Below are 55,396 nucleotides of genomic sequence, written 5' to 3'. Positions count from 1 at the left end.
GCGTCTTCGTCGCCCTGCCGGTCAACACCGAGGAAACCAAGGGACCGGTCGGCCTGACGATGCGCACCGACGCGGCGCCTTCGCCGGCTTTCTCGATCCTGCTGAAGACCATCCGCGAAGCGGCTAGGCAAGGCAGCTGAGGCTTCGGAACGTTCGAGCCGGTGGCCTTCCTGGCCTGAAGTCATCGCGCCGCCGGCAGCCGGAGCATCTCAACATCGCAATTCCGTCGCCGCTCGAGGCGAACTCATCTGGTGCTGCCCGGCAGCGGAATTCTTTGCGATCGGCGCGCTCCCCTCCCTTGACTCCAATCACCGTGCCTATAAGACATATCATATGAATAGTATGAAGAATAAGAAATCATTCAGCGCTGCGCGCACTTCGCGTGTCGCGGTCGCGGTATTCAGCGGCTCGACGGCGCTGCACGCGACGGTCGTCGAGCAGATTGGATTGCGGATCGTGCAGGGCGATTTCCTGCCAGGCGAGGCGCTGCCCAATGCCGACGATTCCAGCGAGATGCTGGGGGTCAGCCGCACGGTGCTGCGCGAAGCGATCAAGGTGCTGGCCGGCAAGGGGCTGGTGGAGTCGCGGCCGAAGACCGGCACGCGGGTGCGTCCCCGCTCCGACTGGAATTTCCTCGACCCGGACGTCCTGTCATGGCGCTACGCCAGCGGCGTCAGCGCCGACGATGTCCGGGCGCTGTTCGAACTGCGCCGGGCCATTGAGCCGATGTCGGCGGCACTCGCCGCGCAGCGTACCACACCGGCGCAGGTTGCCGAGATCAACGCCGCTCTGGCCGAGATGGAAGCGGTTGTCGACGATGGCGACCGCTTCGCCAAGCCTGATCTGCTGTTCCACCAGACCATCCTGCGCATGACCGGCAACGAACTGATCGGCTCGCTGGCGGCGCTGGTCGAAACCGCCCTGGTAATGAGTTTTCGCCTCTCCAACGACAATCCGGAAGGGCAGCGTCACTCCTTGCCGCTGCACAGGGAAGTGGCCGAGAAGATCGCGGCTGGCGACGCATTGGGTGCGCAAAAGGCACTGCTGGTCCTCATCGACAATGCCGAGGAAGACGTGCGCCGCAGTGTCGAAAACCGCAACAAACGCCGCAACGATCGGGGTCAGGTATCGTGACCGACACCAAACGCAAGCTGCGGTCCGAGGCCTGGTTCGGTGGCGAAGGCAAGAACGCCTTCATGCACCGCAGCTGGATGAAGAACCAGGGCATTCCCGCCGACGCTTTCGACGGTCGCCCGGTCATCGGCATCTGCAACACCTGGTCGGAATTGACGCCTTGCAATGCGCATCTGCGGGCGCTGGCCGATCACGTCAAGCGCGGCGTCTATGAGGCCGGCGGGCTGCCGCTGGAGTTTCCGGTGATGTCGCTGGGCGAAAGCAACATGCGCCCGACAGCCATGCTGTTTCGCAATCTGGTCAGCATGGATGTCGAGGAATCCATCCGCGCCAATCCGATCGATGGCGTGATCCTGCTTGTCGGCTGCGACAAGACCACGCCGGCGCTGCTGATGGGGGCTGCGTCGTGCAACCTGCCGACCATCGCCGTTTCGGGCGGGCCGATGCTGAACGGCAAGTTCCGAGGCCAGGATATCGGCTCGGGCACCCATGTCTGGAAATTCGCCGAGGAGGTGAAGGCCGGTCGCATGCCGGTCGCCGACTTCCTCGCCGCCGAACAGGGCCAGAGCCGGTCGGCGGGCAGTTGCATGACCATGGGCACGGCCTCGACCATGGCCAGCATGGTGGAGGCGCTCGGCATCGGCATGCCGGATAATGCGGCGATCCCGGCCGTGGATTCGCGCCGTGGCGTGCTTGCCCAGATGGCCGGGCGCCAGATCGTCGAACTGGTCCGCAGGGACGTGACGATTTCGCAGATCCTCACCAGGCAGGCGTTCGAGAATGCCATCCGCGTCAATGGCGCGATCGGCGGCTCGACCAATGCTGTGCTGCATCTGATCGCCATAGCCAACCGGATCGGCGTCGATCTCGGCCTCGATGACTGGGACCGCCTTGGCCGCGATGTCCCGACCATTGTCGACCTGATGCCGTCGGGCCGGTTCCTGATGGAAGATTTCTACTATGCCGGGGGGCTGGCTGCGGTCATGGCGTCGCTTGATGAAGTGGGGCTTCTTCATCGCGACGCCATGACCGTCAGCGACAGGACGATCGGAGAGTTGATCGACGGCGCGGCCAACTATAACAGCGAGGTCATCCGGCCGCTGAGCGAGCCCTTGACCAAGCAAGGCGGCATCTCGATCCTGCGTGGCAATCTGGCGCCCAACGGCGCCGTCATCAAGCCGTCGGCGGCAACGCCGGAGCTTATGCAGCATCGCGGCAAGGCCGTCGTGTTCGAGAACATCGAGCATTATTACGCGCGCATCGACGATCCGGAGCTGGATATCGACTCTTCCTCGGTGATGGTGCTGAAGAACTGCGGGCCGCGCGGCTATCCCGGAATGGCCGAGGTTGGCAACATGCCGCTGCCCGCCAAGCTGCTCAAGCAGGGTGTCTCCGACATGGTGCGGATCTCCGACGCGCGCATGAGCGGCACCGCGTACGGCACGGTGGTGCTGCACGTGGCGCCTGAGGCCGCCGCGGGCGGCGCGCTGGCCCTGGTGCGCGACGGCGATTTCATCGAACTCGATGTTGCCGGCCGCCGGCTGGAACTCTTGGTTTCGGATGAGGAGCTGGCGATCCGCCGGCGTGACTGGAAGCCGCCGGCGCCGCCCGAGGGCGGCTACCAGAGCCTTTATGTCGAGCGCGTGCTGCAGGCCGACAAGGGCTGCGATTTCGACTTTCTGGTCGGCCGCCGCGATGCCGGCATTCCTCGGCATTCCCACTAGAGAGGCGCGCGATGACGGATGAAATCGGCTACGCGACCTACCCCAGCCTCACGGGGCGCAGCGTGTTCATAACCGGTGGCGGCAGCGGCATCGGCGAAAGCCTGGTGCGCCATTTCTGTGCCCAAGGCAGCCGCGTGGCGTTCGTCGATCTGGCCGAGGAGCCTTCGCGGCGCCTGGTCGATGCGATCGCGGCCGAGGGGCAGCCCGCGCCGCTGTTCATTTCCTGCGACCTGCGCAACGTGGAAGAGCTGCAGGCAGCCACCGCGCAAGCAATGCGGCACAACGGCCCGATCCAGGTGCTGTGCAACAATGCCGGCAACGACGACCGCCACCAGACCAAGGACGTGACGGTGGCCTATTGGGACGACCGCATGGCGGTCAATTTGCGCCATCAGTTCTTTGCAGCGCAAGCGGTGCGCCCGCAGATGAGCGCGCTGGGCGGCGGCTCGATCATCAATTTCGGCTCCATCACCTGGATGGTCGGCGATGCCGATTGCCCCGCCTATGTGACGGCCAAGGCGGCGGTCTACGGCATGACGCGGGCACTTGCCCGCGAACTCGGCCCCGAGCGCATCCGCGTCAACTGCATGGTGCCGGGCTGGGTGATGACCGAGCGCCAGATGCGCCTGTGGCTGAACCCGGCCGGCGAACGCCAGATCGAGGAGAGGCAGTGCCTTCCCGACCGGCTGCGGCCTTCCGACATCGCGCGCATGGCGCTGTTCCTCGCCGCCGACGACAGCCGCATGTGCACGAGCCAGCAGTTCATCGTCGATGCCGGCTGGGTGTGACCGGTTCAGTCTTGGAAGAAGGTGGTTTCATGCGTCTTGTTCAGTACAGAATGCCCGATGGCAGCAGAAGGGTCGGCCGTGTCTCCGACGACGGCGATCACCTGCACCCGCTCGAAAAGACCGGCAGCGTACTGGAACTGGCCGAAGCGGCAATTGCCGAGGGCGCATCAATCGCCGCGCTGGCCGGGAAGCGGGCGGGCACCGCTGCGATCGACTATGACGAGCTGTTGCGCGACGGCCGCGTGCTGGCGCCGGTCGACCATCCCGAGCCGGCGCGCTTCCTGGTCACCGGCACCGGCCTGACCCACACCGGAAGTGCCGCCGCGCGCGACAAGATGCATGTGCTGACCCATGGCGCGGATGCCGAGGAATCGGATTCGCTGAAGATCTTCCGCATGGGCCTGGAGGGCGGCAAGCCCGCTGCCGGGCAGATCGGGATCCAGCCCGAATGGTTCTTCAAGGGCGTCGGCACCTGCGTCGTGCCGCCCGGTGCGCCACTGCCGATGCCTGCCTTCGCGCGCGCCGGCGCCGAGGAGGCCGAGATCGTCGGCCTCTATCTCAATGGGCCAGACGGCCGCCCCTACCGCATCGGCTATGCGCTCGGCAATGAATATTCGGACCATGTGACGGAAGCCGAGAACTACCTCTATCTCGCGCACTCCAAGCTGCGCTCCTGTTCGATCGGGCCGGAACTGCTTGTCGGCGACCTGCCCGACGAAGTGCGCGGCCATTCCCGCATCCTGCGCGACGGCGCTGTGATCTGGGAGCAGGAGTTCCTGTCGGGCGAGGCGCATATGTCGCATTCGATCGCCAATCTCGAACACTTCCATTTCCGCTACCCGATGCACCGCAGGGCGGGCGACCTGCATGCCTATTTCTTCGGTGCGGCGGTGATGAGCTACGCCTCCGGCGTCAAGACGGCTGCCGGCGACGAGTATGAAATCCAGGCACAGACATTCGGCAAGCCACTGCGCAACCGGATGGTGTCGGTGCCGGACGAGGGACTGGTCGCCGTCACCCGGCTGTGACGGCGCATGTCCGGAAATAGCGGTCCAACAGAATGACAATGGGAGATTAAAAATGGGACTGAAGAAACTGTTTCTGAGAATGGCGACGATCGGGCTCGGCATCGGCCTGATGACATCGGCGGCGCTGGCCGCGAACCTGCGGGTGCTGGCCTGGGACGGCTATGCCGACCCGGACTGGGTCAAGGATTTCACGGCGGCGACCGGAATCGGCGTCGATGTCGTCTTCATCGGCAGCGATGACGAGATCTGGGCCAAGATCAAGGGCAGCGAAGGGCAGGACTTCGATGTCTTCGCCGTCAACACCGCCCAGCTGCAGCGTTACATCAAGGCCGATCTGGTATCGCCGATCGACGTGACGAAGCTCGCCAACCAGAAGGAAGTGCTGCCGCGCTTCCGCGACCTGACAAAGGTGAGCGGCGACACCAAGGACGGCAAGGTCTACGGCATTCCGTTCTGCTTCGATTCCATCGGTCTCATCTACGACACCGACAAGGTCAAGCCGGCGCCGACATCGATGTCGGTCCTGTGGGACCCGGCCTACAAGGGCAAGGTGCTGGCCTACGACAATGGCGAGCACAATTTCTCGTTCACGGCGCTGACGCTCGGCTACAAGGATCCGTTCAATCTCGACGAAGAGCAGATGGCGGCGGTCAAGGCCAAGCTGGTCGAACTCAAGCGCAACGTGCTGAGCTTCTACACCACCGCCGACGAGGCGCAGCAGATCTATCAGAACAACGATGTGGCATTGATCTGGGCCAATTACGGCCAGCAGCAGGTCAAGGCATTGCAGAAGATCGGCGCCCATGTCGCCTACGTCAACCCGAGCGAGGGCGCGCTGGCCTGGCTTGACAACTGGGTCATTTCCAAGGGCGTCCGCGACAATGCGGCGGCCGAGAAATGGATCGACTTCATGCTGACCAAGAAGGTCAGCGGCGAGCTTTCCGAACGCACCGGCTTCGGCAACACGGTGACGGAGACGAGCAGCGCCGGCGGCAACGACAAGCTTGTCTGGCTCGACAATGTCGAGGACCCGCTGAAGCGCTCGGACATGTGGAACGAAGTTAAGGCGACGCCCTGACCTTTCCGCACCCCGACTTCGAAGGACCCGGCGGTCCGGACGTTCCGGACCGCCGACGCGTATGCGAGAGTATCTTATGAACCAGAACGCCGACCTACTGACGCTGCGGTCCGTCTCGAAATCCTACGGCACGGTGCCCGTGCTGCACGACATCGACCTGTCGATCCGGGACGGCGAGTTTCTGACCGTGCTCGGGCCGTCCGGCTCCGGCAAGACCACGGTCCTGCGGCTGATCGGCGGGCTGGAGCCGCTGAGCTCGGGCGAGATCCGCCTGGACGGCCGGGACATCAGCCGCATGCCGATCAACCAGCGGCCTTTCAACACCGTGTTCCAGGACTATGCGCTGTTCCCGCACCTGACCGTTTCCGGCAATGTCGGCTATGGGCTTTCGGTGCGCCATATCCAGCGCAAGGAGATCGAGCGCCGTGTCGCGGAAGCGCTGGAACTGGTCCAGCTCGAACGTTTCACCGATCGGTTCCCAGCCCAGCTCTCGGGCGGCCAGCGGCAGCGCGTCGCACTGGCCCGGGCGCTGATTTGCCAGCCGCGCCTGATCCTGCTCGACGAGCCGCTTGCCGCGCTCGACCTCGAGCTGCGCCGACAGATGCAGGAATTCCTGAAATCCATACAGCGCGAAATCAAGACCACTTTCCTGTTCGTCACCCACGACCAGGAAGAGGCCATCTGCATGGCCGACCGGATCTGCGTCATGCAGGCCGGCCACATCCGCCAGCTCGGCACGCCGCACGAGCTTTACTACAAGCCGAACTGTGAGTTCGTGGCGCGTTTCTTCGGCGAGAACAATCTGGTGGCCGGAAAACTCGGGATGGTCCAGGGCGCCCTGCGATCGATCGAGACGGCACTCGGGCGGCTGGTCTGCTCGATCGACGGCCAGCCGCATCTGAAAGCCGCGGCGGATGGCGCCAGCGCCTTCGCTGCATTCCGTCCCGAGGCCTTGCACCTCGCTGGCGCGGACGACACCCAGAACCGATTTTCCGGCACGATCGCCGATCTGGCCTTTGCCGGCTCATCGACCGTCGCCACCATTACCGCCGGCGCCGACAACGCCGCGCAACGCCTGCGGCTGCGGGTCCCAAGCCGGATCGGCGGCAGTGCACTCACATCCGGCGGGGCGGTATCCCTCTCCTTTGCGCCGCATGAAGGCCACCTGGTGCTGGCATGAACGAAACCGGCTCGATACCGCCCGCGGAGAGGCGATGGTCTCTGCTGGTGACGGTGCTAGCCTTCGCCCTGCCGGTGGTCTTTGTCCTGGTACCGCTGGCGATCTTCCTCGGCTACAGTTTCTTCAGCGTCGACCAGGGCACGATCGTCTACGGGCTGTCGCTAGGAAACTATATCCGCTTCTTTACCGATCCGGTCTTTCTCCCGGTGTTCTGGAACACCATCATACTGTGCGTTTCGGTGGCGGTCCTCTGCATTCTGCTTGCCTATCCCGCCGCCTATTTCCTGACGACGTTGAGAGGACGCTGGCGCTACGCCTTGTTGATGCTGCTGCTGGTGCCGCTGCTGATGAGCTACGTCATCAAGATCTACGCGATCCGCAGCATTCTCGGCCTCAATGGCTTTCTCAACAAGGCGCTGGTGGCGCTCGGTATCCTGTGGGAACCGTCGACGCTTTTCGTGTTCAACATGAACGCCATACTGCTGACGCTGACCCTGCTGCTGATCCCGTTCGCCATCCTGCCGATCTTCCTGTCGCTGGAGCGGATCCCGCAGACCTTGCTGCGTGCTTCCGACGATCTTGGCGCCAGCGGCTGGCAGACGTTCCTGCGCATAACCTTGCCGCTCAGCCTGCCCGGCGTCGCCTCGGCGGCGAGCTTCGTCTTCGTGCTGGCAATCGGCGATTTCCTGACACCGCAAATGGTCGGCGGGATCAGCGGCTTTACCTTCGGCCGCATCCTCTACAGCCAGTTCGGCACGGCCTATAACTGGCCGTTCGGCGCGGCGCTGTCGGTGGCATTGGCGGTCGTGGTCATCGTCGCAATCCTTGTCGGCGAACGCTTCGGGCGCAGCCGGGGAACGCCGATATGACCGCCCTGCCCCGCCCCTCCACCATCTTCCTGGCCGCGATCACGACACTGGTTGCCGTGCTGCTCTACAGCCCGCTGTTCGTGCCGATCGTGTCGTCGTTCTTCGCGGTGTCGCATGGCAGTGTCGACTGGTCGTCACCGACCGTCTCGACCTATGTGGCGCTGGCCGAAAACCATGACATCCTGGCCGCCCTGCGCACCACGCTGATCGTCGGTCTCTGCACCGTGATCCTGTCCGTGGTCAGCGGAACGCTGCTGGCGCTCTACTATCACGGCCGCCGTTCCGGGCGTTCGGTGCTGCAGTTCATCATCTTCCTGCCGTTCCTGATGCCACCCATCATCAGCGGCCTGGCCCTGCTGATCTTCTTCCGCGAGATCGGCCTTGAACGTTCGTTGCTGACGGTCGTGATCGGACACACCGTCTTTGTGCTGGCGATCGTCTATCGCACCGTGCTGATGCGGCTGCAGTCGATGAGCCGCACGCTGGTCGAGGCATCCTCCGATCTCGGCGCCACGGGCTGGCAGACCTTCTGGCGCATCATCCTGCCCAATCTGTCGAGCGCCATGGTCGGCGGCGGCATCCTGGCCTTCGCGCTGTCGTTCGACGAAACGATGATCACCATCCTGGTCACCGGCACGCAGAGCACGCTGCCGGTCAGGCTCTGGGCAATGATGCGGCTCGGCTTCTCACCCGACATCAATGCGCTGGTGGCGCTGATCCTGATGTTCACGGTGCTGCTGTGCATACTTGCCGCCCGTTTTCTGATCCCCAGGCAAGTCGCGACGGAACGGACGTAAGAACGATGCGGGGCAATGCCGGCAGAACGATGCCCGGCATCGACCTTGCAGGGGCCGATGCCGGGCGGGACAAGTAAGATGCCTTACTGAAGCTTGGCTTGCAAAGCGTTGACGTCGTCGGTCGTCATTTCGCCGTCAGTCGTCACCTTGCCGTCGACGATCTTCCACAGCCGGAACGGGCCGGTGATGTCGCCATATTTGTCGAAGGCGACCGGACCGATGACGCCTTCGTAGCGGATCGGCTTGCTGTCCTTGATCAAGCCGAGCGCCTTGGCGAACTCGTCCTTGCCGGCGAAGATCGGCGTGCCGGCCGGGTCGACCGCCTTGTACATCGCGTCCTTGATCTTGGCCGGATCCTCGGAGCCGGCAATAGCGATGGCGAGGCCGACGATGGCGCCGGCATCGTAGGAGCGGTCGGCGGCCGGATTGGACGGCTCGATGCCGGAGAACTCCTTGTAGTTCTTCATGAAGTAGTCGGTCGATGCGGTTGGGCTGGTGCCCGATGACGTGCCATAGGCCTCCTTCAGGTAGTCGGCGCCGACGGATTCGATGAAGTCAGGGCTGTTCATGCCGTCATTGAGCAGGAATTTCTGCACGCCGCCTTGCGAAATCCAGGTGCGGGCGACCGTTGCACCGTCGACCGGCGTGCTGACGAGATAGAGCCCATCCGGTTCGCCACCCATAGCCGCGGTGACTTCGGAGGCATAGCTCGACTGCTTCTCGTTGTATGGCGTATCGGACACGATGGTGCCGCCGAGCGCTTTATAGGCGCGCGAGAATTCAGCCACCATGTTGACGCCGAAGTCGTTGTTGACATGGATGATCGACAGTTTCTTGAAGCCCTTGTCGATGGCGTATTTGGCGGCGGCGACGCCTTGCAAAGCATCCGAGGTGATGGTGCGGAAGAAGATGCCGTTGGTCTTGCCGTCGCGGCCGAGCGCCGTCAGCGTCGGCGAAGACGAGGCAGGCGAGACCTGGACGATCTTGGCGGGCGCCGTGACCGAGGTCAGGATCGGGATCGACACCGACGAGATGATGCCGCCGATGATGACCGGCACTTTCTTGACCTGGACCAACTGGGTGGCGGCGTCGACCGCGATGTTGCCCTGGCTCTGGCTGTCGCGCGTGTCCGCCGCCAGATCGCAGCCGCGCACGCCGCCGGCTGCGTTGATGTCACGGAAGGCCATCTCGACCGACTTGGCGCCAGCCTGGCCATATTCGCCGGCCGGGCCGGTCAGTTCCATGACCAGGCCGACGGTGATCTTGCAATCGGCGGCCTGTGCCGCACCGGCGATCGTCACGAGAGCGAGCGCGGTGGTGAGTTGGAGTATCGTTTTTGTCATTGTTGTTCCCCTTTCGTTGTTCTGATCTCTGGAGCCTGTTTCAGCCTTCCGGCATCTGCAGCCAGGTTTCATGCAGATGTCGCCATTCGACGCCGTTGGGCGCCGATGAACTGATGGTGAAGACGGCGCTCGACTGGCGGCGGCTGTGCCTGCCCGCGCGCAGCTGCGCCTCGACATAGAAGACGACGATGGTATCGGCACTCTGCCAGCCGGGCCGGATGTCCTCTATCGCGATGGCAAAGCCGTCGTCGCAAGTGGCGCGGCTCGAGCGGACATGATCGACGACCGCAGCGCGATCGAGAACCTGGCCGTCCGGCGCGACCATAGCGAAGCCTTCGCCCATGGCGCGTTCGAAGCGGCTGAAATCGACCTCGTCGGCGCGCGCGGCGACGAACCAGCCGACGAAGAAGCGATGCAGGTCGATCACCTCGGCGCTGGCCCTCGAAAACAGCGTGTCGTTGATGGCGATCATGTCCGGCCCGCGTTCAGATTGTAGTGCATGATCGATCCGTGACGGCCATGGCGGTCGCGCTCCAGCGTGTAGACGTCGCCCTCGGGGCCTTGGCTTTGCGCAATCACCGACGCGATTTTCGCGCGGTCCCGGGCATCAAGAGTAATGTCCATGATTTTCGCATTCGCCAGCGCATGCGCCTGGTTGCGGGCGCCGACGATGACGGCAGCCACTTGCGGCTGTGCGAGCACCCAGGCGCTCGCCACTGTCGCGATGTCGACGCCATGGCGATCGCCAACGGACTTCAACGCCTGAAGCAGCTGCTGGAACAGATCCCAGCCGCCAAAATCGTCTATGATCAGCTTGTATTTGACCAGCGACCGGTTCTCGAGCGGCGTGGCGGGCTCGGCCGCGCCCAGCCATCTGTCGCTGAGAAAACCGCCGGCCACGGAACCGTAGCAGAGGAAGCTGACACCGTTTTTCGCGGCGAGCGCGGCGAGGCTGTTGCCCGGCCGCTGGTCGAGCACCGAATATTGCAGTTGCTGGCTGACCAGCGGGATGCCGGCGGCGAGGATTTCGGCCAGCCGCGGCGTGTCGAAATTGGTGGTGCCGAGATTACGCACCTTGCCTTCCAACCGAAGCTCGTCGAGCCATCCCATCGTCTCGACATAGCCGGCTATCGCATAGTCCCACCAGTGGAACTGCACGAGATCGAGCCTTTCGGTCTTCAGCCGCCGCAACGACTGGTCGACGATGCCCCTGATATAGTCGCGGCTGATGTTGGCGAGCCGTTCGAGGTCGGGCACCAGCTTGGTATGCACCTTCATCCTGGCCGCGACGTCGAGGCCGCGCTCGCTCGCCAGCCGCAGGCGCGCGGCGCCGATCAGTTCCTCGACGCCGGTGTAGATGTCGGCGCAATCATAAGTCCAGATGCCGGCGTCGAAGGTGGCGATCAGGTCGGCGACCGCCTGCTGGCGGTCGATGGTGCCATGCCCGCCGGCCAGTTGCCAACCGCCGCGAATGACACGCGAGATGGTGTAGCCGGGGCTGAGTTCGAAGGTCCTGGCTGTCATCCGCGGTTACCCTCCTCCGGCAGCGGCACCGCCGTCGTCTCGGCATGGCTGAACCGCCTTTTACCTGTCCTGACGATCCGCAGCCGGCTGGCGCAATTGGGATCGGGACAAGCAACCTCGGCATCCGATGTCATCCAGTCGTTGGCGTGGGTCGGTCGCTGCTTTGCCGCCAGCAGCGGCAGCACGGCGGCAAGCGAATAGATCGAGAAGCCTTGCCCCGCCGGCATCGACAGCATCTCGCCCTTGAGCTCGAAATAGTCGCCTTGCTTGGCGCCGCAATAGATCGGCTTGCCCTGCGGGATGACGGCCTCGACGCGAAGGTCGAAGAGCTCGAAACTGTCGTCAGCCATTTGAGGCCTCCACCAGGCTGAAGGTCACGTCGCAGGCACCGTTGCGCCGGATCACCCCACATGCGGCGGCGAACTGTTCGCGCTCCTCAGGCGGCACCTGCGCCACCACGCTGCCGGCGAGCCAGCCGATCGGGAACAAGAGACGCGCGCCTTGCCCGTAGAACAGGCCGATATCGAAGATCGCACTGGGGTTGCCGCCCCACATGCGCGGCGGCACGTAGGACAGCACGATGTCTCCCGGCTGCGGCGTCAAAGTCGCGTTCTCCGCCGGCAGGACTTTTGCATAGGCCTGTCCCTTGAGATCGGCGGCGGGCACCGGGCAGGAGATTTCCGGCCCGGTCCACATCGCATGGATGCCGGGGACGACGCGCGGAGTGCCCAGATAAGCCCTGAGAAAGGCTGCATTCTCCGGCGCCTTGCCGGGCAGCAGCTGGGCCGTGACGGAGAGCTTCGAGCGCGGCTCGGTGATGCTGATGGCGGTCATGTCCGGTCTTTCGCGGCGGCGGATTGCAGCTTGCTGCGCAGGAAGGTGAAGGGCCGGCTGATGTCGGCGGCCAGCGACTCGCGCGCCGCCTGCGCGTCCTGAGTGGCCAGCGCGGTAACGATGCGGCGGTGATACTGGGCGGTGTCGACCTCGCCGGCTTCCGAGAAGGCGTAGATGGCGACGCGAATGCAGGGTCCGGATTGCAGCCATAGGCTCTCGATCATCGGGATCAGCACGGCCGAGCCGCAGGAGCGATAGATCTCGAAATGAAAGCTCTGGTTGAGCGTGACTTCGCGATCGACATCCTTCTTGTGTTTCAGCGCCCGCATCTCGTCCCATTCGCCCAGGATGGTCTCGATGGTGGCGATCTGGCGCGGGCCCATGCGCGCGGCGGCCAGCGCGATCGCCTCGCCCTCGATCAGGATGCGGGCACGCAGGAGATCATCCAACCGTTCCAGCGTGATCGGTGGCACCCGCACCGAGCGGTTGGGCAGAGCCTCCAGCGCCTTTTCCGTGATCAGCCGGCCGAGCGCCTCGCGCACCGGCATGGTCGAGGTGACCAGCGCATCGGCAAGGCCCCGGATGGTCAGCACCTGGCTTGGCTCGAACAGGCCGCCGATCAAGGCACGGCGCAACTCGGAGTAGACGCGATCCTGCACGGTCTCGCGGCCGACCGGCGCAAGCTGGGCAGCGATCGCTTCATTGTTCTTTTCGATGGCAGCCTTTTGCATGGAAATCCATCTCGGCCCGTTTTCGGCTTGCGGATGAAATTAAAGCCGAATAGCGTGATCAACGCAAGTGTGATCACAAATCAAAATCAGGAGGCGGCACCGATCGTCTTCGGCCAGAGGGTTTGATGAGCGAGGCAACCGAACGGCACGGGCGGGAGACCCAAGCGCCGGTTCTAAGCGCAAGAAACGTCGTCAGGCGGTTCGGCGGCCTCGTCGCCGTCAACGACGTATCGTTTGACGTCGAGGCGGGAGAAATCCTCGGCCTTATCGGCCCGAACGGCGCCGGCAAGACGACGATGTTCGACCTGCTGGCCGGCAGCATCCCGCCAAGCAGCGGCGAGATCATTCTGAACAATGCGAATGTCTCAGGCGAAGCCGCTCATCTGCGCATCGGCCGTGGCCTTGGCCGCACCTTCCAGATCCCGCGCCCGCTGCCCAATCTGACACTGATCGAAAACATCATGCTGGCGGCACAGGGCCAGGCCGGCGAAAGATTGCTCGCCAATTTCGTCACTCCGTGGCGGGTGGCGGCGCAGGAAAGAGCGGCCAGGACAAAGGCCCTCGAACTGCTGGACCTCGTCACCCTCACCCACCTGGCGCACGAGCCGGCGCGCGTGCTTTCCGGCGGCCAGCGCAAGCTGCTCGAACTCGCCCGCGTGATGATGGCCGACCCGGCCATCATCCTGCTCGATGAGCCGGCGGCGGGCGTCAACGCGACGCTGCTCGAAGTCATCATCGACCGCATCCGCGACATCAACGCGCGCGGCATCACCTTCCTGTTGATCGAGCACAATATCGACATGGTGACGCGGCTCTGCCATCGCGTCCTGGTCATGGCGAGCGGCCAGTTGCTGAGCGAAGGCACGGCGGAAGAGGTCGCCCGCGACCCGCGTGTCATCGAGGCCTATCTCGGAGGCGCGGCATGAGCGAGATTGTCCTCGATGTCCGCGATCTCGAAGCCGGCTACGAACCCGGCGTGCCGATCGTGCGTGGTGCCTCGATCACCGTCGGCAAGGGCGAGATCGTCGTCGTCCTCGGTCCGAACGGCGCCGGCAAGTCGAGCTTCATCAAGGCGATCGCCGGCCTGGTCCCGATCACCGGCGGCACGGTATTTCTGGACGGCAAGGACATCACCGCCGCTCCCGCCCACACCATGGTGCGGCTCGGCCTCGCCTTCGTGCCGCAGACCGAGAACATTTTCCCGCTAATGTCGGTGGAGGACAATCTCAAAGTTGCCTGCGGCATTCTCGAGCGGCGCGAAATCCCTGCCCGCATGGACGAAATGTATGCGGCCTTCCCCGACCTCGTCCGCCAGCGGCGGACCGCCGCCGGCAACCTGTCGGGCGGGCAGCGGCAGATGCTGGCCGTCGCGCGGGCGCTGATCGTCCATCCCAAGGTGCTTGTGCTGGACGAGCCGTCGGCCGGCCTGTCGCCGAAATTCGTCTCGATGGTGTTCGAGATGCTGGCCGGCATCCGCAAGTCCGGCGTCACCATCCTGTTGGTCGAGCAGAACGCCAAGGCTGCACTTGCCATTGGCGACCGCGCCTATGTGCTGGTCGAGGGCAAGGACCGGCACGAAGGCGTCGCCTCCGAACTGTGGAACGACCCCGTCGTCGCCGAACTCTATCTTGGCCAGCGGCCGCTTGGTGCAGAGAAGGTGGGGCACGCCGGCAAGGGAGGCGCGGCATGAGCTTGCAATTCGTCGTCGACGGCCTCTTGACCGGCTCGATGATCGGCCTCGGCGCGATCGGCGTGACGCTTACCTACTCGATCCTGCGCTTTTCCAACTTCGCCCATGGCGATTTCATGGCCTGGGGGACTTATGCAACGCTGGCCGTCGTCGGCGCCATCGGTGCGGCCTTCGGCAAGGTGGCGCCGATCGGACCGCTGTCGTTCGGCTGGCCGCTTCTTGTCGCGCTGCTCGTCGGCATGGCATTCACCGCCCTCCTGGCACTCCTGCTCGACAAGGTGCTGTTCGCGCGGCTGCGCTCACAGGGCCAGGCGATCATCGTGGTGATGGCGAGCTTCGGCGCCTCGATGGCGCTCCGGAGCCTGCTCGAGTTCACCTTCACCTCGCGGCCGACCTATTTCAGCCGGGCGATCCAGATCGCCATGCCGGTCGGCTTCGGCATTCGCATCACGCCCGACCAGATCGCGCTTTTGCTGCTGACAGCCGCGCTCGTGCTTGGCGTGCATCTGTTGATGACGCGCACGCAGACCGGCCGCTCGATGCAGGCCTTGAGCCAGAACCCGGCACTCGCCCGCATCGTCGGCATCGACGTCGCCAGCGTGGTCCGCGTCACCTGGATCATCGGCGGGGCGCTCGCTTGCGTGGCCGGCGTGATGATCGGCATCCTGGTGCAGATCCGTCCGTTCATGGGCTTCGACATGCTGCTGCCGATGTTCGCCGCCGCCATCCTCGGGGGCATCGGCAGCATTCCAGGTGCTGTGCTCGGCGGCCTGATCATCGGGCTCGCCGAAGCCGGCGCCGTGCAAATGATCGGCGCCGAATGGCGCGCCGCCGTCTCCTTCGTTATCCTGATGGCGGTGCTGTTCGTGCGGCCGATCGGCCTGTTTGGTGTAAGGGAACGCTGATGGACCTGCTCGGCTACGGCGCGTTCTTCCTGACCACCGCGCTGATCTTTTCGCTGGTCACGCTGGGGCTCAACCTGCAATGGGGACTGACCGGGGTTTTCAATGTCGGCCTCGCTGGCTTCGTCGCCATCGGCGCCTACACCTCGGCGCTGCTGACCACGCCGGATGATGCCGCGCGGCTGGGCGGTTTCGGCCTGCCGATCCTTGCCGGCTGGCTTGGTGCCATGGTCGTCGGCGGCATCGCCGCCGCGCTGACCGGCATGGCGACGCTGCGGCTCAGGTCCGACTATCTGGCGATCACCACCTTCGGCGTCGCCGTCGTCGTGCAGCTGGTCGCGCTCAACGCACAGAAATTGACCGGCGGACCGTTCGGCATCGGCTTCATTCCGCGCCCCTTCGGCGGCCTTGCCGAGACGCCGCTGTTGTTCAACCTGGCCAACCTCGCCGTCGTCTCAGCGGTCACGCTGATCGCCTATCTCGCTTTGGAGCACCTGTCGCGCAGCCCATGGGGGCGCGTCTTGAAAGCGTTGCGCGAGGACGAGCGGGCGGCAATCTCGCTGGGCAAGAGCGCGCGTTTCTACCGCGTCCAGGCCTTTGCCGTCGGCGGCGCCATCATGGCGCTGGCCGGCGCGCTGCAGGCGCACTTCACCGGCTTCATCGCACCGGACAACTACCTGCCGATCCTCACCTTCCAGGTCTGGGTGATGCTGATCGTCGGCGGCTCGGGCAGCAATCTCGGCGCCGTCATCGGCAGCGTCCTGGTGTGGGCGATCTGGGCAGGATCGGGCACCCTGACCAGCGTGCTGTTCCCGCCGGAACAGCAGGCGCGCGCCGCCTCGCTGCAGATCGTCGCCATCGGCGTCATGCTCTGCGTCATCCTGCTGATCCGGCCGAACGGCCTGTTCGGCGACAGGCCGCGGCGGCCGCGCTTCGGCAAACGGGCGAAGGTGGCTGCGGCCAAGAGCAGTTCCGGGTCATGAATGCCTTGGTCCGGCGGGAGGCACATGGCACTTCGCTCTGGCATGCCGTCAGCCGCAGCCGCCGCGAGCGGCCGGCGCTGCAAGGTGAGATCGACGTCGATCTCGCCATTGTCGGTGGCGGCTTTTCCGGTCTATCGACCGCGCTGCACGCGGCCGGGAAAGGGCTTTCCGTCGCCGTTCTCGAAGCCGAATTCATCGCTTGGGGCGCGACCGGCAGGAATGCCGGTTTCGTCGTACCGAACTTCGCCAAGATGGATCCGGACGACATTCTTGCCCACCTCGGATCCGAGCGCGGCGAAAGGCTGATCGATTTCGCTGTCGGCAGCGCCGACCTCGTCTTCGATCTGATCCGGCGGCACGGCATAAACTGCGACGCCTTGCAGAACGGGTGGATCCAGCCGGCGCATTCGCTCGCCGCGTTCGAGAAGGTCAAATCACGCGCCGGGCAATGGGCACTGCGCGGCAGGCCGACCGTCACGCTGAATCGGCAAGAGGTCGAAGCGCTGACGGGCGCGCGCGGCTATGCCGGCGGCTGGATGGATCGTTCGGGTGGCGTGCTCAATCCGGTGGAATACGCACGCGGGCTGGCCGGTGCGGCGGAGAAGGCCGGCGCGCGGATTTTCGAGCATAGCCCGGTCGCGTCGATCGATCGCACTGCCGAAGGCTGGACGCTGAAAACGCCATCGGGTTCGGTGCACGCCGCCAAAGTGCTGATCGCGACCAACGCCTATGGCGGGCCACTCAATCCGTCATTGCAGCGGACCTATTTTCCGCTGAAGGTTTTCCAGATCGCGACCGCGCCTCTGCCGCGCGAAACTCGCACCCGCCTCTTGCCCGGCGGTCAAGGTGTCGGGGATACCAGGCGCAATCTCTTCACCTTCCGCTTCGACGCCGAGAATCGGCTGATCAGCGGCGGCATGCACATCCTCGGCGCCGCCGCCGATACGCGCGTGCCGCAGGCGATCTGGCGAAGGCTTGGCCGGCATCTCGATCTCCCCGACCTGCCGCCGCTGGCCTATAGCTGGTCGGGGATGGCGGCGGTCGAACCGGATTTCCTGCCGCACCTCATCGACCTCGGGCCAGGGCTGATCGCCGGCCGTGCCTGCAATGGGCGCGGCATCGCCATGACGACGGCGATGGGGAAGGTGCTGGCCGACTGGGCCGCGGGAACCGATGCGCGTGACCTTCCGCTGCCCTTCGCGCCGCCGGCACCGATCCCGTTTCACGCTGTGCTGCGGCACGCGCCCAATGTGCTGCTCGGCTGGAGCATGCTGCGCGACCGGCTGGACGGCTAGGCCGGACGATCATCAGCATGCGGAGACCCGATCACCACTGCGACAATGCGCGATCGAGCGTCTCGGCCAGTTGCTCGGCGTTGTCGCGGGCAAACGGCAGAGGCGGCCTGATCTTCAGCACATTGCCACGCGGACCGCAGGACGAGATCAGCACGCCGTCCTCGCGCATGGCTTCGACGACAACCGAGGTCTTGCCGGCGGCCAACGCGTCGTCGCCATCCGCCGTCAGCTCGACGCCGAAATAGAGGCCGTTGTGCCTGACATCGGCGACCATGCCGTGCCGGCCCTGCAAAGCGCGCAGCAGATCGCCCGTATAGGCGCCGACGTTGCGGGCATTCTCGATCAGGCCTTCGCCGTCGATCACCTCGAGCACGGCGATGCCGACGGCGGCCGCGACCGGGTTGCCGCCGAAGGTGTTGAAGTAGCCGGTGTTCGAGCCGAAGGAGGCAACGAGCTGAGGCCGCACGAGCACGGCTGCCATCGGATGCCCGTCGCCGATCGGCTTGCCCAGCGTGACGATATCGGGCTCGATGCCGTAATTGGCGAAACCCCACATGCCTTGGCCGAGCCGGCCAAAGCCGGACTGGACCTCGTCGGCGATGACGATGCCGCCGGCCTTCCTGACATGATCCGCGGCCTCGCGCATCACCGCCGCCTCGGGAAAGAAGATACCGTCGCTGGAAAAGGCCGAGTCGAGAAGCAGCGCGGCCGGGCGGATATTTTGCGCGCGCATATCCTCGATGGTCGCGGCGACATTGCTGGCGAAAGCATGCGCGGCGCGGCCATGGTCGCGAAATGTATCCGGCGCTGCCACGGTCCGATGCTGCGCGGGTACGCCCTTGGCGCCAACCGCCGCCGGCGACAGCTGCGCGGTGGCGATGGTGGCGCCGTGGTAGGCGAAGTCGGTGATGATCACGCCGGTGCCGCCGCTGGAATGCTGGGCGATGCGGATGGCGAGGTCGTTGGCCTCGCTGCCGGTGCAGGTGAACATGGCGTGGCCAAGATGAGGCGGGCAGGTGCCGAGCAGCTTTTCCGCGTAGTCGAGGACGATCTCGCTGAGATAACGTGTGTGGGTGTTGAGCGTAGCCGCCTGCCCCGACAGGGCCTCGACGACGCGCGGGTGGCAGTGCCCGACCGAGGCGACATTGTTGTAGGCGTCGAGGAATTTGCGGCCCTGCGCATCGTAGAGCCAGACGCCGCTGCCGCGCACCAGATGGACCGGGTTGCGGTAGAAGGCGCGGTAGGTGGGCCCGAGCAGCCTGGCGCGGCGTTCGAGCAGGGCGCGGTCCGATACCGTGGTGTCGGTATTCGCAGGACGTGACGAGGGCTGGGACACGAGCATCTACTCCGGCTTGGAATGGTCGAGGAAATAGCGGCGGGCATCGGCGGACGACAGTCCGTCCAGCCGTTCGAGCGATGCCCAGACCTCGGTGATGAGGCGCAGCACATAGTCGCGCTTGGCCGGGAAGCGCTCCGCCTGCCAGCTGGCGATGTTGGCGATGAGCGCAAGGCGGGCACGGATCAGATCGAAGAGGATGCCGATCTCTTCGTCCTCCAGTGGCTGCACCGACTGGTAGCCGGCGACGAAGCGTGCGGCCGACACCAGTGGATGGCCTGCCGCTGGCCAGCGATAGACGGCGCCGATAGCAAGGTCGCAGATCAGCGGCGAGTGGATCATGTCGCCGAAATCGAGGATGCCGCTGACCATTTCCGGCCGCGATGCGTCCATCACCACATTGTAGGAATTCATGTCGTTGTGGACGATCTGGGCGCGCAATGCCGGGATGATGGGCGCCGCATGTTCCTCGAAGGCGTCGATGACGCGTTCGACCATCGCGCGCCGACCGGGATCGGTGATATGCGCCAGCATCGGCCGCGTCTTGGCGACCTTGCGGATATCCCAAAGCAGGTCGCTGCCGGCCGCCGGATGGAAGAAGCCGCGCAGCGCCCGGCCAAGGCGGGCGAGGAAGATGCCGAGATTGCGATCCTGTGCGGCCGACGTGGGCGAGCGCGACAGCAGCTGGCCAGGCAGATAGGTGACCAGCCTGACGATACGCGGCGCCGATCCATCGATGCCGACCGTGAATTGCGCATCACCCTCCAGGCTTTTGCACACCGAGGGCACCGGCAAGGTGGGATCGACCGCACGGATATGGTCGAGCGCTTTGTTCTGGAAATCGGTGAAGCCGGCCTCTTCCGCCGGATGGGAGATCTTCAGGACAAACTCGCCCTGACTGTCCGTCTGGACATGGAAATTATGGTCACGCTCGCCCGGCAGTGGACGGGCGGTGCCGGCGAGCCCGTAGTGCCGGCGCAGGATGGCAAGAGCGTCGGCGACCGAAACATCCGGCGCGTCCCCGGCGAGCGTTTCGCCGAAAGTATCGGACACTTCGGTATTCATGGTTTGGCCTCGGGATCGACAGGCTCGAGCCCGCACCAGTCGGCGATGAACAGGGCGATGGTCTGGGTGACCTTGCGCACTGAGTCCAGATCGACGGCCTCGTCATAGCCATGCGGCATGCGGCAGATCGGCCCGTAGACGATCGCCGGCGTGTCGGCATAGAGGCCGAAGAAGCGAGCATCGGTGGTCGCCGAAGTGACGTGTTCCGTCAGCGGCTCGCCCCAGACGGCGGTGTGGCTGCGGCGCAGCACGGCTTCCATCTCGTCGGCGCCCTCCAGCACGTAGCCCTCGGCCATGAAGCCGTTATAGCTAATCCTGGGCGGGCGGTTGGCAAGAAACGGATCGGCGCGTGCCGCATCGGCGATGCAGGCCTCGAGTTCGGTCCTGGCATCCTCGAGCTTCTGGCCGGGATAGGTCGCGACGCGCATTTCGAAGACGCAGCGCGCCGGAACGCTCGATGTCCACTCGCCGCCCTCGATCTTGCCGAGATTGAAGCGGATCGGGTGCGGATGATCGCAGAAATGCTTGTCGTTGACCTTGCGCGCGTTCCAGACGATTTCGAGCTGCTTCAGCGCCTGGATGACGACGAAGGCCTTTTCGATGGCGTTGGCACCGGCCGAGAAAGCGCCCGACGCGTGCTGCGGGTCGCCATCGACCTCGACCCTGAACCAGATCGGCCCGACCTGCGCCCGCATCAGCCGCGGTTCCAGCGGCTCGGGGATGAAAGCGGCATCGGCGCGGTAGCCGCGCTGCAGGCAAGCGAGCGCGCCATTGCCGGTGCACTCTTCCTCCACGACCGACTGCAAAAACACCTTCGCCGCCGGCTGATAGCCGAGGCTGCGCAATGCCGTCAGCGCATGGAGACAGGCCGACAGGCCGGCCTTCATGTCGCCGGCACCGCGGCCGTGCATCCAGCCGTCCTCGATCGCCGGGTCATAGGGATCGCGCACCCAGCGGTCGAGCGGCCCGGTCGGCACGACGTCGATGTGGCCGTTGAGGATCAGCGAGCGGCCGGTCGCGTTTCGCGGCGTGTGGGTGGCGACGACATTGAAGGCATCGTCATAGGAAACCGCCACGGGCGAAAAACCCGGCAGGTCGCGAATAGCGTCGACATCGACGCGCCACATGTCGACCGCATAGCCGTCGGCCTCGTAAGCGGCGGCCATGAACGACTGAGCGGCGTGTTCTTCGCCGCGTTGGGAAGGAAAGCGCACGAGATCGGCCAGGAACGCGACCTGTCGCGCGAAGCCGTCGTCGACCGCGCTGAGAATGGCCTCGTCCGCAATTCGCTCAGGCATCATGTTTCGCTCTCACTTGGATGGTGTGTCATATCTCATATGCCATTTGAGGAAAGGCCGGCCGGCCAAAATTACGACCAGCTTCCGGAGCCTCTTGGCAGATGGCCGCATAGTTGGCATCACGTCCTGGGCCGGTAAAGCGACGTGCGGAAGACCGAGGATAGATGTTGATCACCGAAGGTACGTTACCGGATGAAATCACCGATCTGGCGGTCGGCTACCGGCGTCTGCCGGCTGGCAAGATCGTCAACGCGGTGACGTGGATGGAAGCGCGCAGGCCGGTTCCGGATCTTGCGCAACCGCTGACAATGACCCGGATCACAAAGCCCGACTGCGCCTCGTACCGCGCCATTTTTCTCGAGATCGGCGCGCCCTGGCTCTGGGATCGCGCTGCCGAAATGTCGGATGCCGAGATCACCACACATTTCGCCGACACCCGCCAGCATCTCTACTACGGCTACGACGAAAAAGGCGATCATGTCGGCATGGTCGAGTTCTCCGTGGCCGACGGCGACGAGATCGACATCGAGATCACGTATTTCGGACTGTTCCCTTCATTGACAGGCCAGGGCCTTGGCAAGCGGCTGATGGCCGGCGCGCTCGATCAGGCATGGCGACTCGGTCCAAGCCGCATCTGGCTGCACACCAGCAGCTTCGACCACCACAGCGTCATCGGTTTTTACAAGGCCTGCGGGTTTTTTCCCGTTGCGACCGGGTTCGAAATTGCCGACGATCCCCGGATCAAGGGAACCTTGCCGCGCGATGCCGCACCGCAGATTCCCCTGATCGAAGCGGAGTGGGTCGCCGGAAGCTAGACGAAACCGTCTCCGCAGGCCGCTGCAAGTTGACGACGATGGCACAATGGGCGGCGGAAGGTGCACGCCTGGGCCGGCTGACCGCATGGCTGTCCCGTGAGGCGCCGGTGCCGTCATTTCGCCCGCGGCGCCGGCAGCCGCTCGCGCAATTCTTCGACAAGCACCCTGGTGTTTTCGGAATAGTCGATCGGCACGACGACGAGATGCACGCCGCCGCCGGCGAAGGCCTGCTCCAGCGCAGGCTGAAAATCGGCGATCGCGCCGACCCTGGTCCCCTTGGCGCCATAGGCCTCGGCGTATTTCACGAAGTCTGGATTGCCGAAGGTCATGCCGAAATCCGGAAACGCGTCGACCGCCTGCTTCCAGCGTATCATGCCATAGGCATGGTCCTCGAGCAGCAGGACGACCAGGTTGAGCTTGAGCCTGACGGCGGTCTCCAGTTCCTGGCTGTTCATCATGAAGCCGCCATCGCCGCAGATGGCCATGACCCGGCGCTGCGGATAGAGCAGCGCCGCCATCATCGCCGACGGCAGGCCCGCACCCATGGTGGCCAGCGCATTGTCGAGCAGCAGCGTGTTTGCCATGCGCGTCCGGTAGTTGCGGGCGAACCAGATCTTGTACATGCCGTTGTCGAGGGCGAGAATCCCGTCCGCCGGCATCACGGCACGCACGTCATGCACGATGCGCTGCGGCGTGAAGCGATCCTCGGTGGCGCGCGCGGCGATCCGGCTCAAAATGCCTTCACGCAGCGGCAGCAGGGCCTGTGCATTGGGGATTTTGCCCTCGATGCGATCGGCCAGCAGCTTCAGCGACGGGCCGAGATCGCCCACGATCTCGGCTTGCGGGAAATAGACCTGCTCGACATCGGCCGTGTGATAACCGACATGGATAACCTTCGGTCCGCTGGCACCCATGATGAAGGGCGGCTTCTCGACCGTGTCGTGACCGATGGTGATGATCAGGTCGGCCTGTTCTATGGCCTCGTGCACATAATCGCGTTCCGAAAGCGCCGCCGTTCCCATGTAGAGCTCGGTGCCGCCGGGCACGGTGCCCTTGCCCATCTGCGTGGTGAAATAGGGAATTTGCGTGCGCAGCACGAACTGGGCCAGATCGGAGGTCGAGCGCGGCCGCGACGCCGCCGCGCCGAGCATCAACAGCGGGCGTCTGGCCTCCATGATCATCCCGGCGGCGCGGTCGAGCGCGGCCGCGCTGGCCATCGGCAGTTCGACCGGGTGCGTCGGCACCAGGGCGATCGGCTCGCACTCCGCCGCTGCGATGTCTTCCGGCAGTTCCAGATGCACGGGCCGGGGCGCTCTTCCTGGGCGACGCGGAAGGCTTCGCGCACCAGCGACGGGATCATCTTCGGCGAGACGATCTGGCGCGACAGCTTGGTCAGCGGCTTCATCGCCGCGACGATGTCGACGATCTGGAAGCGTGCCTGCCGCGATGACAATATCCCCTTCTGGCCGGTGATCATGATCATCGGCATCGCGCCGAGCAGCGCATAGGCCGCGCCCGTCGAAAGATTGAGCGCGCCCGGGCCAAGCGTGGTGATGCAGACGCCGGGCTTGCCGGTGAGCCTGCCATAGGTGGCGGCCATGAAGGCGGCCGCCTGCTCGTGGCGGGTCAGGACCAGCTGGATCGACGAACGGCGGATGGATTCGACCATGTCCAGATTTTCTTCGCCCGGAATGCCGAAAATCCGGTCGACCCCTTCGTTCTCGAGGGCGGCCACGAACAGATCCGAACCTTTGGCCATAAACGTCTCTCCTATGATGCGCATGTTTCCGTCAGCCATTTCATATCGCACCGGAACGCTGCGCCTCAAAGACCGGAAGCGTGCACTCCATACCAGCTATGTGAAAGAAACCCGAGTTTGCATCCTTGCCGAGGCGGCAAAGCGGCGATCAGGCCATGGATTTCGGCAGGGCGGCGGCCAGCGCATCGACGGCAAGCCGCACCTTCAGCGGCAGATGCGGCGTCTGCAGCCAAAGTGCGTGGCAGTCGTAGAGATAGCGCGGCTGGTCCGGCAACAGGGCCGCCAGCGCGCCGGCCTGGATGCGCTCGCGAACCAGCCAGTAGGGCAACCAGGCAAGGCCCATGCCGTGAACCGCGGCATCGGCGATGGCGTCGAGATCGTCGAGCCGCAGCCGGCCGGTTGGCGTGATCTCCTGTATGGACTGCGCCTCGCGCGCAAACAGCCATGGCTGAACGATCTGGCCGAGCCGGCGGTAGACGATCGCCTGGTGATCGGCGAGATCCTCGATTCGCCGCGGCTCGCCATGGCGTTCCAGATAAGAGGGCGCCGCGCAGACGACCATTGCCTGGCGCGCGACGCGCCGAGCGATCACGCCTGCCTTGTCGTCCAGCGCGCCGGTCCGGATGGCTAGATCGTAGCCGTCATCGGCAAGGTCGGCGAAGCGATCGTTGAGCGACAGGTCGAGTTCCAGCATCGGATATTGCCGCGCCAGCGCCAGCAGCACCGGTGTCACGCAGTGGCGGCCGAAATGCGCCGGCATGGTGACGCGCAGTTTTCCGCGCGGCTCGGTGAGCTGGTCGGCGGCGAGCGCGTCGGCGGCTTCGGCCTCGCCCAGCACGACCCGGCAGCGTTCATAATAGGCGCGGCCGAAATCGGTCAGGCTCTGCCGCCGCGTGGTCCGGTTGATGAGGCGCACGCCCAGCCGGTCCTCGAGAAAGCGAACATGCTTGCCAACCATCGGTCCGGACAGATCGAGCGCGACCGCTGCCGCCGCGAACGAGCCGAGGTCGACCGCCTTGATGAACACGGCCATGCTTTCGAGCCGATCCATATTCGGAACTCCTGGTTTCTATTGTTCTATCCAGAATGCCATTTATCGCTTCCATCTCCCAATGCATAGCTCATTCAGCTCATGTAATTTGGAGTACATCGAATGACACGTCTTGTTCGCTTTCACCAGCATGGTGGCCCAGAGGTCCTGCGCATCGAACATGTCGAGCTTCCCCCACCAGGGCCGGGCGAAGTTCAAATCCGCGTCAAGGCACTCGGCGTCAATCGCGCCGAGGCGCTGCTGCGCGCCGGCGCCTATATCGAGACGCCGAAGCTGCCGTCCGGGCTTGGCCTGGAGGCGGCGGGCGTCATCGAGGCATTGGGCGAAGGTGTGAAAGACTTCGCGCTAGGCGACGCCGTCAGTGTCATCCCGCCGCGATCGATGATCCGCTGGCCCGCTTATGGCGAGCTTGTCACCTACCCCGCCGAGCTCGTCGTCAAGCATCCGCCATCGCTCGACTGGCAGACGGCGGCGGCCGTCTGGATGCAGTACCTCACCGCCTACGGCGCCCTGATCGACATTGCCGGACTAATCAGCGGAGACGCGGTCGTCATCACGGCGGCGTCGAGCAGTGTCGGGCTCGCCGCGATCCAGATCGCCAACAAGGTCGGCGCGACCGCGATCGCGGTGACGCGAACATCGGCCAAGAGACAAGCCCTCCTCGACGCCGGAGCGGCCGAAGTCGTGGTGCTGGCCGAGGAAGACCTTACTGCGCGGCTGAGCGAAATCACCGGACCGCGAGGTGCGCGCGTGGTGCTGGACGCAATCGGCGGCCCGATCTTCGAGCCGCTGACGGCGGCGATGGCAAGGGGCGGCATTCTCATCGAATATGGTGGATTGAGCCCCGAGCCGACACCGTTCCCCTTGTCCACCGTGCTGGCCAAGACGCTGATGCTGCGCGGCTACCTCGTCCACGAGATCACCGGCGAAGCTGCGAAGCTGGAGGCCGCCAAGGCGTTCATCCTCGAAGGCCTGGAGGATGGCACTCTAAGCCCGGTCATCGACAGGACCTTCGCCTTCGATCAGATCGTCGAAGCGCATCGTTATCTCGAATCGAACGAGCAGTTCGGCAAGATCGTGGTGACAATCTGAGCGCTAACCCTCCCCGTCATCGGTTCAGGCACCGGATCGCCGCGCACAAGACACGCTCATGTGCGTGGCGGCACTATGATCGAATAGCCCGGCCGCGAGCCCGAGCCGATGGCGAACAAATTGTCCTCGCAATCAACATCGCCCTTGAAGGCACGGCTCCGGATTCCTAAGTCTCCGGTGCGGGCCGGGCCCCTCTGACTATCGCTTTTGGCGATCGTGATGTCGGACCGCTATAACGGGCCCGTTTCCATCTTTTTCGGTCAAGCGGGCTCATTTCTTTCTGGTTTGGAGCCCCACATGACGTCTTCTTCCATCCTTGGTTTGGCTTGCCCCTCCTGCCGCGTCGCGCTCGTGATGAGCGAACGCCAGGGTATCGAAATCGACTATTGTCCGCAGTGTCGCGGCGTCTGGCTTGATCGAGGGGAACTCGACAAGATCATCGAGCGTTCCGGCAGGGACGCATCGCCCGCGCCGCAGCCGACAGCATTCCCGCAGTCGCAACATGGCCACGGCCGCGACGACGATTATTCCCGCTCGCAGGGCCACCGCTATCCGAAGCGGAAGAAATCCTTCCTCGAAGAGTTGTTCGATTGAGCGCATAGCGGCCGATGGCTGGGCCGGCGTTTGCCGAAAATTTCCAAAACAACATGGATAAAGGTCCATCCCCGATGATCTCTCGCACAAGCCGATTTGCCGCCCTCTTTGCGGGACTGTTTCTTGCATTCACCATGGTCGCGATGGATCACGCCGAGGCGCGTCGCGGCGGCAGTTTCGGCAGTCGTGGGATGCGTACGTTCCAATCGGCACCACCGACCAGAACCGCACCGGCGCCGACCGCTCCGGTCGAGCGTTCGATGACGCCCAACACCGGTATGAACACTGCGGCCCGGCAGCCGCAGGCCGGCCTGCAACGGCCCGGCTTCATGAGCGGCTTCGGTGGAACGATGATGCGCGGTCTGCTGCTCGGAGGCCTGATCGGCCTGCTCGTAGGCCAGGGCTTCGGCGGCCTGGCGGGCATGTTCGGTTTCCTGCTTCAGGCCCTGCTCATCGGTGGCGCAATCATGTTGGCTATCAGGTTCTTCCGGTCGCGATCTTCTGCTCCCGCGCTCGCGGGCGCTGGCAATGCCCAGGCTTCGAGGTTTGAAAACCGCGCAACGGCACAGCAGCGGACGGACCCTGCACGCTCCTTCACAATTCCCGGCTTTGGCGGCGGTTCGGGCGGAGGCTCTTCGGCCACCGGTTCCGATGAGATCACGCTGGCTCACACCGACCTCGATACATTCCAGCAGCTGTTGACCGATGTCCAGGAAGCATTCGGGCGCGAAGACCATGCCGCGTTGCGCCGGGCGGTGACCCCCGAGATGGTGTCCTATTTGTCCGAAGAGCTGGCCGACAATGCACACAAAGGTCTCAGGAACGAGGTGTCGGACATCACTTTGCTGCAGGCAGACATCGCGGAAAGCTGGCGCGAGGACAGTCGCGACTACGCCACGGCCGCGTTGCGCTACGAGTCTCGTGACGTGACCCGCGAACGGGCCAGCGGCAAGGTGGTCGAGGGCGACGAAGAACACCCGACAGAGACGACCGAACTGTGGACATTCGTGCGTGAGAATGGCTCGAACTGGAAACTCTCGGCAATACAGCAGGCCTGAGCCGCGGCTACGCGGTTCAGTGCAGGATATGGTAGCGTCCGCGCCTGGTTACGCCGCTTAGCCCGCTTCCGGCATCATTGGTTTGGCGATTTTTGATCCCAGCATTCCTCGTCGAAGCTCTGGATGCCGAGACCGGCGCCGCGCGCGCCCTGAAAACAGGGCGCCGCGCGGTTCATGCTGCCGACAAAGCGCCAGACAGGCATTGCGCGTGTTTTCCTCCCAGTCCCGGAGCGCTTCGGCGCGCGGGAGTTGCCAAGATTTCGCCTGTTCACGCTTGCAACGTAACCCCATATGTGAAAATACTATTTACAAAAGAAGATTGGCGGGAGGAGACGTCGTGCTTTCAGGCGCTTTGATGCGTGTTCAAATGGCTGCCCGGAGCCTCCCGCGAGATCGGCCATGAACGACTTCGTCGCCACTGTCGGCGTCGCCTCGACGCACCCCAGAAACATGCCCGGGGATCACGCGGCCCTGCCGGTGTGGAACGCCGAAAACTGGTTCTACGAGGACTGGCCGGTTGGCCAGAAGATCCGCTCGTTGCGCCGCACCATGGCGGAAGGCGACAGCCACCTGTTCAACACGCTGGTGCTCGATATCCACCCCTATGTGCAGGACCAGATGTTCGCCGAAAGCGAAGGCATTTTCGGCAAACGGCTGATCGCCGGCGCCTTTGTCTTCTCGGCCGGACTTGGGCTGGTCGCCACCAACTGCGTCAACGCCTTTTCCTACGGCTACGACAAGCTCCGTTTCATCAAACCTGTCTTCATTGGCGATACGATCTATTCGATCCGTTCCAACCTCGACAAGAAACCCCGCTACAAGGAAATGGGGCTGATCCGCGCCAGCTACGAGGTGTTCAAGGGCGAAGGCGAGCTCGTACTCTATTGCGAGCACCTGCAAACGGTGAAATATCGCAACCCGGCCGATTTCGTCGGCAAGACGGAGAAGTAACGATGCCGGCAGCAGCCGAATTGCCGCTTGCCGGTCTCGTCGTCGTCGACATGAGCCAGTTCCTGTCCGGGCCTTACTGCTCGCTCAGACTGCTCGATCTCGGCGCTCGGGTCATCAAGATCGAGCGTCCGGATGGCGGCGACCTGTCGCGCCGGCTCTATCTCAGCGATACCGAGATCGGCGGCGATTCCACCATCTTCCACGCCATCAACCGGGCCAAGGAAAGCCTCGCCATCGACCTCAAGAACGAGGTTGACCTGAAGGCGTTGCGCGGCCTGCTGGCCAAGGCCGATGTGCTGATCCAGAATTTCCGGCCCGGCGTCATCGAGCGGCTCGGCCTCGACTACGAGACCGTCCGCAAGATCAACCCGCGCCTGGTCTACGCCTCGATCAGCGGCTATGGCGAGGACGGTCCCTGGGTCAAGCGGCCAGGCCAGGACCTCCTGGCGCAATCGCGTTCCGGGGTGATGTGGCTGAACGGCGACGAGGACCAGGGACCGGTGCCGTTCGGGCTTGCCATCGGCGACATGCTCGCGGGTGCCGCCTGCGCGCAAGGCATTCTGGCCGCACTGGTACGGCGCGGCATCACCGGCCAGGGGAGCCATATCGAAACCAGCCTTTTGGAAGCGCTGGTCGATTTCCAGTTCGAGGTGCTGACCACGCACCTCAATGACGGCCGCCGCTTGCCCCGCCGCTCCAGCTTCCGCAGTGCGCATGCCTATCTCTCCGCGCCTTACGGCGTCTACCCGGCCAAGGACGGCTACCTCGCCATCGCCATGACACCGATCCCCAAACTCGCCGACCTGCTGTCGCTCGATGAGCTCTCGCCCTACCGCGACGAACCGGCATCCTGGTTCACCGCGCGCGACGACATCAAGGCGATCATCGCGCAGAGGATCGCCACCAGGACGATCGACGAGTGGCTTGATATCCTCGAGCCGGCCGACATCTGGTGCGCCAAGGTGCTGACCTGGCCTGAAATGCTGGCGAGCGAGGGTTTCCAGTCGCTCGACATGCTCCAGACCGTGACGCGCGAGGACGACGTCTCGATCCTCACCACGAGTTCGCCGCTCAGGGTCGACGGTATCAGGGCCAAGGTCGACCGGGCAGCACCGCGCATCGGCGAACACAGCGCTGCAATCCGTGAGGAGTTCGGCCTGTGAGCACGCTCAAAGGCATGACCTGGAGCCATCCGCGCGGCTATGATCCGATGGTTGCCTGCTCTTCGTTCTGGGAGCAGAAGACCGGTTTTGCCATCGTCTGGGACAAGCGCTCGCTGCAGGATTTCGAATCCTTCCCGGTCGAGGAACTGGCGCGCGCCTACGATCTCATCGTCATCGACCATCCGCATGTCGGCCAGATCACGGCGGAGCGCTGCCTTGCGCCGCTGGATGTCGCCGGTCGCGAGGCGGAGCGTGCCGCGCTCGCCTCGGGCAGCGTCGGCCAGTCTTATCCGAGCTACAACTGGCACGGGAGGCAATGGGCGTTTCCGATCGATGCGGCCAGCCAGGTCCAGGCCTGGCGGCCGGATGCGCTCGATGCGCCGCCGGCGCGGTGGAGCGACGTGCTCGACCTTGCCCGGCAAGGAAGCGTGCTGCTGCCGCTGCGGCCACCCCATGCGCTGATGGTGTTCTACACGCTGGCCGGCAATCTCGGTCATCCCTGCGCGACCGATCCATCCCGTGACCTTATCGGCACCGCGGCCGGCAGCGAAGCCTTCGAAGCGATGTGCGAGATCGCCGCCTTGGTCGACCCGGCTTGCATCGAGATGGATCCGATCGCCGTTTCGGAACGGATGACGGAAGCTGGTTCCCGTATCGTCTGCGCGCCGCTGATCTATGGCTACGTCTCCTATGCGGTGGCGGGTTTTCGTGCACGGCGGCTGGCCTTCAGCGACATCCCGGTCATCGGTTCGACTGGCCCTGTCGGCTCAGCGCTCGGCGGCACCGGCATAGCCGTGTCGGCCTTTTCCAAGGCAAAAAAAGCCGCGATCGATTTTGCCTATTGGATCGCCAGCGGCGATGTCCAGCGTGGTCTTTACGCCGCCGCCGGCGGACAGCCCGGCCATGCGGCGGCCTGGAAGGACCAGACCGTCAACGCCACGGCCGGCGATTTCTACCGCGAAACGCGCGCGACGCTTAAAGGCGCATGGGTGCGGCCGCGCCATGACGGCTACATGGCATTCCAGCAGGCGGCGTCCGACCGCCTCCTTTCCGGCATGACCGCCGGGCACAAGGCCCGACAGGTCGTCGATGATCTCAATCGCCTGTTCCGGCAGAGTTCGCCGGCGCAGGTGTCCAGTGCTGTGAGTGGGAAAACCTGAACGAACCCAACGGGGGAGAACAGGACGGCAGGATCGCGCCACAAAAAAAACCTCGGCGATTGGCGAACCGTGTCGCAGGAATAATGACGTCCCTGTTGGCCGGTTAGGCAAGCCGCCAGAGCTTGCGGGCATTCGCCGACAACAGCCTGTCGCGCTCGGCAATGGTGCAGCCCGAAAGCAGCGCATGGGTCGCCGCCACCCAGGTCGACAGGCCGCCACCAAGCGTGCAGACCGGCCAGTCGCTGCCCCAGACGACACGGTCCCAGCCGAATGAATTGATGGTGTGCTCGACGTAGGGCCGCAGCGTCTCTACGGTCCAGCTGCCGGGATCGGCATAGGCGACGACACCGGAAATCTTGGCCATGACATTCGGGCGCCGCGCGATCTCGCTCATGTGCCTGCGCCACGGATGCTCGCCATTGCCCTTGATGTCGGGAACGCCGCAATGATCGAGGACGAATTGGACATCGGGTGCCAGGTCGGCAAGCGCGATCGCCTTCGGGATCTGGTGCGGCAGCACGACCAGGTCGAAGGTCAGGCCGGTGCCACCGAGCCGCTTGATGTTGTCGCGAAACACTGTGCCTTCGGACAGGTCGTCGGGCACGACGTGGAGAACCCGGCGGAAACCTTTGACGAAAGGATTTGCCCGCTGCCGCTCGAGATAGGCGGCAAAGCCAGGCTCTTCCGGCCGGCAGGATGCGATCGCCCCGGCCAGCATACTGCCGGGCTGCCGCGACAGCCCTTCGACCCGAGCGATCTCGGCCTCTATGTCGGCCGGATCGACATCGACCTCCATATGCAGCACGCGCTCGACGCCGACGCGGTGCGCCTCCACGGCATATTCCTCATAGGAGAAATCGCGGTTGAGCGCCGGCACGCCGGCAAGCCAGGGATAGCGCAGAACCGAGCGATCGATCAGATGCAGATGGGTGTCGATGATCATCGTGGGCTCCTCCTCCGGGCTTTTTTCAATCATCTCACGGGGGAATTCTTCATTCAAATAAGAATTCATGCCGACGAGCCGACGGCCGACCCCGCAAGGCGCGACAGCCTTTCACACGTTGCCAGCAACAGTTCGATAGTCCTGGTGATATCGGGCGCGGAAGGCGCGTTGACGACCGTGATGTAGGGGATCGACAGTGCCGCGATCGCCTTGCCGTCGGAACCGCGCACCGGCGCCGACAGGTTGAAGACACCAGCGGTCTGCATCGAGGCCATCATCTCGTAACCACGGTCGCGGATCTGGTCGAGACGGGCGAAGAACTCGGCCGGTTGCGCCGTCTTGTCGGTGCTGCGGACATGTTCCGATATCATCATCTGCCGCTCTTCTGGCGAGCGGAACGCCAGCAACACATGGCCCGAGCCGGTGTCGAACAGGCTGATATGGGCACCGACCCGGATCGAAATCCCCCAATAGTTCGGCGCCTCCTGCTGACCGATCACGACAGCGGAACCACGATCGAAAACAACGAGTTGGTTGGCCTGCTGCGAGACCTCGGCCAATTCGCGCATCAGCGGCGTGGCGTAGGAAACCAGCCGCCGGACGGGAGCGTGCAACTGCGCTAGGCCGAACAGCTTGAGCGTCAGCGAATAGCGGTCGCCGTCGAGCCGCGTGACGTAGCCGCGCCGCACCAGCCGGTCGAGCATGCGGTAGAATTCGTTGGGGCTGCGGTCGAGTTTCTTGGCGATTTCGGCCTGTGTCAGGCCGCCGTCGACGCCGGCCAGCAGTTCAAGGATGTCGAGCCCCTTGTCGAGCGCCGGCGCGCGATAGCGCTCGTCTTCGCTGTCGTCCATGGCTCGTCCCTCCGGTGAATTCTGCCCTTCATATACGCAGGAACGCGCCCGGCGGAAACAAATTTTCGCCTTGACGTATCCGTGAATGTTTTGTTTGTATATGAATGTAGCACTCTTGTCATCGAGACGAGTTGCGGTCGCCGCTGAGGCGCACCAAGGGAGGATACCAATGAACAGACTGCTTTCCGGCGTGTGTGCCGGCGCATTGTTGCTTGCATCCGGTGCAGGCGCTGCCCTTGCCGGCGACCTGCCCGGCAAATTCGAAGGCGTCACCATCGACGCCAAGCTGATCGGCGGCCAGCAGTACGAAAAGCTCTACGAGCGAATCCCCGAATGGGAGAAGCTGACCGGCGCCAAAGTCAACATCCTGACCAAGAAGAACGGCTTCGATATCGACAAGGAGCTCAAGTCCGACATCGCTTCGGGCAGCACCAACTGGTGCGTCGGCTGGAACCATTCGTCGTTCGCGCCGCAGTATACGGGCCTCTACACCGACCTCGGCATGCTCTTGCCCAAGGAAGAGATCGAAGCCTTCGTGCCATCGACGATCAAAGCGGCGACCATCGACGGCAAGCTGGGGATGCTGCCGCGCGCGCAGTTCGACGTTTCGGCGCTCTATTACCAGAAGAGCCTCTACGAGAACGCCGACAACAAGACCAAGTTCAAGGCCAAATACGGCTACGACCTGGTGCCGCCGGACAGCTGGAAGGAAGTCGCCGAGCAGGCCGAGTTCTTCGCCAACCCGCCCAATTTTTACGGCACGCAGTTCGCCGGCAAGGAAGAGGCGATCAACGGCCGCTTCTACGAGATGGTGGTCGCCGAGGGCGGCGAGTATCTCGACAAGGACGGCAAGCCCGTCTTCAATTCCGAGGCGGGCATCCGGGCGCTCGACTGGTTCGTCAACCTCTACAAGGCCAAGGCCGTGCCGGCCGGCACGACCAATTATCTTTGGGACGATCTCGGCCAAGGCTTTGCGTCCGGCACCGTCGCCATCAATCTCGACTGGCCGGGCTGGGCCGGCTTCTTCAACGATCCGAAGTCGTCGAAGGTCGCCGGCAATGTCGGCGTCAAGGTCGCGCCGAAGGGATCTTCGGGCAAGCGCACCGGCTGGTCCGGGTTCCACGGTTTTTCGGTGACCGAGAACTGCCCGAACAAGGAGGCCGCGGCCTCGCTGGTGTGGTGGCTGACCAATGAGGACAGCCAGAAGCTCGAAGCGGCCGCGGGCCCGCTGCCGACCCGCACGGCCGTGTGGGACTGGGACCTGAAGCAGGCCGAAAACGATCCTTACAAGAAGGAGGTCCTCTCCGCCTTCCAGGAGGAGGCCACGCACGCCTTCGCCGTGCCGCAGACGCCCGAGTGGATCGAAATCTCGAACGCCGTCTATCCCGAGCTGCAGGCGGCTATCCTTGGCGACAAGACCTCCAAGCAGGCGCTGGATGATGCCGCCGCCAAGGCGACGCAGATCCTCGAGGACGCCGGCAAGCTGTAGCAATCGCTCCCAAGACCGCCTCCCCCATCTGGAATGTGGGGGAGGCGATCACGTCTTGCGGTGGCCCTGCCCTGGCCCGGCCTCGACGAGCACGAGGCCGATAGTTGAATGCAACACCTCACGGAATCCCGATGAAAGGCTTCAAGCCATCCGCGCCATTCCTGCTGCTGCTTCCGGCGATGATCGTGCTGGCGGCGGTCGTCGTGGTGCCGTTGCTGTTGTCGCTCTATTCCAGCTTCACGCCTTTCCGGTTGACGCGGCCCGAGACGTTCTTCGTCTTCGTCGGCTTCAGGAATTATCTTTCGATCCTGGCCAATACCGATTTCTGGTGGGCGTTCGGCCGCACGGTGCTGCTGCTGACGATCGCGCTCAATCTCGAAATGCTGCTCGGCCTCGGCCTCGCCATGCTGGTCGAAAAGGCGACTCGCGGGCAGCGCATTTTGCGCACGCTGATGATGTTTCCGATGATGTTCTCGCCGATCCTCGTCGGCTTCCAGTTCAAGTTCATGTTCAACGACAATATCGGCCTGGTGAACAATGCCTTGCAGTCGCTCGGGCTTACCAGGGACGCCATACCGTGGCTGATCGAAGGCCATCTCGCCTTCATCGCCATCTCGATCGCAGAGATCTGGTCGTCGACGGCGATCTTCGCCATCCTGATCCTGGCCGGACTGCTCGCCATGCCCAAGGAGCCGGTCGAGGCGGCGCGGGTCGACGGCTGCACGCCGTGGCAGACATTCCGCTATGTGACGTGGCCGTTCGTCATGCCTTTCGCCTACATCGCCATGACCATCCGCTCGCTCGACGTGGCGCGCGCCTATGACATCGTCAAGATCATGACGGATGGCGGACCGGCGGGCCGCACCGAGCTGCTGTGGACGCTGGTGGCGCGCACCGCCTACAGCGACGGACGCATGGGCATGGCCAACGCCATGGCCTATTTCTCGATCCTGCTGTCGATCGCCTTCACCGTCTATTTCTTCAACAAGCTCGCCGCGGCGCGCACGCAGATCGGTGCTGAGTGGTGATGGACGAGAATTCTTCCGCCCGCCTGAGGCGCCGGCTTGCGGGCGTCGTCTATCGCATCGGCCTGTTCCTGGCGATGCTGACCATCTGCCTGCCCGGCCTGTGGATCGTGCTGTCGTCGCTGCGGCCGACGGTCGAGATCATGGCCAAGCCGCCGGTGTGGATCCCGCAGGAAATCTCGTTCGACGCCTATGTCGCGATGTTCAGCGGCATCGGCAAGGGCGGCATCCCGGTCATCGAGTATTTCCGCAACTCGCTGATCATCTCGGTGACTTCAACGGCCATTGCGGTCGCCATCGGCATGGCCGGCGGCTACGCCTTCGCGCGTTACCGATTTCGGGGCAAATCCGGCGTCTTCCTCGGGCTGATGCTGACGCGCACGGTGCCGGGCATCGCGCTGTCGCTGCCGCTGTTCTTCCTCTATGTGCGGCTCGGCATCATCGACACGCATTTCGGGCTGATCCTGGCCTATGTCGCGCTCAACGTGCCGTTCACGATCTGGCTGATCGACGGCTTCTTTCGCCAGGTGCCGAAAGACCTTGCGGAAGCGGCGCAGATCGACGGCTGCACGCGCTGGCAGGCCTTCTGGCAGGTCGAGTTCCCGCTTGCCGGGCCGGGCATCGCTTCCGCCGCGATCTTCGCCTTCCTGACCTGCTGGAACGAGTTCGCGCTGGCCTCGCAGCTGACCCGCTCGGTGAGCGCCAAGACGCTGCCGGTCGGCCTGCTCGACTATACCGCCGAATTCACCATCGACTGGCGCGGCATGTGCGCGCTCGCCGTGGTGATGATCATTCCGGCGCTCACCCTCACCTACATCGTCCAGAAACACCTTGTCGGCGGCCTGACCTCCGGCGCGGTGAAAGGCTGATCCAATGGCAACCGTTTCCCTCAGCAAACTGACCAAGCGCTACGGCAATATCGGGATCGTGCACGGCATCGATCTCGATATCGCCGACCGCGAGTTCATCGCGTTGGTCGGCCCCTCCGGCTGCGGCAAATCGACGACACTGCGCATGATCGCGGGGCTCGAAGAGGTCAGCGCCGGCTCGATCGAGATCGGCGGGCGCGTCGTCAACGACCTGCCGCCGCGCTCGCGCAACATCTCGATGGTGTTCCAGTCCTACGCGCTCTACCCGCACATGACGGTGCGTGAGAATCTCGGCTTCTCGCTGAAGATCGCAGGTGCGGCCAAGGAGGACATGGACCGCCGCGTCGCCGAGGCGTCGGCCATCCTCGGTCTCGACACGCTGCTCGACCGCCGACCGTCGCAACTGTCCGGCGGCCAGCGCCAGCGCGTCGCCATGGGCCGCGCCATCGTGCGCGACCCCGATGTGTTCCTGTTCGACGAGCCGCTTTCCAACCTCGACGCCAAATTGCGCACGCAGATGCGCACCGAGATCAAGAAACTGCATGCCAAGGTGCAATCGACGGTGATCTACGTCACCCATGACCAGGTCGAGGCGATGACGCTCGCCGACCGCATCGTCATCATGCGCGACGGCCATATCGAACAGGTCGGCACGCCCGACGAGGTGTTCCGGCGGCCGGCGACGCGCTTTGTCGCCGGCTTCATCGGCTCGCCGCCGATGAACCTGCACGAGGCCACGATCGATGACGGTCAGTTGGTTTTCGCCAGCGGCGAAAGACTGCCGCTGCCCGGCCAGTTCAGGGCCAATGTCGCGACTGGCGAAAAGATCGTGTTCGGGCTGCGGCCGGACGACATCTATCCGACCGGCCATGGCATCAGTTCCGGCGGCGCGGCCGACGTTCACCAGATCGAACTGCCGACCACGGTCACCGAGCCGCTCGGCAACGAGACGCTGGTGTTCGTCGAATTCAACGGTACGGACTGGGTGTCACGCATGCTGAACCCGCGACCGCTGCGGTCGGGCGAGCGGGTCGCCATGAGCCTCGACCTGTCGCAGGCGCATCTGTTTGCCGCCGACACCGGAAAGACATTGCGGAGCTGACCGGCATGGCCACGATCGAGAAAGTCGAACTGCGGATGGTGGACCTTGTGCCCAAGGTCAAGCGCACCGATGCCATCCAGAGTTTCGTCAGCCAGGAAACGCCTATCGTGACGATCACCGATTCCGACGGCGCGGTGGGCACCGGCTACAGCTACACGATCGGCACCGGCGGCTCGTCGGTGATGCGGCTTTTGTCGGATCATCTAGCGCCGCGGCTGATCGGCCGCGACCCCGACATGATCGAGGCGATCTGGCACGATCTCGAATTCGCCACCCATGCCACGACGATCGGCGCGATCACGGCCATCGCGATCGCGGCGATCGATACCGCCCTGTGGGATCTGCGGGCGAAGAAGCAGGAACTGCCGCTGTGGAAGCTGGCCGGCGGCGCCAAGGACCGCTGTCCGCTCTACACGACCGAAGGCGGCTGGCTGCACATCGAGACGCAGGCGCTGGTCGACGACGCCCTGGCCGCCAAGGAAAAGGGCTTTCGCGGCTCGAAGGTGAAGATCGGCAGGCCGCACGGATCGGAGGACCTCGCTCGCCTGGCAGCGGTGCGCAAGGCGGTCGGCGACGGCTACGAGATCATGACCGACGCCAATCAGGGTTTTTCGGTCGACGAGGCTATTCGGCGCGCCGCAAGGCTGCGCGAACTCGATCTTGCCTGGATCGAGGAGCCGTTGCCGGCCGACGACATCGATGGGCATGTGCGGCTGTCGAACTCGACGCCGACGCCGATCGCCATCGGCGAGTCGCTCTATTCCATCAGGCATTTCCGTGAATACATGCAGAAAGGCGCCTGTTCGGTCGTGCAGGTCGATGTCGGCCGCATCGGCGGCATCACGCCCTGGCTCAAGGTCGCCCATGCGGCGGAGACCTTCGACATTCCGGTCTGCCCGCATTTCCTGATGGAATTGCATGTCAGCCTGGCCTGCGCTGTTCAGAACGGTCGGTATGTCGAGTACATTCCGCAACTCGACCAGTTGACCGGCAAGCGCATGCGCATCGAGGATGGGCAGGCGCTGGCGCCCGACGAGCCCGGCATCGGCATCGATTGGGACTGGGACGCAGTCAAGGCCATGAGCATCGCCGAATTCACCACGGCGATCACGAAATAGGAGACGGGCATGCAGCGGATGGGGATGGTTCTGGGGCTGAAGCCGGAAAAGGTCGAGGAGTATGTCCGCCTCCATGCCGCCGTCTGGCCCGACGTGCTGACCATGATCTCGGCCTGCAACATCAAGAACTACTCGATCTACCTGAAGCGGCCGGAGAACCTGCTTTTCAGCACTTTCGAATACCACGGCACCGACTATGCCGCCGACATGGCCAAGATGGCTGCCGACCCCAGGACGCAGGAATGGTGGGCCGTCTGCATGCCTTGCCAGGAGCCGCTGGCGACCCGCAAGGAGGGCGAATGGTGGGCTGCTATGGACGAGGTCTTCCACCATGACTGAAAGCGATTTCGACCCTGCCTCACTGGTCCAATCCTGGCCCAAACCCACAGAACCCCGGCCGATCGTCACCTTCGGCGCCGGATCGATCGTCGGCGACGCGCATTTCCCGGCCTACCGGAAGGCCGGCTTCCCGATCGCCGGGCTTTATGATCCCGATCACGCCAAGGCGGAAAAGCTGGCCAGCCAATGGGGTGTGACCGCCTTCCGCACGCCCGAGGAGGCGGCCGCCGTCGAAGGTGCTATCTTCGATCTAGCAACACCGCCCGCCCGCCATGCCGATGTGCTGAAGGCCTTGCCTGACGGCGCCGTGGCGCTGATCCAGAAGCCGATGGGCAGCAGCCTTGCCGAGGCGACCGCAATCCTCGAGATCTGCCGTTCCAAGAAACTGCAGGCCGCGGTGAACTTCCAGGGGCGGTTCGCTCCGATGATGCTGGCGCTGAAGGATGCCATCGCCAAGGGCTGGCTCGGCGAGATTGTCGACTTTGACGTCTGGCTCGCGCTGGCGACACCGTGGCAGCTGTGGGAATTCCTGCTCAAGGCACCGCGCGTCGAGATCGCCATGCATTCGATCCATTATCTCGACCTGATCCGGCAGCTGCTCGGCGACCCGCGAGGCGTGCACGCCAAGACGCTCGGCCACCCCAACCATGCGGTGGCGCAGACGCGTACCAGCGCCATCCTCGACTATGGCGATACCGTGCGCTGCGCGTTGTCGATCAACCACGATCACAAGTTCGGCCGTCGGCACCAGGCCTCAGAATTCCGCATTTGCGGCACCGAGGGCGCGGCCTATGTCAAGCTCGGCCTCAACCTCGACTATCCGCGCGGGGAACCGGATGTGCTGGAGATCTACCCGAAGGGCGGAACCGACTGGATCGCCGTGCCCCTGGCCGGCGAGTGGTTCCCCGACGCCTTCGTCGGCCGCATGGCCAATGTCCAGCGTTTCGCGGCGGGCGAGGACGCGACGCTGATCAGCCCGGTCGAGGATGCGTGGAGCACGATGGCGCTGGTCGAAGCGGCCTATCAGTCGAGCGCGGCACCAGCGACGCCGATCGCGGAAAGACCCTGATGGAACAGATCCAGTATTTCGAGGACTACGAGGTCGGCTCCTTGCGGCTGACCAGCGGCCGCACCATCACCGAGACCGACTTCATCGTCCATGCCGGCCACACCGGCGATTTCTTCCCGCACCACATGGACGCCGAGTTCATGAAGACGACGCCGTTCGGCCAGCGCATCGCCCACGGCACGCTGGTGTTCTCTGTCGGCATCGGATTGACGGCAACCATCGTCAACCCGGTCGCCTTTTCCTACGGCTACGACCGGCTGCGTTTCATCAAGCCGGTGTTCATCGGCGACACGATCCGCACGCGCACTACCATCGCCGCCAAGGAGGACGACCCAAAGCGGCCGGGTTCTGGACGGGTGATCGAACGCTGCGAGGTGATCAACCAGCGCGACGAAGTGGTGCTGGCGGCCGACCACATCTACATCGTCGAACGCAAGCCGGCGCAGGGCTGAAGCCATTTTTCCGAACCGGTGGCGCGCGGTGATGCGTATCCGTAGTCGCATGCCCGAGGAATCCTGGACGTTTCCTGCGATCGAGGCCCCCGAGTATCAATCGACCAGCACGGCCACCACGGCAGTGCAGTCGCCGGCCTTGACCAGCCCGGGAAAATGGCGCGCCGCCAGCAGGCCCGACATCCTTGCCCTGATTTCCTGCGGGGCGGAGCCGGTGCGGCCGACGGAATGGATGCGCGCCAGAACCTGGCCCTCTTCGACGGGCTCTCCGAGATCGACCATGGTTTCGATCATGCCGTCGTCCTCGGCGAAGGAGAAGCAATCGCCCGACGGCATGTCGAGCCATTGCGTCGGGCCCTTCCCAACCGCACCAGCAACAATGCCGGCGTAGCGCAGCACATTGAGGACGCCGCGCCGGGCAATGCGAACGGTCTCGGCACGCGAGGTGCCGCCGCCGCCGAGCTCGGTGGTGATGAACAGCTTACCCATGTCTTCGGCGGCGGTGTCGAACATGCCGACCGCGTCGATCTCCAGCATCTTCATCGACCAGGGCGCGGAGAATGCTTCGACCGCGGCGAAGCCCTGCGCTTCCAGCGCCTTGTCGGGCCGTATATGCGCCGCACAAAACGGCACGAAGTCGAGCGTCTTGCCGCCGGAATGGAAATCGAGCGCGATGTCGGAACGCGGCAGCAGCTCGCGCTGGAAAAAGTCGGCGATCTTCTCGGTCACCGTGCCGTCCGGCCGGCCGGGAAAGCTGCGGTTCATGTTGCCCTTGTCGATCGGCGAGGTGCGCGTGCCGGCGCGGAAGGCCGGATAGTTCATCGCCGGGACGATGATGACCGTACCGCTGACCTGCCTGGGATCGAGCGTGCGGGCGAGTTCGTAGAGGGCCAGCGGCCCTTCATACTCGTCGCCATGGTTGCCGCCGGTCAGAAGTGCCGACGGCCCCTTGCCGTTGCGGATGACGCAGATCGGGATCATGACCGAACCCCACGCCGAATCGTCCCGGCTGTAGGGCAGGCGCAGGAAACCATGCTGGACGCCGTCGCGGTCGAAATCGACGGTCGGCGTGACCGGTGATGGGCGCAGACTCGACATCGGCATCAATCCTTCACCACCAGCTTGCGCGGCACATTGGCCAGGCACTCCACACCGGTTTCGGTGATCAGGATGGATTCGGTGATTTCCAGCCCCATCGTCTCCAGCCAGAGGCCGGTCATGAAATGGAAGGTCATGCCGGGCTTGAGCTCGGTGCGGTCGCCCGGTCGCAGGCTCATCGTGCGTTCGCCCCAGTCCGGCGGATAGGACAGGCCGATCGGATAACCGGTGCGGTTGTCCTTGACGATGCCGTATTTCTTCAGAACGGCGAAGAAGGCGTTGGCAATGTCCTCGCAGGTGTTGCCGGGCCTGGCTGCCGCGAGCCCTGCTTCCATGCCTTCGAGCGTTGCCTTCTCGGCATCGAGGAATTCCTGTGTCGGTTTGCCAAGGAAGACGGTGCGCGACAGCGGGCAATGGTACCTGTTATAGCAGCCGGCGATCTCGAAGAAGGTGCCCTCGCCCCGCTTCATCGGTTTGTCGTCCCAGGTGAGATGCGGCGCCGAGGCATCCGCGCCCGACGGCAGCAGCGGCACGATCGCCGGGTAGTCGCCGCCAATCCCGTCAACGCCGCGCGTGCCGGCATCATAGATCTCGGCAACGAGATCGCATTTGCGCATGCCGACCTCGATTTTATCGACGATGCGCTGGTGCATGGCTTCGACGATGCGGGCGGCCTTGCGCATGTAGTCGATCTCGGTCGGGCTTTTCACCGCACGCTGCCAGTTGACCAAGGCGGTCGCATCGACGAAGCGGGCATTGGGCAAGTGCTTCTGCAGCGACGCGAAGGCGGCCGCGGAGAACCAGTAATTGTCCATTTCGACGCCAATGGTGAGCTTGCCCCAACCGCGGTCGGCAAGCACGCTGGACAGGAAGTCCATCGGGTGGCGCTCGGTCGATTGCACATAATGGTCGGCGTAGCCGACGATATTGTCATGCGCGAGATAGGCGGTGCGCTTGGCGCCGTTGGCGTCCTGACCGCGGCCGTACCAGAGCGGCTCGCCCGATGGCGGCACGATGACCGCCTGGTGTACGTAAAACGACCAGCCGTCATAGCCGGTCAGCCAGGCCATGTTGGAAGGGTCGCTGACAACCAGAAGATCGACGCCCTTCGCCTCCATGGCTTTCCGCGTCTTGGCGAGGCGATCCGCATATTCGCCGCGCGAGAATTTCAAGTTAGGCATCATTCTTTTGCTTCCTGGTTTGTTGGGCATAGAGCCTGTTTCAACTTTGTTGAATCCGGCTCGTCGTCTGTTTCTTGTTTGCGCGTGATCTTTTCGGAAAACCGGTTCCCACTTTCCGGATCACGCTTTGGCCAGCATCAGCTTTCGAAAGTGATTCCGGAATTGGCCGCCCGCGCCCGGTCGCGAGCGAGCGTGGCGATCGCCGTGTCCTGCACGCCGGTGCCGGTCAGGTCGGCGATGGTGATGTCGCTGGCCGAGCGGCGGCCGTGTTTTGTGCCAGCGATGATCTGGCCGAGTTCGGTCACCTCGGCGTCGGCCGCCATCACGCCGGCGGCGATGGCATGGTGCAGTTCGCCCAGCCGCCGCGTCTGGCGAACGCTGTCGGCGACATAAAGGTCGGCCATGCGCAGGATTGCCGGGGCGATTTCGTTCTTGTGCTCGGCATCGGAGCCCATGGCGGTGATGTGCTGGCCCGCGGAAACGAAACCGGCCTTGATCAGCGGCTCGGTCGAGGGCGTCGTGGTGACGATGATGTCGGCATCGGCAACCGCCTGTGGCGCATCCGGCTCGGCGCGCACGTCCAGCCCAAGTTTTTCGCGCAAGGCGCCCGCTGTCGCCTCTGCCTTGGCGGCATCGCGCGCCCAGATGCGCGCCTCGGCGATCGGCCGGACCAGCATGAGCGCTTCGAGCTGCAGCGCGGCCTGGACACCGGCGCCGAAGATCGCCGCAACCGAGGAATCTGGCCGCGACAGATGCTTGGCCGCAACCGCCCCTGCGGCGGCCGTGCGCACATCGGTGAGATAGCCATTGTCGAGCAGCAGCGCTTCGACCAGGCCCGTTTTCGCCGACAGCAGCACCATCATGCCGTTGACGCTGGGCAGGCCGAGCTTCGGATTGTCGAAGAAGCCGGGGCTGATCTTGATGGCAAAACCGTCGATGCCGGGCACATAGGCGGTCTTCACATCGACCTCGCCGCGATGCTCGGGAATATCGAGGCGCATGATCGGCGGCATCGCAACCGGCAATGTGGCGAGCGCGCGGAAAGCATTCTCCACACAGGCGACGGCATCGAGGTCGAGCGTCACGATCGAGCGCAGTTCGGCTTCGGTGAGGATCGTTATCCGGCTCATGCGGCACGCTCCGTGATTGCTTCGCCGCAAACAATTTTGCGGTGCAGATCCATATCGATGTTACGGCCGGAGAGAAGCACGACAACCGGGCCGTTCGCCTTGACCTTGCCGGCGAGCAGCGCGGCGATGCCGACCGCGCCAGCGCCTTCGACGATCTCGCGCTCCTGCGCATAGGCATGGCGGATGCCGGCGGCGATCTCGTCCTCGTCGAGCAGGACCACGTCGTCGAGCAGGTCACGACACATGGCGAAAGTCAGCCGGTTGTCGAGGCCAATGCCGCCGCCGAGCGAATCCGCCAGTGTCGGCAACTCCTCCACCAGCACCGGCCGGCCGGCATCGAGGCTCGCCTTCATCGCCGCACCGCGCGCCATCGAGATGCCGATGACCTTTGTCGTTGGGCTGACGCCCTTGACGGCCGCGGCAATGCCGGCAGCCAGCCCGCCGCCAGACAAAGGCACCAGAACGAGGGTGGCGTCCGGGACCTGCTCGATCATCTCCAGCCCGAGCGTGCCTTGCCCGGCTATGATTGAAGGATGGTCGAAGGGCGGCAGCATGACCAACCCTTCTTGGGCCACCAGCCGCTCGACCTCTTGCTGCGCATCGTCCTGGCTGTTGCCGACGATGCGGATCTCGGCGCCAAGCCGGCGGATCTCGTCAAGCTTGTTGCCCGGCACCAGCCGCGACATGCAGATCACCGCGCGCATGCCTTCGAGCTTCGCGGCGTGCGCCAGGGCCCGGCCGTGATTGCCGGTCGAAGCCGCGACAACGCCGCGTGCCCTCTCCTGCGCATTCAGCGAGGCGACGGCATTCGAGGCGCCGCGCAATTTGAAGGCGCCGGTGGTCTGGCGGTGCTCGAGCTTGAGGTGGACCGGAACGCCGAGACGCTCCGAGAGAGTTGGCGAAGGCACGGTCGGCGTGTGCTCGACCTTGCCGGCGATGCGCTCACGTGCGGCTCGGATATCGTCAAGTGTAACTGTAGTCATGATCATCAATCGCGCGGCAAAGCCAAGGTCATCAGCCGGCCGAACTCGGGGCGCGCCGTGTCGTCACCGCAAAGCCTCAGGCTGTTCCAGGCGGTTGCCTGATTGCTGGTCACCACCGGACGGCCGATCGCCTGTTCCATGCCCGTGACGGCGAGCGCAGCGCGCAGCGCCGTGCAGGACACGAACAGGGCTTCAGCCTCCGGATGTGTCGCCTGGCGTGCGAGGTCGACAAGGGCGGCCGGCGCGATGCGCGCCATCTCGCGGTCGTCTTCGAAGCCAAGGCACGTGAAACTGACGACATCGAAACCACGTTCCGCGAAATAGGCGGCCATCGGCCGGCTGGTCTCGACGGTGTAGGGCGTCAGGATGCTGATCCTGCGCACGCCGAACGCATTCAGCCCGCGCACGCCAGCCATCGGCGGCGTGACGACTGGAACCCCAGGCTTGGCGGCCTGGATCGCCGTCTCGATCTCGGCATCGCCGATCACCACCGAGGCGGAGGTGCAGGAGTAGCAGATGGCGTCGAGCGGCTCGTCGGGCAGGATCAGTGTGGCACCCGACGTCAACGCCGGCTGCATCTTGCGCAAGTTCTGCGGTGTCGTCGGGTTGGCGTAGGGGATGCGCGCGACATAGACGCCGATCCGTTCGCTCGCCACCATGCGGCGAAAATCCGGCTCGGTCGTATGGTCGGTGGCGAGAATGATCAGGCCGACGCGCCGCTCCAGCGGGCGCTCATCGAGCGGCGGGCGGTTGGGCGCAAGCTTGATCTCGGGCACGGGTTTCATCAATCATCTCTCGATCTTGCCGTAGCGGCGTTCCAGCCAGCGCAGCAGCACAACCGAACAAAGACTGATGGCGAGGAAAAAAGCGCCGACCAGCGTGATCGGCTCGATATAGCGGTAGTAGGTATTGGCGACGCTTTTCGCCTGGTTCATCAGTTCCAGCACGGTGATCGCCGACAGTAGCGGCGTTTCCTTGAACATTGCGATGAAATAGTTGGCGAGCGCCGGGATCATCGGCGGGATCGCCTGCGGAATGATGATCTGGGTCCAGGTCTGCCTGGCGTTCAGATTGCAGGCCTTGGCGGCCTCCCACTGGCCGCGCGGCACATTTTCGATGCCGGCGCGATAGACCTCGGCGGTGTAGGTGCCGTAGTGCAGCCCAAGGCCGATGACGCCGGCGACCAGCGGCGGCAGCAGGATGCCGATGTCGGGCAGCACGTAGAAAATGAAATAGAGCTGCACAAGCAACGGCGTGCCGCGGATGAACTCGGCCAGAAAACCGACGGTGCGCGACAGCGCCTTGTTTGGCGAGCGACGCGCCAGCGCGATGCCCAGCCCGACGACCGCCGCCAGCACCGAACCGAGCAGCGTCGCCAGGATGGTGATCTTCACCCCCTGGATCAGCGTCGGCAGGATCTGCCGGACAAAATCCCAATCCCATTCCATCAGCGGGCCCATTCCATCAGACGCGCACCCCGTCGAGGCCGCGCGCCATGCGGCGTTCCAGCGAGCGCACGCCCCATGAGATGAGCAGCGCCAGGACGAAATAGATGACCAGAATGGTGGTGAACGGCACCATGGTGTTGCCGGTTTGCGCGCGCACCACCTGCGCCTGGAAGGTCAAGTCGGCGAGCGAGATCAGCGAAACCACGGCAGTGGCTTTCAGAAGTTCGATGGCGTTGTTGCCGAATGTCGGCAGCATCACCAGGAACGCCTGCGGCAGGATGACGTGACGCAAGCCTTGCCAGCGGCCGAGATTGAGCGCGACGCAGGCTTCATGCTGCTCGCGGCCGATCGATTGCACGGCGCCGCGCACGACTTCGGCGGCATAAGCGCCGACATTCAGGCCTAGCGCCAGCACGCCGGCTTGCAGCGGGGTCAGTTCGAAACCCACCAGTGGCAACACGAAATAAGCGAAGAACAGCTGCACGAAGATCGATGTGCCGCGGAAGAATTCGATATAGGCGGTGGCGAGCGCCCGCAGCGCGAAGAAACGCGACAGCCGCCCCATTCCGGCGAGAAAGGCCATGACCAGGGCAAGCACCGACCCCATCAGCGTCAGCTCGATGGTGACAAGCGCTCCCTGCAATATCAGGCCGAGATAGCCGGACCACTGGGTCATAAATTAAAGGTTTCCAACGTTCGCTCTTGGGGTCCTTCTCCCCGTGAACGGGGAGAAGGAAGAAGGCGCCTTATTTCGCGGAGCAGAGTTTGTCGCGCGTCGTCGACATCGCCGCCGCGGCCGAGAAGCCGTAGGGCTCGATGATCTTGGCGAACTCGCCCGACTTCTTCATCTTGGCCAGCTCGACGTCGTAGGCGTCGCGCAGCGCCTCGTCGCCCTTGTTGAAGGCGGCGCCGTCGCAATAGACCGGCGCGCCCTGTACCGGAGCGATGACTTCGAGGTTCGGATCGTTGGCCTTCTTGATCAGGTCGTTGATCGACAGGACCGGCAGCGAATAGGCATCGATGCGGCCGTCCTGCACCATCTTCAGGCCGCTCTGGCCATCGGGCACGACGATGACGCGCTCGCGCGGAACACCGGCATTGAGCGCCAGCTTCTCCTCAGTGCCGCCACCGGGCGCGCCGATCGTGGCATTGGCGTCCTTGGCGACATCCTCGTAGCTCTTGAAGCCCTTCGGATTGCCCTTCTTCACCAGCATCGCCTCGGCATCGCACAGCACCGGTTCGGAATAGGCAACCGCCGCACAGCGCTCCGGCTTCATGAACAGGCCGGCGGTGACGACGTCGAAGCGGCCGGCCTTCAAGCCGGGGATCATCGCGCCATATTCGGAAATCGAGGCGACGACGTCGGCGACGCCGAGCCGCTTGAAGATCTCGCGCGCCACATCAGGCGCCGCGCCCGAGACCTTGCCGTCGGCCGCGACCGCCGTGTAAGGCGGCTCATTGGCGATGGCGAGGCGGGCGAAGCCTTGCGACTTGAGCTGCTCGAGCTTGCTGTCGTCGGCCGAACCGGCGGTCGAGACGGCCAGCACCGCCGTCAGTGCAAGGCCGGCGACACCGGCCAGAATGCCAAATTTCTTCATTGTTCCCAACTCCTTGTTTCTTGTCTTGGTTTTGTTGCTGGGCGGCTTCACCGCCCATTTCCGGCTTGATTGCAGGACGGCTTGGCCGCCCTCTGGGCATAGCAGTCAGACGCGATGTCCGGCCGCGATGATCTTCTTCAGGAAGCCTTGCGTGCGCTCCTGCTTGGGATTGCGGAAAATCTCGTCGGGCTTGCCTTCCTCGACGATCCTGCCGCGATCGAAGAACAGCACCCGGTCGGCGAAGTCGTGGGCAAAACCCATCTCATGGGTGACCAGCAGCATGGTCATGTCGGTTTCGGCACAGAGGCGCCACAACACGCTGAGCACCTCCTCGACCAGTTCCGGATCGAGCGCCGATGTCACTTCATCGAACAGCATGATCTTCGGCTGCAAGGCGAGCGCGCGGGCTATCGCCACGCGCTGCTTCTGGCCGCCGGACAGTTGCGCCGGCATCGCCTTGGCCTTGTCGGCCATGCCTACCATGTCGAGCAGTTCCATCGCCCGCTTTTCGGCGGCGGCGCGCGGCATGCCCTTGGTGAGCATCGGCGCCAGCGTGACATTGTCGATGACGCTCTTGTGTGGAAACAGGTTGAAGAGCTGGAAGACCATGCCGATCTTCTGGCGCATCCGGGCCAGATGACGCTCGTCGGCCGGCAGCAGTTGGCCGTTGCGCTCCATGTGGTAGAGCTGCTCGCCGTCGATCTGGATATGGCCGCCGTCGATGCGCTCCAGCGTCATCAGGATGCGCAGGATCGTCGTCTTGCCGGAGCCGGACGGGCCAATCAGCGCCAGCTTCTCGCGCGGCATGACCTGCATCGACAGGCCGTCCAGCACCTTGAAACTGCCGAAGCTCTTCGTGATGCCGTCGATCTTGATGATGGGCGCGGTTGCGGACAAATGAATTTCCCCGGCTGGAGAAGCCTATGTCTTAACGATGCGGAACGCGCCAAATCATGTCAATTGGGAAAATAATATCATGACAATATTTCCCATTCCGCACAATTTCGGAGCAACGCCGCTGACTTTTGTGCATGCCGTCGTCTCAAGAGCGCCGCGCGCTTTTGGCTTCGTGCTCAGATCGCCAGCAGGAGATGCTCCGGGTCGCCAAGCAAAAGCTTTGTCACAACGCCGAGGCCGGCGCGCAGTTCCCCCTCGGTGGTCGAACCCAGCGAAATGCGCACCGCCGGATGCCACGGCGCATCCGAGATGCGGAAGGAAGTGCCCGGCGCGATCGCCACGCCCTGCAGGCGGGCCTGGGCGACGAAGCTCTCCTCGGCGCGGTCCGCGGGCAGCTGCAGCCAGACATGCAGCCCGTCGCGCCGGGCGCGGTAGCCGACCCCGGCCAGCACCTCCGCCGCGATATCCAGTCGCCGCCGCAGTGCCGTGCGCTGCCAGCGGACGAGCTCCATCGCCGTGCCGTCGGCCACCCATTTCGTGGCGATCTCGGCCACCAGCGGCGTCGCCATCCAGTTCGAGACCAGATGCCTGTTGGCAACGGCGGCGACATAGCGGTCGGGCGCCGCGAGATAGCCGATGCGCAGGCCGGGAACCACGATCTTGGTGAAAGAGGTGACGTAGAGCGTGCGCTCCGGCGCGAAGGCGGCGACCGGCGGCGGCCGGTGCTCGACAAGAGGGCCCAGCACGTCGTTCTCGATGATGGCGATGTCGTGCTTGCGGGCGACGGCCGCGATCTGCTCGCGGCGCGCTGCGTCCATCAGCGTTGCCGTCGGGTTGATCACCGAGGGCTGCACGAAGACGGCGCGGATGTCGGAAAGCCGGCAAGCCTCGTCCAGCGCCTCGGGGATCAGGCCGTTGTCGTCGATAGGCAGGCCTTCAAGGTTGAAGCCGAGATAGCGCGCCAGCGGCACCAGCGTGTGGTGGCCGATTGCTTCCGTCGCCACGGTCGAGCCCGGCGGCGCCACGCTCATCAGCGCCACCGTCATCCCTGCCGTGGCGCCATTGGTCAGGCTGATGTTCTGCGCTGAAATATCCAGTCCGCACAGCTTCAGCCATTCGACAGCCACCGCGCGGTGGCGCGGAAACACCATGTTGGGCCGGAACGACAGCGCCGAACTCGACGGCAGGTTTTCGGCCAGCCAGCCTAGCGCCTGTTTCATCAGCTCCAGATGCATCGGCTCGCAGACCGGCTTCAGGATCGACAGGTCGATGACTTCGCCCAGCCGCTCCGGCAGATAGGGCGGCTCGGGCTCACGGCGCTGCGTCTGGACGAAACTGCCGCGGCCGATCTCGCCCGATATCAGGCCGCGACGGATCAGTTCCTCATAGGCGCGGCTGACCGTCTGCACCGAAAGCTTGAGGTCGTCGGCCAGCCGGCGATGCGTCGGCAGCCGCGTGCCGTTGGCAAGGCGACCGTCATGGATGGCGCGCGCGAACTGGTCGGCCAGCGATTGATAGGCAGGCCGCCGGATAAGCGCGGGATCGGGACGCCACAATGTCATGACTTATTAGAGATCGAAATCAGTGCAATTGACAATCGAAATAATGCGCCGTCATGGTGCCGTGAACGAAAAAGTGGATGCCGATGACAGCCGCGAAACTCGACGCGATCGACCTCAAAATCCTCGACGCCATCCAGCGCGACGGGCGCATCACCAAGCTGGCACTGGCCGAAAAGGTGGGCCTGTCGCCGACGCCCTGCTGGATGCGGCTGCGTAAGCTGGAAAAGGCCGGCATCGTCTCGGGCTATCATGCCAGGATCGCCATGCGCGTCGTCGCACCGGTCGCCACCGTGCTGATGGAAGTGACATTGGCCAGCCACCGCCAGGCCGACTTCGACCGTTTCGAACGCGCCATCCGCGACATCCCCGAGATCGTCGCTTGCTGGTCGGTGGGCGGCGGCGTCGACTATGTGTTGAAGGTCATGGCGCGCGATATCGACGCCTATCAGCGGTTAGTCGACGGACTGCTCGAACGCGAGATCGGCATCGACCGCTACTTCACCTACATCGTCACCAAGACGGTGAAGGACGAGATTGCTCTTCCCGTCGCCGACCTGTTGCCGGCCTCGACATGAGGTCGGAGAGATCGTCCGCCAGTGCGGCACAATAGAGAGATTCTCTCTACGGACGAGCATCCAAACAGCCTCTCTGTCTGCGCAGGACGGATAGTCTTTCCGTATCAGTCCGAACCGGGAGGCCTCGACCATGTCCGCGCATTTTGCCCGCTCGCATCGCCATGAAGCGCTCGATCGCCTTGCCGACCGCCGGCTGCTGCGCGAGCTTGCCTATGTCGACGGGCACTGGACGGCGAGTGAGGCGGCCGAAAGTTTCGAGGTCACCGATCCGGCTACCGGCACCACCGTCGCCTTTGTTGCCGCGCTCGATGCGCGCCAGACGACAAATGTAATCGATGCCGCCGCGCGCGCCTTTCCGGCCTGGCGGGCTGCCTTGCCGCAGGAGCGCGCAAGAATTCTGCGAAAATGGTTCGACCTGATCATCGCCGCGAAAGACGACCTCGCTCTGCTGATGACTTTAGAGCAAGGCAAGCCGCTGAAGGAGTCGCTGGGCGAGATCGACTACGCCGCCTCCTTCATCGAATGGTATGCGGAAGAAGCAAAACGACTCAACGCGGAGAGCGTCACCAGCCATCTGCCGAACGCCGAAATGATGGTGCGGCGCGAGCCGCTGGGTGTCGTCGGTGTCGTGACGCCCTGGAATTTTCCGTCGGCCATGCTGACCCGCAAGGCGGCCGCAGCACTTGCCGCCGGCTGCACGATCGTCGCTCATCCCTCTTCGGAAACACCATTGTCGGCGCTGGCGCTTGCCGAACTCGGCGAACGCGCCGGCCTGCCGGCTGGGGTCTTCAATGTGATCACCGGCAAGGCGGCGACCATTGTCGGACGAATGTGCGAGGACCCGCGCGTCCGCGCCATGAGCTTTACCGGCTCGACCGAGATCGGCAGGCTGATTGCCGCACAGAGCGCGCCGACGATGAAGCGGCTGGTGATGGAGCTTGGCGGCCACGCGCCGTTGATCGTCTTTGCCGACGCCGATCTCGACAAGGCCGTGAGCATTGCAATCGACGCCAAATTCGCCACCTCGGGCCAGGACTGCCTCGCCGCCAACCGCATCTTTGTCCAGCGTCCGGTCTACGATCGCTTCTGCGCCGCCTTCGCCAGGCGCATCGAGGCGCTGCGGACCGGCAACGGCCTTGCCGACGAGACGGACATCGGGCCATTGATGCATGAACGCGCCGTCAAGAAGGTCGAGGAGCAGGTTGCGGACGCGACCGCTCATGGCGCTCGCTGTCTCACCGGCGGCAGGCGGCATCAGGCCGGACCGTTGTTCTTCCAGCCGACGCTGCTGGCCGACGTTTCCGACGAAGCGCTTATCATGCGCGAGGAGACCTTCGGTCCGGTCGCGGCGGTGACGCCTTTCGACAGCGAGGACGAGGTGATCGCCCGCGCCAATGCCACCGAATACGGCCTCGTCGCCTATGTCGTGACCGAGAACGGCGCCCGCCAGCAGCGCATGGGCCGCGCACTCGACTTCGGCATGGTCGCCATCAATCGTGTCAAGATCACCGGCGCGCCAATCCCCTTCGGCGGCGTCAAGCAGTCCGGCATCGGCCGCGAAGGCTCGCGCCATGGGCTCGAAGCCTTCACCGATCTCAAGTATCTCTGCCTGGATGTGGCCTAAACCCACCCGGACCTTTCAAGGAGTCAAAAAAATGCTCGACCAGTCCAACGAACTCGCCGCCTGGGATCGCGACCACTTCTTCCATCCCTCGACCCATATGGGCACGCATGCGCGCGGTGAGAGCCCGACGCGCATCATGGCTGGCGGTGAAGGCGTCACCGTCTGGGACAACAATGGCAAGAAGAGCATCGACGCCTTCGCCGGCCTCTATTGCGTCAATGTCGGCTATGGTCGCCAGAAGATCGCCGACGCCATCGCCACCCAGGCGAAGAACCTCGCTTATTACCACGCCTATGTCGGCCATGGCACCGAGGCTTCGATCACTCTTTCCAAGATGATTATCGACCGCGCGCCGAAAGGCATGTCGAGGGTCTATTTCGGCCTTTCGGGTTCGGATGCCAACGAAACCAACATCAAGCTGATCTGGTACTACAACAACGTGCTCGGCCGTCCGGAGAAGAAGAAGATCATCTCGCGCTGGCGCGGTTATCACGGCTCGGGCGTGATGACCGGTTCGCTGACCGGCCTCGACCTTTTCCACAATGCGTTCGACCTGCCGCGCGCGTCGATCCTGCACACCGAGGCGCCCTACTATTTCCGCCGCTCCGACCGCTCGATGAGCGAGGAGCAGTTCTCGCAACATTGCGCCGACAAGCTCGAAGAGATGATCCTGGCCGAAGGGCCGGAGACGGTCGCCGCCTTCATCGGCGAGCCGATCCTCGGCACCGGCGGCATCGTGCCGCCGCCGGCCGGCTATTGGGAAAAGATCCAGGCGGTGCTGAAGAAATATGACGTGCTTCTGGTCGCCGACGAAGTGGTAACGGGCTTCGGCCGGCTTGGCACCATGTTCGGCTCCGACCATTACGGCATCAAGCCGGACCTGATCACTATCGCCAAGGGCCTGACCTCGGCCTATGCGCCGCTGTCGGGCGTCATCGTCGCCGACAAGATGTGGCAGGTGCTGGTGCAGGGATCCGACAGGTTCGGCTCGCTCGGCCATGGCTGGACCTATTCGGCGCACCCGATCTGCGTTGCCGCTGGCGTCGCCAATCTCGAACTGATCGACGAGATGGACCTGGTGACAAACGCCCGGGAAACCGGCGCCTATTTCCGCGCCGAATTGACCAAGGCGGTCGGCGGCCACAAAAATGTCGGCGAGGTCCGTGGCGACGGCATGCTGGCGGCGGTCGAGTTCGTCGCCGACAGGGACGACCGGGTGTTCTTCGACGCCTCGCAGAAGGTCGGACCGCAGGTGGCGACGGCACTTGCAGCCAGCGGTGTCATCGGCCGGGCCATGCCGCAGGGCGATATCCTCGGTTTCGCGCCGCCGCTCTGCCTGACCCGCGAAGAAGCCGACATCGTGGTGGCGAAGACCGCCGATGCCGTGAAGAGCGTGTTTGCCAATCTCTGATTGTCGATGATCGGCGCTGCCCCTCATCCGCCTGCCGGCACCTTCTCCCCGTGAACGACGGGGAGAAGGAAGATAGCCGCAGCGCTGGCGTTCCCCTCTCCCCGTCGTTCACGGGGAGAGGGTAAGGGTGAGGGGCAGCGCAAACCTGCAACTTCTGGAAGCCACATTGATGACCTCTCATCCCTCCCTCCCCGCCACCATGGCTGCCGTGCTGCTCACCGGGCATGGCGGTCCTGAAAAACTGGTCTACCGCACCGATGTGAAGGTGCCGGCCCCCGCCCCTGGCGAAGTGCTGGTCAAGGTCACCGCTTGCGGCATGAACAACACCGATGTCTGGGTGCGCCAGGGCGCTTACGGCACTGAGGAAGATGCCGCGGCAGTGTCGACCTGGCGCCGCCAGGGCAACACGCTGAGCTTCCCGCGCATCCAGGGCACCGACACGGTCGGCAGCATCGTTGCCGTCGGCGCCGGCGTTTCGCCGGATCGCATCGGCGAACGGGTGATGATCGATTTCTCCATCTACAACCGCGACGACGATTCCCTCGCAGACATCGATTACATGGGCCACGGCCGCGACGGCGGTTACGCCGAGTACCAGGCGGTGCCGGCCGAGAACGCGCACGCCGTCGCCACTGACTTGAGCGACGTCGAACTCGCCACCTTCTGCTGTGCCTATCTCACCGGCGAACAGATGCTGGAACGCGCTGGCCTCAAGGCGGGCGAGCGCGTGCTGGTCACCGGCGCTTCGGGCGGTGTCGGTTCCGGCATCGTCCAACTGGCGCGGGCGCGCGGTGCCATTCCCTATGCCGTCGTCGGCAAGGGCAAGGAACAGGCTGTACTCGACATCGGCGCCGAGGCTGTGATCACCCGTGGCGTCGCCGATTTGCCGCACGCCGTGGCCGAAGCGACCGGCGGCCAGCCCATCGACGTCGTGGCCGACCTGGTCGGCGGCGCAATCTTCAACGACCTGTTGCGCATCCTTCGGCCCGAGGGCCGCTACACCACCGCCGGCGCGATCGCCGGACCGGTCGTGCAGCTCGATCTCCGGACCATGTATCTGAAGCAGCTGCAGCTGCATGGCTCGAGCCAAGGCACGCGGGCGGATTTCCGCCGCATCGTGCGCTATATCGAGGACAAGAAGATCTGGCCGCTGGTCGGCGGCGTCTACAAGCTCTCCGATTTCCACCGCGCCCAGGCGGACTTCATCGCCAAGGATTTTGTCGGCAAGCTGGTCGTGGTGCCCGACGCCGTCGCGGAACGCCCGGCCTAGCCCGGATATCTCACACAGTTGAAGTGCATCGGGGCTCCGAATCAAGGAAAATGCTTCTGCGACAAAGACTTACCTTGAGCAGAGGTATTCCCCGATGCAAACAGAGTGTACACTGGAACG

Annotated in this window: 56 protein-coding genes and 1 pseudogene (1 of these 57 cut by a window edge); 33 read left to right on the top strand and 24 right to left on the bottom strand. The window is 64.3% G+C overall.

Annotated elements, in window-relative coordinates; all coding sequences use genetic code 11:
- The 9 genes from pcaQ to NKJ26_RS09890 all read left to right on the top strand — a co-directional run.
- Positions 1–140, top strand: partial view of a pca operon transcription factor PcaQ gene (gene pcaQ, locus NKJ26_RS09930; protein ID WP_352695111.1) — the end only. It extends 778 nt beyond the left edge of the window; the window shows 140 of its 918 coding nt (coding positions 779–918); its start codon lies off the left edge, out of view; the stop codon is at positions 138–140.
- 193 nt (positions 141–333) lie between these two features.
- Positions 334–1,134 (top strand): FadR/GntR family transcriptional regulator, encoded by an 801-nt coding sequence (locus NKJ26_RS09925; RefSeq protein WP_352695110.1) that lies wholly within the window; start codon positions 334–336, stop codon positions 1,132–1,134.
- On the top strand, positions 1,131–2,858 hold the full coding sequence (locus tag NKJ26_RS09920) for an IlvD/Edd family dehydratase (RefSeq protein ID WP_352603908.1): 1,728 nt from the start codon (positions 1,131–1,133) through the stop codon (positions 2,856–2,858). Before NKJ26_RS09925 ends, NKJ26_RS09920 begins: the two co-directional genes overlap by 4 nt.
- A gap of 11 nt (positions 2,859–2,869) precedes the next feature.
- The gene (locus NKJ26_RS09915; protein WP_352695109.1) at positions 2,870–3,646 is read left to right on the top strand and encodes an SDR family NAD(P)-dependent oxidoreductase; all 777 of its coding nucleotides are present in this window, start codon (positions 2,870–2,872) and stop codon (positions 3,644–3,646) included.
- 29 nt (positions 3,647–3,675) lie between these two features.
- The gene (araD1, locus tag NKJ26_RS09910; RefSeq protein WP_352695108.1) at positions 3,676–4,674 is read left to right on the top strand and encodes an AraD1 family protein; all 999 of its coding nucleotides are present in this window, start codon (positions 3,676–3,678) and stop codon (positions 4,672–4,674) included.
- 52 nt (positions 4,675–4,726) lie between these two features.
- Positions 4,727–5,752: an ABC transporter substrate-binding protein gene (locus tag NKJ26_RS09905; protein ID WP_352695107.1), complete on the top strand. Its 1,026-nt coding sequence runs from the start codon at positions 4,727–4,729 to the stop codon at positions 5,750–5,752.
- 76 nt (positions 5,753–5,828) lie between these two features.
- The gene (locus tag NKJ26_RS09900) at positions 5,829–6,932 is read left to right on the top strand and encodes an ABC transporter ATP-binding protein (RefSeq protein WP_352695106.1); all 1,104 of its coding nucleotides are present in this window, start codon (positions 5,829–5,831) and stop codon (positions 6,930–6,932) included.
- Positions 6,929–7,801, top strand: coding sequence for an ABC transporter permease (locus NKJ26_RS09895; protein WP_352695105.1), 873 nt, complete (start codon positions 6,929–6,931; stop codon positions 7,799–7,801). Before NKJ26_RS09900 ends, NKJ26_RS09895 begins: the two co-directional genes overlap by 4 nt.
- Positions 7,798–8,598, top strand: a complete 801-nt coding sequence (locus NKJ26_RS09890; RefSeq protein ID WP_352695104.1) for an ABC transporter permease — start codon at positions 7,798–7,800, stop codon at positions 8,596–8,598. Before NKJ26_RS09895 ends, NKJ26_RS09890 begins: the two co-directional genes overlap by 4 nt.
- Before the next feature lie 83 nt (positions 8,599–8,681).
- Here the strand turns inward: NKJ26_RS09890 and NKJ26_RS09885 are convergent, their stop codons facing one another.
- The 6 genes from NKJ26_RS09885 to NKJ26_RS09860 are packed head-to-tail and all read right to left on the bottom strand — an operon-like array spanning position 8,682 to position 13,030.
- Positions 8,682–9,941, bottom strand: coding sequence for an ABC transporter substrate-binding protein (locus tag NKJ26_RS09885; RefSeq protein WP_352695103.1), 1,260 nt, complete (start codon positions 9,939–9,941; stop codon positions 8,682–8,684).
- Positions 9,942–9,981: 40 nt separating this feature from the next.
- Positions 9,982–10,413 (bottom strand): hypothetical protein, encoded by a 432-nt coding sequence (locus NKJ26_RS09880; RefSeq protein ID WP_352695102.1) that lies wholly within the window; start codon positions 10,411–10,413, stop codon positions 9,982–9,984.
- A complete protein-coding gene (locus tag NKJ26_RS09875) occupies positions 10,410–11,465 on the bottom strand; it encodes an aldo/keto reductase (RefSeq protein WP_352695101.1) in 1,056 nt (351 codons plus the stop codon). The genes NKJ26_RS09880 and NKJ26_RS09875 overlap by 4 nt, the downstream gene beginning before the upstream one ends.
- A complete protein-coding gene (locus NKJ26_RS09870; protein ID WP_352603926.1) occupies positions 11,462–11,815 on the bottom strand; it encodes a TIGR04076 family protein in 354 nt (117 codons plus the stop codon). The genes NKJ26_RS09875 and NKJ26_RS09870 overlap by 4 nt, the downstream gene beginning before the upstream one ends.
- Complete coding sequence (locus NKJ26_RS09865) at positions 11,808–12,299, bottom strand: DUF3830 family protein (protein ID WP_352695100.1); 492 nt, start codon at positions 12,297–12,299, stop codon at positions 11,808–11,810. The genes NKJ26_RS09870 and NKJ26_RS09865 overlap by 8 nt, the downstream gene beginning before the upstream one ends.
- Entirely contained in the window at positions 12,296–13,030 is a 735-nt protein-coding gene (locus NKJ26_RS09860) for a GntR family transcriptional regulator (RefSeq protein ID WP_352603930.1), read from the bottom strand. Before NKJ26_RS09860 ends, NKJ26_RS09865 begins: the two co-directional genes overlap by 4 nt.
- A 125-nt stretch (positions 13,031–13,155) precedes the next feature.
- Here NKJ26_RS09860 and NKJ26_RS09855 point away from each other — a divergent pair, with 125 nt between their 5' ends.
- The 5 genes from NKJ26_RS09855 to NKJ26_RS09835 are packed head-to-tail and all read left to right on the top strand — an operon-like array spanning position 13,156 to position 17,900.
- Positions 13,156–13,956, top strand: coding sequence for an ABC transporter ATP-binding protein (locus tag NKJ26_RS09855; RefSeq protein ID WP_352695099.1), 801 nt, complete (start codon positions 13,156–13,158; stop codon positions 13,954–13,956).
- Positions 13,953–14,720 (top strand): branched-chain amino acid ABC transporter ATP-binding protein, encoded by a 768-nt coding sequence (locus NKJ26_RS09850; protein WP_352603934.1) that lies wholly within the window; start codon positions 13,953–13,955, stop codon positions 14,718–14,720. Before NKJ26_RS09855 ends, NKJ26_RS09850 begins: the two co-directional genes overlap by 4 nt.
- On the top strand, positions 14,717–15,625 hold the full coding sequence (locus tag NKJ26_RS09845) for a branched-chain amino acid ABC transporter permease (protein ID WP_352603936.1): 909 nt from the start codon (positions 14,717–14,719) through the stop codon (positions 15,623–15,625). The genes NKJ26_RS09850 and NKJ26_RS09845 overlap by 4 nt, the downstream gene beginning before the upstream one ends.
- Positions 15,622–16,605, top strand: a complete 984-nt coding sequence (locus NKJ26_RS09840) for a branched-chain amino acid ABC transporter permease (protein WP_352695233.1) — start codon at positions 15,622–15,624, stop codon at positions 16,603–16,605. The genes NKJ26_RS09845 and NKJ26_RS09840 overlap by 4 nt, the downstream gene beginning before the upstream one ends.
- Entirely contained in the window at positions 16,602–17,900 is a 1,299-nt protein-coding gene (locus tag NKJ26_RS09835; RefSeq protein ID WP_352695098.1) for an NAD(P)/FAD-dependent oxidoreductase, read from the top strand. Before NKJ26_RS09840 ends, NKJ26_RS09835 begins: the two co-directional genes overlap by 4 nt.
- Positions 17,901–17,931: 31 nt before the next feature.
- Here the strand turns inward: NKJ26_RS09835 and NKJ26_RS09830 are convergent, their stop codons facing one another.
- From NKJ26_RS09830 to NKJ26_RS09820, 3 genes are read right to left on the bottom strand one after another with little or no spacing between them, the layout of a single operon-like run.
- Entirely contained in the window at positions 17,932–19,242 is a 1,311-nt protein-coding gene (locus NKJ26_RS09830; protein WP_352695097.1) for an aspartate aminotransferase family protein, read from the bottom strand.
- Positions 19,243–20,301, bottom strand: coding sequence for a phosphotransferase (locus NKJ26_RS09825; RefSeq protein WP_352695096.1), 1,059 nt, complete (start codon positions 20,299–20,301; stop codon positions 19,243–19,245).
- Positions 20,298–21,599 (bottom strand): ArgE/DapE family deacylase, encoded by a 1,302-nt coding sequence (locus tag NKJ26_RS09820; protein ID WP_352695095.1) that lies wholly within the window; start codon positions 21,597–21,599, stop codon positions 20,298–20,300. Before NKJ26_RS09820 ends, NKJ26_RS09825 begins: the two co-directional genes overlap by 4 nt.
- Positions 21,600–21,763: 164 nt before the next feature.
- Here NKJ26_RS09820 and NKJ26_RS09815 point away from each other — a divergent pair, with 164 nt between their 5' ends.
- The gene (locus NKJ26_RS09815; RefSeq protein ID WP_352695094.1) at positions 21,764–22,414 is read left to right on the top strand and encodes a GNAT family N-acetyltransferase; all 651 of its coding nucleotides are present in this window, start codon (positions 21,764–21,766) and stop codon (positions 22,412–22,414) included.
- Between the two features lie 113 nt (positions 22,415–22,527).
- Here NKJ26_RS09815 and NKJ26_RS09810 read toward each other — a convergent pair.
- Positions 22,528–24,173: pseudogene (locus tag NKJ26_RS09810) on the bottom strand (acetolactate synthase large subunit).
- Positions 24,174–24,321: 148 nt separating this feature from the next.
- Positions 24,322–25,224 (bottom strand): LysR family transcriptional regulator, encoded by a 903-nt coding sequence (locus NKJ26_RS09805; protein ID WP_352695093.1) that lies wholly within the window; start codon positions 25,222–25,224, stop codon positions 24,322–24,324.
- A gap of 102 nt (positions 25,225–25,326) precedes the next feature.
- Between NKJ26_RS09805 and NKJ26_RS09800 the strand changes: the two genes are divergently transcribed.
- The 3 genes from NKJ26_RS09800 (at position 25,327) to NKJ26_RS09790 (ending at position 27,968) form a co-directional block, all read left to right on the top strand.
- The gene (locus tag NKJ26_RS09800; RefSeq protein WP_352695092.1) at positions 25,327–26,316 is read left to right on the top strand and encodes a zinc-dependent alcohol dehydrogenase family protein; all 990 of its coding nucleotides are present in this window, start codon (positions 25,327–25,329) and stop codon (positions 26,314–26,316) included.
- A 297-nt stretch (positions 26,317–26,613) separates the two neighbouring features.
- Complete coding sequence (locus NKJ26_RS09795) at positions 26,614–26,910, top strand: TFIIB-type zinc ribbon-containing protein (protein WP_352695232.1); 297 nt, start codon at positions 26,614–26,616, stop codon at positions 26,908–26,910.
- A 74-nt stretch (positions 26,911–26,984) separates the two neighbouring features.
- Positions 26,985–27,968 carry a Tim44 domain-containing protein gene (locus NKJ26_RS09790; RefSeq protein WP_352695231.1) on the top strand — a complete coding sequence of 328 codons (984 nt, stop codon included), beginning with the start codon at positions 26,985–26,987 and terminating at the stop codon, positions 27,966–27,968.
- Between the two features lie 74 nt (positions 27,969–28,042).
- Here NKJ26_RS09790 and NKJ26_RS09785 read toward each other — a convergent pair whose 3' ends face one another.
- Positions 28,043–28,171 (bottom strand): hypothetical protein, encoded by a 129-nt coding sequence (locus NKJ26_RS09785; RefSeq protein WP_352695091.1) that lies wholly within the window; start codon positions 28,169–28,171, stop codon positions 28,043–28,045.
- A gap of 196 nt (positions 28,172–28,367) precedes the next feature.
- On the opposite strand from NKJ26_RS09785, the gene NKJ26_RS09780 reads away from it, so the two are divergent.
- Genes NKJ26_RS09780 through NKJ26_RS09770 form a run of 3 tightly spaced genes read left to right on the top strand, consistent with a single transcriptional unit; the run spans position 28,368 to position 31,242 of the window.
- Positions 28,368–28,919, top strand: a complete 552-nt coding sequence (locus tag NKJ26_RS09780) for a MaoC family dehydratase (RefSeq protein ID WP_352695090.1) — start codon at positions 28,368–28,370, stop codon at positions 28,917–28,919.
- A gap of 2 nt (positions 28,920–28,921) precedes the next feature.
- The gene (locus NKJ26_RS09775; protein WP_352603958.1) at positions 28,922–30,082 is read left to right on the top strand and encodes a CaiB/BaiF CoA transferase family protein; all 1,161 of its coding nucleotides are present in this window, start codon (positions 28,922–28,924) and stop codon (positions 30,080–30,082) included.
- Between the two features lie 14 nt (positions 30,083–30,096).
- The gene (locus NKJ26_RS09770) at positions 30,097–31,242 is read left to right on the top strand and encodes an extracellular solute-binding protein (RefSeq protein ID WP_352695230.1); all 1,146 of its coding nucleotides are present in this window, start codon (positions 30,097–30,099) and stop codon (positions 31,240–31,242) included.
- A 103-nt stretch (positions 31,243–31,345) separates the two neighbouring features.
- Here the strand turns inward: NKJ26_RS09770 and NKJ26_RS09765 are convergent, their stop codons facing one another.
- Together NKJ26_RS09765 and NKJ26_RS09760 are read right to left on the bottom strand one after the other, a co-directional pair.
- Complete coding sequence (locus NKJ26_RS09765; RefSeq protein WP_352695089.1) at positions 31,346–32,185, bottom strand: amidohydrolase family protein; 840 nt, start codon at positions 32,183–32,185, stop codon at positions 31,346–31,348.
- 65 nt (positions 32,186–32,250) lie between these two features.
- Entirely contained in the window at positions 32,251–33,036 is a 786-nt protein-coding gene (locus tag NKJ26_RS09760; RefSeq protein ID WP_352695088.1) for an IclR family transcriptional regulator, read from the bottom strand.
- Between the two features lie 169 nt (positions 33,037–33,205).
- Between NKJ26_RS09760 and NKJ26_RS09755 the strand changes: the two genes are divergently transcribed.
- From NKJ26_RS09755 to NKJ26_RS09720, 8 genes are all read left to right on the top strand, one after another.
- Positions 33,206–34,525 (top strand): ABC transporter substrate-binding protein, encoded by a 1,320-nt coding sequence (locus NKJ26_RS09755; protein WP_352695087.1) that lies wholly within the window; start codon positions 33,206–33,208, stop codon positions 34,523–34,525.
- Positions 34,526–34,656: 131 nt separating this feature from the next.
- Entirely contained in the window at positions 34,657–35,553 is an 897-nt protein-coding gene (locus NKJ26_RS09750; protein WP_352695086.1) for a carbohydrate ABC transporter permease, read from the top strand.
- Positions 35,553–36,419 carry a carbohydrate ABC transporter permease gene (locus NKJ26_RS09745; RefSeq protein ID WP_352695085.1) on the top strand — a complete coding sequence of 289 codons (867 nt, stop codon included), beginning with the start codon at positions 35,553–35,555 and terminating at the stop codon, positions 36,417–36,419. Before NKJ26_RS09750 ends, NKJ26_RS09745 begins: the two co-directional genes overlap by 1 nt.
- Positions 36,420–36,423: 4 nt before the next feature.
- Positions 36,424–37,521 (top strand): ABC transporter ATP-binding protein, encoded by a 1,098-nt coding sequence (locus NKJ26_RS09740; protein ID WP_352695084.1) that lies wholly within the window; start codon positions 36,424–36,426, stop codon positions 37,519–37,521.
- 5 nt (positions 37,522–37,526) lie between these two features.
- A complete protein-coding gene (locus NKJ26_RS09735) occupies positions 37,527–38,639 on the top strand; it encodes a mandelate racemase/muconate lactonizing enzyme family protein (protein WP_352695083.1) in 1,113 nt (370 codons plus the stop codon).
- A gap of 9 nt (positions 38,640–38,648) precedes the next feature.
- Entirely contained in the window at positions 38,649–38,978 is a 330-nt protein-coding gene (locus tag NKJ26_RS09730) for an L-rhamnose mutarotase (RefSeq protein ID WP_352603974.1), read from the top strand.
- Entirely contained in the window at positions 38,971–40,047 is a 1,077-nt protein-coding gene (locus NKJ26_RS09725) for a Gfo/Idh/MocA family protein (protein WP_352695082.1), read from the top strand. Before NKJ26_RS09730 ends, NKJ26_RS09725 begins: the two co-directional genes overlap by 8 nt.
- Positions 40,044–40,499, top strand: coding sequence for a MaoC/PaaZ C-terminal domain-containing protein (locus NKJ26_RS09720; RefSeq protein ID WP_352695229.1), 456 nt, complete (start codon positions 40,044–40,046; stop codon positions 40,497–40,499). The genes NKJ26_RS09725 and NKJ26_RS09720 overlap by 4 nt, the downstream gene beginning before the upstream one ends.
- A 96-nt stretch (positions 40,500–40,595) precedes the next feature.
- Here NKJ26_RS09720 and doeB read toward each other — a convergent pair whose 3' ends face one another.
- From doeB to ehuR, 10 genes are all read right to left on the bottom strand, one after another.
- On the bottom strand, positions 40,596–41,603 hold the full coding sequence (gene doeB, locus NKJ26_RS09715; protein ID WP_502903100.1) for a N(2)-acetyl-L-2,4-diaminobutanoate deacetylase DoeB: 1,008 nt from the start codon (positions 41,601–41,603) through the stop codon (positions 40,596–40,598).
- Complete coding sequence (doeA, locus tag NKJ26_RS09710; RefSeq protein WP_352695080.1) at positions 41,603–42,781, bottom strand: ectoine hydrolase DoeA; 1,179 nt, start codon at positions 42,779–42,781, stop codon at positions 41,603–41,605. The genes doeB and doeA overlap by 1 nt, the downstream gene beginning before the upstream one ends.
- Positions 42,782–42,915: 134 nt before the next feature.
- Positions 42,916–43,908: an ectoine utilization protein EutC gene (eutC, locus tag NKJ26_RS09705; RefSeq protein WP_352695079.1), complete on the bottom strand. Its 993-nt coding sequence runs from the start codon at positions 43,906–43,908 to the stop codon at positions 42,916–42,918.
- Positions 43,905–44,891: a hydroxyectoine utilization dehydratase EutB gene (gene eutB / locus NKJ26_RS09700; RefSeq protein ID WP_352695078.1), complete on the bottom strand. Its 987-nt coding sequence runs from the start codon at positions 44,889–44,891 to the stop codon at positions 43,905–43,907. Before eutB ends, eutC begins: the two co-directional genes overlap by 4 nt.
- Before the next feature lie 5 nt (positions 44,892–44,896).
- Positions 44,897–45,676 carry an ectoine utilization protein EutA gene (gene eutA / locus NKJ26_RS09695; protein ID WP_352695077.1) on the bottom strand — a complete coding sequence of 260 codons (780 nt, stop codon included), beginning with the start codon at positions 45,674–45,676 and terminating at the stop codon, positions 44,897–44,899.
- Between the two features lie 3 nt (positions 45,677–45,679).
- Positions 45,680–46,339: an ectoine/hydroxyectoine ABC transporter permease subunit EhuD gene (ehuD, locus tag NKJ26_RS09690; protein WP_027023202.1), complete on the bottom strand. Its 660-nt coding sequence runs from the start codon at positions 46,337–46,339 to the stop codon at positions 45,680–45,682.
- Positions 46,340–46,355: 16 nt separating this feature from the next.
- Positions 46,356–47,015 carry an ectoine/hydroxyectoine ABC transporter permease subunit EhuC gene (gene ehuC, locus NKJ26_RS09685; protein ID WP_352695076.1) on the bottom strand — a complete coding sequence of 220 codons (660 nt, stop codon included), beginning with the start codon at positions 47,013–47,015 and terminating at the stop codon, positions 46,356–46,358.
- A 70-nt stretch (positions 47,016–47,085) separates the two neighbouring features.
- Complete coding sequence (gene ehuB, locus NKJ26_RS09680) at positions 47,086–47,937, bottom strand: ectoine/hydroxyectoine ABC transporter substrate-binding protein EhuB (protein ID WP_352603992.1); 852 nt, start codon at positions 47,935–47,937, stop codon at positions 47,086–47,088.
- A gap of 105 nt (positions 47,938–48,042) precedes the next feature.
- Positions 48,043–48,834: an ectoine/hydroxyectoine ABC transporter ATP-binding protein EhuA gene (ehuA, locus tag NKJ26_RS09675; protein WP_352603994.1), complete on the bottom strand. Its 792-nt coding sequence runs from the start codon at positions 48,832–48,834 to the stop codon at positions 48,043–48,045.
- A gap of 176 nt (positions 48,835–49,010) precedes the next feature.
- Positions 49,011–50,396: a MocR-like ectoine utilization transcription factor EhuR gene (ehuR, locus tag NKJ26_RS09670; protein WP_352695075.1), complete on the bottom strand. Its 1,386-nt coding sequence runs from the start codon at positions 50,394–50,396 to the stop codon at positions 49,011–49,013.
- Positions 50,397–50,479: 83 nt separating this feature from the next.
- Between ehuR and NKJ26_RS09665 the strand changes: the two genes are divergently transcribed.
- The 4 genes from NKJ26_RS09665 to NKJ26_RS09650 all read left to right on the top strand — a co-directional run bounded on the left by NKJ26_RS09665 (position 50,480) and on the right by NKJ26_RS09650 (position 55,276).
- Complete coding sequence (locus tag NKJ26_RS09665; protein WP_352695228.1) at positions 50,480–50,971, top strand: Lrp/AsnC family transcriptional regulator; 492 nt, start codon at positions 50,480–50,482, stop codon at positions 50,969–50,971.
- A 130-nt stretch (positions 50,972–51,101) separates the two neighbouring features.
- Positions 51,102–52,595 carry an NAD-dependent succinate-semialdehyde dehydrogenase gene (locus tag NKJ26_RS09660; protein ID WP_352695074.1) on the top strand — a complete coding sequence of 498 codons (1,494 nt, stop codon included), beginning with the start codon at positions 51,102–51,104 and terminating at the stop codon, positions 52,593–52,595.
- A 31-nt stretch (positions 52,596–52,626) separates the two neighbouring features.
- Positions 52,627–54,006 carry an aspartate aminotransferase family protein gene (locus NKJ26_RS09655; protein ID WP_352695073.1) on the top strand — a complete coding sequence of 460 codons (1,380 nt, stop codon included), beginning with the start codon at positions 52,627–52,629 and terminating at the stop codon, positions 54,004–54,006.
- A 169-nt stretch (positions 54,007–54,175) separates the two neighbouring features.
- Positions 54,176–55,276 (top strand): alcohol dehydrogenase family protein, encoded by a 1,101-nt coding sequence (locus NKJ26_RS09650; RefSeq protein ID WP_352695072.1) that lies wholly within the window; start codon positions 54,176–54,178, stop codon positions 55,274–55,276.
- The last annotated feature ends 120 nt before the right edge of the window (positions 55,277–55,396 follow it).

The sequence above is a fragment of the Mesorhizobium sp. M0152 genome, assembly GCF_040322415.1.
In the GTDB taxonomy this organism is placed as follows: Bacteria; Pseudomonadota; Alphaproteobacteria; order Rhizobiales; family Rhizobiaceae; genus Mesorhizobium.
Note: the sequence above shows the minus strand (reverse complement) of the source record. Positions and strands in the feature narration are given on the sequence as shown.

Excerpts from the sequence above, each read along its gene's own strand:
- NKJ26_RS09845 (WP_352603936.1), top strand. The coding sequence starts at position 14,717 with ATGAGCTTGCAATTCGTCGTCGACGGCCTCTTGACCGGCTCGATGATC.
- NKJ26_RS09885 (WP_352695103.1), bottom strand. The coding sequence starts at position 9,941 with ATGACAAAAACGATACTCCAACTCACCACCGCGCTCGCTCTCGTGACG.
- ehuR (WP_352695075.1), bottom strand. The coding sequence starts at position 50,396 with ATGACATTGTGGCGTCCCGATCCCGCGCTTATCCGGCGGCCTGCCTAT.
- NKJ26_RS09925 (WP_352695110.1), top strand. The coding sequence starts at position 334 with ATGAATAGTATGAAGAATAAGAAATCATTCAGCGCTGCGCGCACTTCG.
- NKJ26_RS09855 (WP_352695099.1), top strand. The coding sequence starts at position 13,156 with ATGAGCGAGGCAACCGAACGGCACGGGCGGGAGACCCAAGCGCCGGTT.
- eutB (WP_352695078.1), bottom strand. The coding sequence starts at position 44,891 with ATGACTACAGTTACACTTGACGATATCCGAGCCGCACGTGAGCGCATC.
- NKJ26_RS09780 (WP_352695090.1), top strand. The coding sequence starts at position 28,368 with ATGAACGACTTCGTCGCCACTGTCGGCGTCGCCTCGACGCACCCCAGA.
- NKJ26_RS09805 (WP_352695093.1), bottom strand. The coding sequence starts at position 25,224 with ATGGATCGGCTCGAAAGCATGGCCGTGTTCATCAAGGCGGTCGACCTC.
- NKJ26_RS09905 (WP_352695107.1), top strand. The coding sequence starts at position 4,727 with ATGGGACTGAAGAAACTGTTTCTGAGAATGGCGACGATCGGGCTCGGC.
- NKJ26_RS09865 (WP_352695100.1), bottom strand. The coding sequence starts at position 12,299 with ATGACCGCCATCAGCATCACCGAGCCGCGCTCGAAGCTCTCCGTCACG.
- araD1 (WP_352695108.1), top strand. The coding sequence starts at position 3,676 with ATGCGTCTTGTTCAGTACAGAATGCCCGATGGCAGCAGAAGGGTCGGC.
- doeA (WP_352695080.1), bottom strand. The coding sequence starts at position 42,781 with ATGATGCCTAACTTGAAATTCTCGCGCGGCGAATATGCGGATCGCCTC.
- ehuB (WP_352603992.1), bottom strand. The coding sequence starts at position 47,937 with ATGAAGAAATTTGGCATTCTGGCCGGTGTCGCCGGCCTTGCACTGACG.
- ehuD (WP_027023202.1), bottom strand. The coding sequence starts at position 46,339 with ATGGAATGGGATTGGGATTTTGTCCGGCAGATCCTGCCGACGCTGATC.
- NKJ26_RS09820 (WP_352695095.1), bottom strand. The coding sequence starts at position 21,599 with ATGCCTGAGCGAATTGCGGACGAGGCCATTCTCAGCGCGGTCGACGAC.
- NKJ26_RS09870 (WP_352603926.1), bottom strand. The coding sequence starts at position 11,815 with ATGGCTGACGACAGTTTCGAGCTCTTCGACCTTCGCGTCGAGGCCGTC.
- NKJ26_RS09750 (WP_352695086.1), top strand. The coding sequence starts at position 34,657 with ATGAAAGGCTTCAAGCCATCCGCGCCATTCCTGCTGCTGCTTCCGGCG.
- eutA (WP_352695077.1), bottom strand. The coding sequence starts at position 45,676 with ATGAAACCCGTGCCCGAGATCAAGCTTGCGCCCAACCGCCCGCCGCTC.
- NKJ26_RS09875 (WP_352695101.1), bottom strand. The coding sequence starts at position 11,465 with ATGACAGCCAGGACCTTCGAACTCAGCCCCGGCTACACCATCTCGCGT.
- NKJ26_RS09850 (WP_352603934.1), top strand. The coding sequence starts at position 13,953 with ATGAGCGAGATTGTCCTCGATGTCCGCGATCTCGAAGCCGGCTACGAA.
- NKJ26_RS09825 (WP_352695096.1), bottom strand. The coding sequence starts at position 20,301 with ATGAATACCGAAGTGTCCGATACTTTCGGCGAAACGCTCGCCGGGGAC.
- NKJ26_RS09730 (WP_352603974.1), top strand. The coding sequence starts at position 38,649 with ATGCAGCGGATGGGGATGGTTCTGGGGCTGAAGCCGGAAAAGGTCGAG.
- NKJ26_RS09770 (WP_352695230.1), top strand. The coding sequence starts at position 30,097 with ATGACCTGGAGCCATCCGCGCGGCTATGATCCGATGGTTGCCTGCTCT.
- NKJ26_RS09785 (WP_352695091.1), bottom strand. The coding sequence starts at position 28,171 with ATGCCTGTCTGGCGCTTTGTCGGCAGCATGAACCGCGCGGCGCCCTGT.
- NKJ26_RS09835 (WP_352695098.1), top strand. The coding sequence starts at position 16,602 with ATGAATGCCTTGGTCCGGCGGGAGGCACATGGCACTTCGCTCTGGCAT.
- NKJ26_RS09915 (WP_352695109.1), top strand. The coding sequence starts at position 2,870 with ATGACGGATGAAATCGGCTACGCGACCTACCCCAGCCTCACGGGGCGC.
- NKJ26_RS09660 (WP_352695074.1), top strand. The coding sequence starts at position 51,102 with ATGTCCGCGCATTTTGCCCGCTCGCATCGCCATGAAGCGCTCGATCGC.
- NKJ26_RS09860 (WP_352603930.1), bottom strand. The coding sequence starts at position 13,030 with ATGCAAAAGGCTGCCATCGAAAAGAACAATGAAGCGATCGCTGCCCAG.
- NKJ26_RS09815 (WP_352695094.1), top strand. The coding sequence starts at position 21,764 with ATGTTGATCACCGAAGGTACGTTACCGGATGAAATCACCGATCTGGCG.
- NKJ26_RS09650 (WP_352695072.1), top strand. The coding sequence starts at position 54,176 with ATGACCTCTCATCCCTCCCTCCCCGCCACCATGGCTGCCGTGCTGCTC.
- ehuC (WP_352695076.1), bottom strand. The coding sequence starts at position 47,015 with ATGACCCAGTGGTCCGGCTATCTCGGCCTGATATTGCAGGGAGCGCTT.
- NKJ26_RS09745 (WP_352695085.1), top strand. The coding sequence starts at position 35,553 with ATGGACGAGAATTCTTCCGCCCGCCTGAGGCGCCGGCTTGCGGGCGTC.
- NKJ26_RS09655 (WP_352695073.1), top strand. The coding sequence starts at position 52,627 with ATGCTCGACCAGTCCAACGAACTCGCCGCCTGGGATCGCGACCACTTC.
- NKJ26_RS09665 (WP_352695228.1), top strand. The coding sequence starts at position 50,480 with ATGACAGCCGCGAAACTCGACGCGATCGACCTCAAAATCCTCGACGCC.
- NKJ26_RS09900 (WP_352695106.1), top strand. The coding sequence starts at position 5,829 with ATGAACCAGAACGCCGACCTACTGACGCTGCGGTCCGTCTCGAAATCC.
- NKJ26_RS09760 (WP_352695088.1), bottom strand. The coding sequence starts at position 33,036 with ATGGACGACAGCGAAGACGAGCGCTATCGCGCGCCGGCGCTCGACAAG.
- NKJ26_RS09895 (WP_352695105.1), top strand. The coding sequence starts at position 6,929 with ATGAACGAAACCGGCTCGATACCGCCCGCGGAGAGGCGATGGTCTCTG.
- doeB (WP_502903100.1), bottom strand. The coding sequence starts at position 41,603 with ATGCCGATGTCGAGTCTGCGCCCATCACCGGTCACGCCGACCGTCGAT.
- NKJ26_RS09740 (WP_352695084.1), top strand. The coding sequence starts at position 36,424 with ATGGCAACCGTTTCCCTCAGCAAACTGACCAAGCGCTACGGCAATATC.
- NKJ26_RS09890 (WP_352695104.1), top strand. The coding sequence starts at position 7,798 with ATGACCGCCCTGCCCCGCCCCTCCACCATCTTCCTGGCCGCGATCACG.
- NKJ26_RS09830 (WP_352695097.1), bottom strand. The coding sequence starts at position 19,242 with ATGCTCGTGTCCCAGCCCTCGTCACGTCCTGCGAATACCGACACCACG.
- NKJ26_RS09775 (WP_352603958.1), top strand. The coding sequence starts at position 28,922 with ATGCCGGCAGCAGCCGAATTGCCGCTTGCCGGTCTCGTCGTCGTCGAC.
- NKJ26_RS09725 (WP_352695082.1), top strand. The coding sequence starts at position 38,971 with ATGACTGAAAGCGATTTCGACCCTGCCTCACTGGTCCAATCCTGGCCC.
- NKJ26_RS09795 (WP_352695232.1), top strand. The coding sequence starts at position 26,614 with ATGACGTCTTCTTCCATCCTTGGTTTGGCTTGCCCCTCCTGCCGCGTC.
- NKJ26_RS09790 (WP_352695231.1), top strand. The coding sequence starts at position 26,985 with ATGATCTCTCGCACAAGCCGATTTGCCGCCCTCTTTGCGGGACTGTTT.
- NKJ26_RS09765 (WP_352695089.1), bottom strand. The coding sequence starts at position 32,185 with ATGATCATCGACACCCATCTGCATCTGATCGATCGCTCGGTTCTGCGC.
- NKJ26_RS09880 (WP_352695102.1), bottom strand. The coding sequence starts at position 10,413 with ATGATCGCCATCAACGACACGCTGTTTTCGAGGGCCAGCGCCGAGGTG.
- NKJ26_RS09800 (WP_352695092.1), top strand. The coding sequence starts at position 25,327 with ATGACACGTCTTGTTCGCTTTCACCAGCATGGTGGCCCAGAGGTCCTG.
- NKJ26_RS09735 (WP_352695083.1), top strand. The coding sequence starts at position 37,527 with ATGGCCACGATCGAGAAAGTCGAACTGCGGATGGTGGACCTTGTGCCC.
- NKJ26_RS09755 (WP_352695087.1), top strand. The coding sequence starts at position 33,206 with ATGAACAGACTGCTTTCCGGCGTGTGTGCCGGCGCATTGTTGCTTGCA.
- eutC (WP_352695079.1), bottom strand. The coding sequence starts at position 43,908 with ATGAGCCGGATAACGATCCTCACCGAAGCCGAACTGCGCTCGATCGTG.